Annotated in this window: 57 protein-coding genes, 1 tRNA gene and 1 riboswitch (1 of these 59 only partly in view); of the genes, 31 read left to right on the top strand and 27 right to left on the bottom strand. The window is 65.5% G+C overall.

Going from position 1 to position 49080, the window contains the following annotated elements; genetic code table 11:
* Window positions 1-264 (bottom strand): transposase (locus BMX16_RS17940; RefSeq protein ID WP_483869197.1); only part of this gene is annotated, 264 nt, incomplete at its 3' end.
* Between the two features lie 344 nt (window positions 265-608).
* Between BMX16_RS17940 and BMX16_RS07670 the strand changes: the two genes are divergently transcribed.
* Together BMX16_RS07670 and BMX16_RS07665 are read left to right on the top strand one after the other, a co-directional pair.
* A complete protein-coding gene (locus BMX16_RS07670; protein ID WP_089901184.1) occupies window positions 609-824 on the top strand; it encodes a hypervirulence associated TUDOR domain-containing protein in 216 nt (71 codons plus the stop codon).
* On the top strand, window positions 825-1832 hold the full coding sequence (locus tag BMX16_RS07665; protein WP_089901182.1) for a DNA topoisomerase IB: 1008 nt from the start codon (window positions 825-827) through the stop codon (window positions 1830-1832).
* On the opposite strand, the gene BMX16_RS07660 is transcribed toward BMX16_RS07665, so the two are convergent.
* Window positions 1833-2561, bottom strand: a complete 729-nt coding sequence (locus BMX16_RS07660) for a Crp/Fnr family transcriptional regulator (protein ID WP_089901245.1) — start codon at window positions 2559-2561, stop codon at window positions 1833-1835.
* A gap of 112 nt (window positions 2562-2673) precedes the next feature.
* Window positions 2674-3489: a response regulator gene (locus BMX16_RS07655; protein ID WP_089901180.1), complete on the bottom strand. Its 816-nt coding sequence runs from the start codon at window positions 3487-3489 to the stop codon at window positions 2674-2676.
* Between the two features lie 103 nt (window positions 3490-3592).
* Here BMX16_RS07655 and BMX16_RS17315 point away from each other — a divergent pair, with 103 nt between their 5' ends.
* The 4 genes from BMX16_RS17315 to BMX16_RS17595 all read left to right on the top strand — a co-directional run bounded on the left by BMX16_RS17315 (window position 3593) and on the right by BMX16_RS17595 (window position 6318).
* Window positions 3593-3754 carry a NepR family anti-sigma factor gene (locus BMX16_RS17315; protein WP_143058003.1) on the top strand — a complete coding sequence of 54 codons (162 nt, stop codon included), beginning with the start codon at window positions 3593-3595 and terminating at the stop codon, window positions 3752-3754.
* Window positions 3751-4305 (top strand): RNA polymerase sigma factor, encoded by a 555-nt coding sequence (locus BMX16_RS07650; protein ID WP_089901177.1) that lies wholly within the window; start codon window positions 3751-3753, stop codon window positions 4303-4305. Before BMX16_RS17315 ends, BMX16_RS07650 begins: the two co-directional genes overlap by 4 nt.
* Window positions 4305-6047 carry a sensor histidine kinase gene (locus BMX16_RS07645; RefSeq protein ID WP_089901174.1) on the top strand — a complete coding sequence of 581 codons (1743 nt, stop codon included), beginning with the start codon at window positions 4305-4307 and terminating at the stop codon, window positions 6045-6047. The genes BMX16_RS07650 and BMX16_RS07645 overlap by 1 nt, the downstream gene beginning before the upstream one ends.
* A gap of 115 nt (window positions 6048-6162) precedes the next feature.
* A complete protein-coding gene (locus BMX16_RS17595; RefSeq protein ID WP_177174604.1) occupies window positions 6163-6318 on the top strand; it encodes a hypothetical protein in 156 nt (51 codons plus the stop codon).
* 64 nt (window positions 6319-6382) lie between these two features.
* On the opposite strand, the gene mscL is transcribed toward BMX16_RS17595, so the two are convergent.
* The 3 genes from mscL to BMX16_RS07630 all read right to left on the bottom strand — a co-directional run bounded on the left by mscL (window position 6383) and on the right by BMX16_RS07630 (window position 9497).
* Complete coding sequence (gene mscL, locus BMX16_RS07640) at window positions 6383-6811, bottom strand: large conductance mechanosensitive channel protein MscL (RefSeq protein ID WP_089901171.1); 429 nt, start codon at window positions 6809-6811, stop codon at window positions 6383-6385.
* Between the two features lie 113 nt (window positions 6812-6924).
* Complete coding sequence (gene pheT, locus BMX16_RS07635; RefSeq protein WP_089901168.1) at window positions 6925-9321, bottom strand: phenylalanine--tRNA ligase subunit beta; 2397 nt, start codon at window positions 9319-9321, stop codon at window positions 6925-6927.
* Window positions 9322-9421: 100 nt separating this feature from the next.
* A tRNA-Lys gene (locus BMX16_RS07630) sits at window positions 9422-9497 on the bottom strand.
* Between the two features lie 98 nt (window positions 9498-9595).
* On the opposite strand from BMX16_RS07630, the gene dapF reads away from it, so the two are divergent.
* From dapF to BMX16_RS07600, 6 genes are all read left to right on the top strand, one after another.
* Entirely contained in the window at window positions 9596-10405 is an 810-nt protein-coding gene (gene dapF, locus BMX16_RS07625) for a diaminopimelate epimerase (RefSeq protein ID WP_089901166.1), read from the top strand.
* Window positions 10398-11654: a tRNA (N(6)-L-threonylcarbamoyladenosine(37)-C(2))-methylthiotransferase MtaB gene (gene mtaB / locus BMX16_RS07620; protein WP_089901165.1), complete on the top strand. Its 1257-nt coding sequence runs from the start codon at window positions 10398-10400 to the stop codon at window positions 11652-11654. Before dapF ends, mtaB begins: the two co-directional genes overlap by 8 nt.
* Before the next feature lie 124 nt (window positions 11655-11778).
* Entirely contained in the window at window positions 11779-12384 is a 606-nt protein-coding gene (locus BMX16_RS07615) for a glutathione S-transferase (protein WP_089901162.1), read from the top strand.
* A 277-nt stretch (window positions 12385-12661) separates the two neighbouring features.
* On the top strand, window positions 12662-13243 hold the full coding sequence (gene petA, locus BMX16_RS07610) for a ubiquinol-cytochrome c reductase iron-sulfur subunit (RefSeq protein ID WP_089901159.1): 582 nt from the start codon (window positions 12662-12664) through the stop codon (window positions 13241-13243).
* Between the two features lie 12 nt (window positions 13244-13255).
* The gene (locus BMX16_RS07605) at window positions 13256-14596 is read left to right on the top strand and encodes a cytochrome b (protein WP_089901156.1); all 1341 of its coding nucleotides are present in this window, start codon (window positions 13256-13258) and stop codon (window positions 14594-14596) included.
* An 11-nt stretch (window positions 14597-14607) separates the two neighbouring features.
* Entirely contained in the window at window positions 14608-15477 is an 870-nt protein-coding gene (locus BMX16_RS07600) for a cytochrome c1 (protein WP_089901153.1), read from the top strand.
* Between the two features lie 61 nt (window positions 15478-15538).
* On the opposite strand, the gene BMX16_RS07595 is transcribed toward BMX16_RS07600, so the two are convergent.
* The 4 genes from BMX16_RS07595 to BMX16_RS07580 form a co-directional block, all read right to left on the bottom strand.
* A complete protein-coding gene (locus BMX16_RS07595; RefSeq protein WP_089901241.1) occupies window positions 15539-16231 on the bottom strand; it encodes a thiamine ABC transporter ATP-binding protein in 693 nt (230 codons plus the stop codon).
* Window positions 16218-17741, bottom strand: coding sequence for an ABC transporter permease family protein (locus tag BMX16_RS07590; RefSeq protein ID WP_089901150.1), 1524 nt, complete (start codon window positions 17739-17741; stop codon window positions 16218-16220). Before BMX16_RS07590 ends, BMX16_RS07595 begins: the two co-directional genes overlap by 14 nt.
* The gene (gene thiB, locus BMX16_RS07585) at window positions 17717-18712 is read right to left on the bottom strand and encodes a thiamine ABC transporter substrate binding subunit (RefSeq protein ID WP_425434013.1); all 996 of its coding nucleotides are present in this window, start codon (window positions 18710-18712) and stop codon (window positions 17717-17719) included. The genes BMX16_RS07590 and thiB overlap by 25 nt, the downstream gene beginning before the upstream one ends.
* A gap of 36 nt (window positions 18713-18748) precedes the next feature.
* A riboswitch (TPP riboswitch) is annotated at window positions 18749-18847 on the bottom strand.
* Window positions 18848-18921: 74 nt separating this feature from the next.
* Complete coding sequence (locus tag BMX16_RS07580) at window positions 18922-20259, bottom strand: dicarboxylate/amino acid:cation symporter (RefSeq protein ID WP_218139850.1); 1338 nt, start codon at window positions 20257-20259, stop codon at window positions 18922-18924.
* A gap of 176 nt (window positions 20260-20435) precedes the next feature.
* On the opposite strand from BMX16_RS07580, the gene aroC reads away from it, so the two are divergent.
* Window positions 20436-21539 carry a chorismate synthase gene (aroC, locus tag BMX16_RS07575; RefSeq protein ID WP_089901144.1) on the top strand — a complete coding sequence of 368 codons (1104 nt, stop codon included), beginning with the start codon at window positions 20436-20438 and terminating at the stop codon, window positions 21537-21539.
* Window positions 21540-21557: 18 nt separating this feature from the next.
* On the opposite strand, the gene BMX16_RS07570 is transcribed toward aroC, so the two are convergent.
* Window positions 21558-21905 (bottom strand): PRC-barrel domain-containing protein, encoded by a 348-nt coding sequence (locus tag BMX16_RS07570; protein ID WP_177174603.1) that lies wholly within the window; start codon window positions 21903-21905, stop codon window positions 21558-21560.
* Between the two features lie 94 nt (window positions 21906-21999).
* On the bottom strand, window positions 22000-22878 hold the full coding sequence (locus tag BMX16_RS07565; RefSeq protein ID WP_089901138.1) for a LysR family transcriptional regulator: 879 nt from the start codon (window positions 22876-22878) through the stop codon (window positions 22000-22002).
* A gap of 121 nt (window positions 22879-22999) precedes the next feature.
* On the opposite strand from BMX16_RS07565, the gene BMX16_RS07560 reads away from it, so the two are divergent.
* The 15 genes from BMX16_RS07560 (at window position 23000) to BMX16_RS07490 (ending at window position 32355) form a co-directional block, all read left to right on the top strand.
* A complete protein-coding gene (locus BMX16_RS07560; protein WP_089901135.1) occupies window positions 23000-23920 on the top strand; it encodes an alpha/beta hydrolase in 921 nt (306 codons plus the stop codon).
* The gene (locus BMX16_RS07555) at window positions 23917-24273 is read left to right on the top strand and encodes a DoxX family protein (protein ID WP_089901132.1); all 357 of its coding nucleotides are present in this window, start codon (window positions 23917-23919) and stop codon (window positions 24271-24273) included. Before BMX16_RS07560 ends, BMX16_RS07555 begins: the two co-directional genes overlap by 4 nt.
* A 172-nt stretch (window positions 24274-24445) precedes the next feature.
* Complete coding sequence (ffh, locus tag BMX16_RS07550; RefSeq protein WP_089901128.1) at window positions 24446-25939, top strand: signal recognition particle protein; 1494 nt, start codon at window positions 24446-24448, stop codon at window positions 25937-25939.
* Window positions 25940-25941: 2 nt separating this feature from the next.
* Window positions 25942-26571 (top strand): GNAT family N-acetyltransferase, encoded by a 630-nt coding sequence (locus BMX16_RS07545; RefSeq protein WP_089901124.1) that lies wholly within the window; start codon window positions 25942-25944, stop codon window positions 26569-26571.
* Window positions 26568-27080: a GNAT family N-acetyltransferase gene (locus BMX16_RS07540; RefSeq protein ID WP_089901121.1), complete on the top strand. Its 513-nt coding sequence runs from the start codon at window positions 26568-26570 to the stop codon at window positions 27078-27080. Before BMX16_RS07545 ends, BMX16_RS07540 begins: the two co-directional genes overlap by 4 nt.
* An 18-nt stretch (window positions 27081-27098) precedes the next feature.
* Window positions 27099-27671, top strand: a complete 573-nt coding sequence (locus tag BMX16_RS07535; protein ID WP_245731413.1) for a GNAT family N-acetyltransferase — start codon at window positions 27099-27101, stop codon at window positions 27669-27671.
* Window positions 27668-27964 carry a chorismate mutase gene (locus BMX16_RS07530; RefSeq protein WP_089901117.1) on the top strand — a complete coding sequence of 99 codons (297 nt, stop codon included), beginning with the start codon at window positions 27668-27670 and terminating at the stop codon, window positions 27962-27964. Before BMX16_RS07535 ends, BMX16_RS07530 begins: the two co-directional genes overlap by 4 nt.
* 40 nt (window positions 27965-28004) lie before the next feature.
* Window positions 28005-28409, top strand: coding sequence for a 30S ribosomal protein S16 (gene rpsP / locus BMX16_RS07525; protein WP_177174602.1), 405 nt, complete (start codon window positions 28005-28007; stop codon window positions 28407-28409).
* A gap of 101 nt (window positions 28410-28510) precedes the next feature.
* Window positions 28511-29035 (top strand): ribosome maturation factor RimM, encoded by a 525-nt coding sequence (rimM, locus tag BMX16_RS07520; protein WP_089901113.1) that lies wholly within the window; start codon window positions 28511-28513, stop codon window positions 29033-29035.
* A gap of 24 nt (window positions 29036-29059) precedes the next feature.
* Window positions 29060-29854, top strand: a complete 795-nt coding sequence (locus tag BMX16_RS07515) for a hypothetical protein (RefSeq protein WP_089901110.1) — start codon at window positions 29060-29062, stop codon at window positions 29852-29854.
* On the top strand, window positions 29851-30693 hold the full coding sequence (gene trmD / locus BMX16_RS07510; protein ID WP_089901107.1) for a tRNA (guanosine(37)-N1)-methyltransferase TrmD: 843 nt from the start codon (window positions 29851-29853) through the stop codon (window positions 30691-30693). The genes BMX16_RS07515 and trmD overlap by 4 nt, the downstream gene beginning before the upstream one ends.
* A gap of 51 nt (window positions 30694-30744) precedes the next feature.
* Window positions 30745-31122: a 50S ribosomal protein L19 gene (rplS, locus tag BMX16_RS07505; RefSeq protein WP_089901104.1), complete on the top strand. Its 378-nt coding sequence runs from the start codon at window positions 30745-30747 to the stop codon at window positions 31120-31122.
* Between the two features lie 11 nt (window positions 31123-31133).
* Window positions 31134-31355, top strand: a complete 222-nt coding sequence (gene rpmE / locus BMX16_RS07500) for a 50S ribosomal protein L31 (RefSeq protein ID WP_089901101.1) — start codon at window positions 31134-31136, stop codon at window positions 31353-31355.
* Between the two features lie 108 nt (window positions 31356-31463).
* The gene (locus BMX16_RS07495; protein WP_089901098.1) at window positions 31464-32015 is read left to right on the top strand and encodes a cysteine hydrolase family protein; all 552 of its coding nucleotides are present in this window, start codon (window positions 31464-31466) and stop codon (window positions 32013-32015) included.
* Between the two features lie 19 nt (window positions 32016-32034).
* Window positions 32035-32355 carry a DMT family transporter gene (locus BMX16_RS07490; protein WP_089901095.1) on the top strand — a complete coding sequence of 107 codons (321 nt, stop codon included), beginning with the start codon at window positions 32035-32037 and terminating at the stop codon, window positions 32353-32355.
* A 53-nt stretch (window positions 32356-32408) separates the two neighbouring features.
* Here the strand turns inward: BMX16_RS07490 and BMX16_RS07485 are convergent, their stop codons facing one another.
* A complete protein-coding gene (locus BMX16_RS07485; protein ID WP_089901091.1) occupies window positions 32409-33752 on the bottom strand; it encodes a DEAD/DEAH box helicase in 1344 nt (447 codons plus the stop codon).
* Window positions 33753-34106: 354 nt separating this feature from the next.
* On the opposite strand from BMX16_RS07485, the gene BMX16_RS07480 reads away from it, so the two are divergent.
* Complete coding sequence (locus tag BMX16_RS07480) at window positions 34107-34916, top strand: division plane positioning ATPase MipZ (protein WP_089901087.1); 810 nt, start codon at window positions 34107-34109, stop codon at window positions 34914-34916.
* 4 nt (window positions 34917-34920) lie between these two features.
* Here the strand turns inward: BMX16_RS07480 and BMX16_RS07475 are convergent, their stop codons facing one another.
* From BMX16_RS07475 to BMX16_RS07435, 9 genes are all read right to left on the bottom strand, one after another.
* On the bottom strand, window positions 34921-36393 hold the full coding sequence (locus tag BMX16_RS07475; RefSeq protein ID WP_089901084.1) for a mannitol dehydrogenase family protein: 1473 nt from the start codon (window positions 36391-36393) through the stop codon (window positions 34921-34923).
* A gap of 38 nt (window positions 36394-36431) precedes the next feature.
* Complete coding sequence (locus BMX16_RS07470) at window positions 36432-37205, bottom strand: L-iditol 2-dehydrogenase (protein ID WP_089901080.1); 774 nt, start codon at window positions 37203-37205, stop codon at window positions 36432-36434.
* Window positions 37202-38206, bottom strand: a complete 1005-nt coding sequence (locus BMX16_RS07465) for an ABC transporter ATP-binding protein (protein ID WP_089901077.1) — start codon at window positions 38204-38206, stop codon at window positions 37202-37204. The genes BMX16_RS07470 and BMX16_RS07465 overlap by 4 nt, the downstream gene beginning before the upstream one ends.
* 13 nt (window positions 38207-38219) lie before the next feature.
* Entirely contained in the window at window positions 38220-39050 is an 831-nt protein-coding gene (locus BMX16_RS07460) for a carbohydrate ABC transporter permease (RefSeq protein ID WP_089901073.1), read from the bottom strand.
* A gap of 13 nt (window positions 39051-39063) precedes the next feature.
* Window positions 39064-39930: a carbohydrate ABC transporter permease gene (locus tag BMX16_RS07455; protein WP_089901070.1), complete on the bottom strand. Its 867-nt coding sequence runs from the start codon at window positions 39928-39930 to the stop codon at window positions 39064-39066.
* A 115-nt stretch (window positions 39931-40045) separates the two neighbouring features.
* Entirely contained in the window at window positions 40046-41362 is a 1317-nt protein-coding gene (locus BMX16_RS07450; RefSeq protein WP_089901067.1) for an ABC transporter substrate-binding protein, read from the bottom strand.
* A gap of 121 nt (window positions 41363-41483) precedes the next feature.
* Window positions 41484-42545 (bottom strand): LacI family DNA-binding transcriptional regulator, encoded by a 1062-nt coding sequence (locus tag BMX16_RS07445; protein ID WP_245731412.1) that lies wholly within the window; start codon window positions 42543-42545, stop codon window positions 41484-41486.
* A gap of 86 nt (window positions 42546-42631) precedes the next feature.
* On the bottom strand, window positions 42632-43225 hold the full coding sequence (locus BMX16_RS07440; RefSeq protein ID WP_089901064.1) for an alpha/beta hydrolase: 594 nt from the start codon (window positions 43223-43225) through the stop codon (window positions 42632-42634).
* A 3-nt stretch (window positions 43226-43228) separates the two neighbouring features.
* Window positions 43229-44158: a VOC family protein gene (locus BMX16_RS07435; RefSeq protein WP_089901061.1), complete on the bottom strand. Its 930-nt coding sequence runs from the start codon at window positions 44156-44158 to the stop codon at window positions 43229-43231.
* 97 nt (window positions 44159-44255) lie between these two features.
* Between BMX16_RS07435 and BMX16_RS07430 the strand changes: the two genes are divergently transcribed.
* Window positions 44256-45161, top strand: coding sequence for a LysR family transcriptional regulator (locus tag BMX16_RS07430; RefSeq protein ID WP_089901058.1), 906 nt, complete (start codon window positions 44256-44258; stop codon window positions 45159-45161).
* Here BMX16_RS07430 and BMX16_RS07425 read toward each other — a convergent pair.
* Window positions 45158-45988: a 3-oxoadipate:acetyl-CoA acetyltransferase gene (locus tag BMX16_RS07425; RefSeq protein ID WP_089901226.1), complete on the bottom strand. Its 831-nt coding sequence runs from the start codon at window positions 45986-45988 to the stop codon at window positions 45158-45160. The two genes, BMX16_RS07430 and BMX16_RS07425, sit on opposite strands and share 4 nt — an antisense overlap.
* A 233-nt stretch (window positions 45989-46221) precedes the next feature.
* Here BMX16_RS07425 and BMX16_RS07420 point away from each other — a divergent pair, with 233 nt between their 5' ends.
* Window positions 46222-46953: a Crp/Fnr family transcriptional regulator gene (locus BMX16_RS07420; protein ID WP_089901055.1), complete on the top strand. Its 732-nt coding sequence runs from the start codon at window positions 46222-46224 to the stop codon at window positions 46951-46953.
* Between the two features lie 96 nt (window positions 46954-47049).
* On the opposite strand, the gene BMX16_RS07415 is transcribed toward BMX16_RS07420, so the two are convergent.
* The 4 genes in view from BMX16_RS07415 to BMX16_RS07400 are tightly spaced (at most 42 nt apart) and all read right to left on the bottom strand, a layout consistent with a single transcriptional unit that may run on beyond the window.
* Window positions 47050-47688, bottom strand: a complete 639-nt coding sequence (locus BMX16_RS07415) for a hypothetical protein (protein ID WP_089901052.1) — start codon at window positions 47686-47688, stop codon at window positions 47050-47052.
* A 42-nt stretch (window positions 47689-47730) separates the two neighbouring features.
* Window positions 47731-48309 (bottom strand): DUF3618 domain-containing protein, encoded by a 579-nt coding sequence (locus BMX16_RS07410; protein ID WP_089901049.1) that lies wholly within the window; start codon window positions 48307-48309, stop codon window positions 47731-47733.
* The gene (locus BMX16_RS07405) at window positions 48299-48697 is read right to left on the bottom strand and encodes a phage holin family protein (protein WP_089901046.1); all 399 of its coding nucleotides are present in this window, start codon (window positions 48695-48697) and stop codon (window positions 48299-48301) included. The genes BMX16_RS07410 and BMX16_RS07405 overlap by 11 nt, the downstream gene beginning before the upstream one ends.
* 2 nt (window positions 48698-48699) lie before the next feature.
* Window positions 48700-49080, bottom strand: the 3' portion of a protein-coding gene (locus BMX16_RS07400; protein WP_089901043.1) for a hypothetical protein. It continues 141 nt past the right edge of the window; 381 of the gene's 522 nt are visible here — the last part of the coding sequence; its start codon lies off the right edge, out of view; it ends in the stop codon at window positions 48700-48702.

Below are 49080 nucleotides of genomic sequence, written 5' to 3'. Positions count from 1 at the left end.
GCGCGCACGGCGCCAATCGGTCAACGCGGAGGAATAAAGCCCCTCCCGCCGCAGAATGGCTGAAACCGTGCCTGTATCAGCAGCATGGTCCGTCTCATCCAGAATACGTAGTTTGTATTTTGCAGTGAACGGGCGCCGCTTCGGGGTCGTCGTCAGCTCGGCCGTCGGGACACGCGGCGCAGCTACGACGCGAGCGGGTGGGATCGTAGGCGAAATCTCAGATCCGGTATCCTGTGGAGGCGGCATCTGTGAAGGCATTACCATGGGTTCGGTCTCCTTCGCCCTCAAGTCTAAACTTTAGCCAGTCAAATGTCTCACTCTTATTGGCACGGAGGGCGGACCGATGCCGCCGCCGGAACGTGTGCGGCGCGATGGAACCGAATGGCCCCTGCCGCGGTTACCCACTCACAAAGACACCCTCCCCCTCGTGTTTTTGAATGACCGGCCTGATCCCGCGACTCCCCGGCGCGGTGATCGGCCGGTCAGACCCATGAACCCCTCCCGGTGTGACGATGGCTTCGGGCTGCATCTGTCGCGCGGAGTTCCACCGCAGGAGGAACCAGTCGGCACCGCAACCGTTTGTTCACCGATCAAGGGAGGAGCGAGACATGAAGACATTTTCCGAAGGCGATGCGGTGAAATGGTCTTGGGGCAACGGCACCGCGACCGGCAAGGTCGTGAAGGTCTATACCCGCAAGACCACGCTGACGATCAAGGGCAGCGAGATCACCCGCAACGCGACAAAGGACGAGCCCGCCTACCGGATCGCGCAGGATGACGGCGACGAAGTGCTGAAATCCATCACCGAGATCGAGGCCGCCTGAATGGCCTATGCCGACATCGCGAAAGTGTCGGGGCTGCTGTTCTATCCCGACACAGAACCAGGCATCAGGCGCAGGCGGGCGGGTCGCGGGTTCAGCTATACCGCAGCCGACGGCACACGGATCGACGATACAGTAGAGCGGGCGCGGATCGCGGCCATCGCCGTGCCGCCCGCCTATGGCGATGTCTGGATCAGCCCGCTGCCGAAGGGTCACCTGCAAGCCACCGGCTTTGACGACCGGGAACGCAAGCAATACCGCTATCACGCCGACTGGACCGCGCATCATGCGCTGCTGAAGTTCGAAAACTTGGGCCAGTTCGCACAGACCCTGCCCGGCCTGCGGCGCTGGATCGCCAGCCGTCTGCGGGGCGAGGTGGGCGACCGCGACACCGCCATCGCCGCCACGCTGGCACTGATCGACCGCGCGTCGCTGCGGGTCGGCAACGGCATCTATGCCGCGCAGAACGGCAGCTATGGTGCGACGACAATGCTGAACGATCACGGCACGTTCGAGGGTGGTCGCGTGCGCCTCGACTACATCGGCAAGGGTGGCGCGCGGATCGAAAAGGATTTCCACGCCCCCCGTCTGGCCGAAGTGCTGGATGCGTGTCAGGATCTGCCGGGGGCCGAGATCATCACATGGATCGACGACGCCGGCACGTCCCATCCCGTCCGATCAGACCATATCAATCAGACATTGCACACGCTCTGCGGCGACCATGCCACGGCCAAGACGATGCGGACGTGGAACGGGTCGCTCGCGGCTTTCGAGGTCGCCGCGCAACCCGGCAAGCTGTCCATCGCAGCGATGGCCGATGCCGCATCCGACGTGCTGTGCAACACGCCGACGGTGGCCCGGAACAGCTATGTCCATCCGTCGGTCATCGCCTTGGCGGAGATGGAGGCGACTGAACGCGAGGCTTTTATGAAGAAGCTGGCGAAATCGCCGGACATCGCAGGCCTGCGACAGCACGAGCCCGCCTTGGCGGCACTGTTGCAGATGACGTGACTACATCAACGGCCTGACCGGCACGACATCCAGTTCGATCTTGGCGATGGCGGCCAGCTTTTCCTTGTCGTTGATCGTCAGATGACCGTCCGACCAGTCGGCAAGCTGCTGGTCGCGCAACTTCGACAAAGTCTTGTTGGTATGGACCAGCGACAGGCCCAGCGCATCCGCCAGATCCTGCTGGCGGAACGGCATCGCCATGCGCCGGTTTTGCACCAGCCCGATGCGCTCGCAGCGCATGAACATTCGAAGCAACGCCCAGGACAGCGATTCCAATGCAGACCGCTGACCGAGCGAGGTCAGCGCCTCGCCCAGAAAATGCTCTTCGACTGCCGACAGCCACGTCAGATCGAAGGCACGTTCGGGATAGGATTTGAAGAATCCCCACAGCTCCGAGCGGTTGAACACGCATAGGGTCATCTTGGACGACGCCTCGACGGAATGGGACATCTCGCCCATCACACCCGCCTGCAAACCGACGAAGTCCCCCGGAAAGACGAAATTCACGACCTGACGTTCACCATCGCTCGTGTGCTTGTAACGCAGTCCCATGCCGTACAGGGCGGTGAACAGCTGGGGACTGTTAGACCCTTCGCTCAGCACGGGGGTGCCCGCCTCGATGATCAGCTCGCCCACCTTGAACTTCTGCATCGCCTTCACGTCGCTGTCGGACATCGGCTTGAACAGGTGAAAGCGGCGCAGCGGGCAATGTTCGCATCTGGTGACCATCATCATCCCTACAGGTCGTGTTCGGATCGAAATGGCCCACGACGCATGTCGGGCAGCGACACGCATGATGACGGCGGATGCGGGGCGGCGGATCGGCCGCCCCGCATCGGGTTCAGACGTTCAGCGTCTCTGTCGAGGAAAAGAACATCGCCTGTGCAACGGCAGACCGCACCTGATCCTCGGTATAAGGCTTGGAGATCAGGAACGCCGGTTCGGGCTTGTCCCCGGTCAGCAGGCGTTCGGGGAAGGCCGTGATGAAGATCACAGGCATATCGCCGAATTCCGACAGCAGTTCATTCACCGCGTCGATGCCAGACGAGTTGTCGGCCAGCTGGATATCGGCAAGGATCAGGTCGGGTCGTTCAGACTGACCCAGCGTGATGGCCCCGGCATGGGTCCGCGCGATGCCCGTCACCTTGTGCCCCATGTCGGACACGAGGGATTCGAGGTCCATGGCGATGATCGCCTCGTCCTCGATGATCAGGATGCGGCCGGATACGCTGTCGGCCATCTCGCGGTGGGCCACGTCGATCAGGTGCACGACCTCGGATTCGTCGATCGACATGATGTCGGCGATCTCGGCGTGGCTGAACTCTTCGATCGTGTGCAGCAACAGTGCTTCACGGGTGTTGGTGGTCAGCTTGGCCAGATGGCGCTGGGCCGCTCCCTCCAGACCGGGGGCCGGTTCGTTCGGTCCGCTCATGTCGGTACTGACCCACATCATGTGGAGCGTCTTGAACAACGCGGATTTCGGAGAGATCTGCGTGTCGAAGATGCTACGGTCTTCCAAGATCGCTTCCAGCGTGGCGATGGCATAGGCGTCGCCACTGGACTGGGTGCCGGTGATGGCGCGGGCGTAGCGTCGCAGATAGGGCAGGTAGGTGCCGATCGCAGTGGTGATATCCGGCTGAGCCGTGCCGTTTGACATAGTCTTTTCTTCCTGTCTGTCCCTATCTTGGGAACCGAACGCGCATCACTGCGTTTGGGTTCCGAAGCCAAGGCGCATAATCCAGACAACGACAGGCGGGCGAATGTCCAACGACTTACCAAGCGAGAAGGCGCGTCAGCAGATCGACGCCAATCTGAAACGTGTCTTCCGCGAGCAGGAGCAGGCAGATCTACCTGACCGGCTGAAGGAGCTACTGGACAAGCTCAAGGCTCAGGACCAGTCGGGACTGGACCAGAAATCATGATCGCCGATCCTCGCGACGAACTCGTCAATCACCTGCCGGCGCTACGGGCCTTTGCCATCTCATTGACGCGGAACGGGTCCACCGCCGACGACATGGTGCAGGATACTGTCGTCAAGGCCTGGACCAATATCGAAAAGTTCGAGCCCGGCACGAACATGCGCGCATGGCTGTTCACCATTCTACGCAACACGTTCTATTCCAGCCGTCGCAAGGCTAAGCGCGAAGTGGCGGACGTGGACGGCATCTTTACCGAGAACATGGCTGAGAAGCCCGCCCACGACGGTCACCTGCAGATGACCGACTTTCGCACCGCATTCGCCAAGCTGCCCGACGAACAGCGTGAAACGCTGATCCTCGTCGGGGCCTCCGGCTTCTCCTATGAAGAGGCGGCAGAGATGTGCAACGTCGCGGTCGGCACGATCAAGAGCCGTGCGAACCGGGGACGCAAGCGGCTGGCAGAGCTGATGCATCTGGATGCGGACGGTCCGGTCGAGCTGACCGACAAGGTCACGGTCGCCGTCGTGGCGAACAACGGTAACTCTGCATTCTGATGCCCGGCACGGCAGAACATCAGGGCGAGCGCTGGCCGCTCCTCCAGAGCTTGCCGTTTCGCGTGGTGGCGTTCCTGTCGCTTGCGCTGTTGCCGATCGGTCTGCTGGCGATCTGGCAGACCGAAAGTCTGGACGAGACGCTGCGTGCCCGCACGTCGCTGTCGCTGGTGGCGCTGTCGGAACTCGCGATTTCGGGTGAACGCGACGTTGTCCAGCAGGCCATCGGCGTGGCGGACGGCCTTGCCGTCAATTATCAGATGACGGCCTCCGACCCGGAGACGTGCAGCGCCTATTTCCGCGCCTACCGGAACGCCGATCCGAACATAACCTTCACCGGTTTCCTGCAGGCCGATGGTCGGATTTTTTGCTCTTCGGCGCTCGCGCCGCTGACGTTGGGGCCCGCAGACCGCATTGCCGACATCACGCAAAATCCCATGCCATCCTTCGTGCCGCAGATAGCGGCGGATGGCGCGGTCACCGATCCCGACAGCATCATCCTGACGCGACCGCTGACCGAGGGCGACACCGTCCTTGGACAGATCATCGTCGCCCTGTCGACCGAACGTCTGGTCGGGACCGCGGATCTGAACAGTACCTCGCCGCCCCTGTCGCTGCTTGTCTTCAACACCGACGGACAGATCATTTCCCAGCAAGGCGAGGTGATCGCCACTGACCAGACCGCTCTGGTGAACGCAGCGACGCAGCAGCGCGACGGAGAGCCGGTTACCGTCATGGGCCGCAACGGCGACGGGGCGCGCCGTGTCAACGTCATCATGACGCTGGTGCCCGGTCTGGCCTATGCGATGACCAGCTGGGCGCCGCGCGAAGGCTTCCTCGCGAGCAATGCCATCGCTTTGCCGTCGTTCTTTTTGCCGGCGCTGATGTGGTTCGCGAGCCTTTTGGTGGCCTATTTCGCGGTGCATCGTCTGGTCGTCGGTCCGGTGCAGGAACTGCGCGAGCGGATGCAGCGTTTCGCCTCCGACCGTGCCCTGCCACAGTCCAGGACCAGCGAGCTTCTGCCGCAGGAGCTTTATGATCTGGAACAGACTTTCGTGGACATGGCCTATGACCTGATCGACGACGAGGCGCGGATGGAAAACAGCCTGCGCGAAAAGAACGTGCTGCTGAAAGAGGTCCATCACAGGGTCAAGAACAACCTACAGATGATCTCCTCCATCATGAACATGCAGATCCGCACGGCCTCGTCCGACGAAAGTCGCCGGGCCCTGCGCCGTCTGCAGGACCGTGTGCTGGGCCTCGCGACCGTGCACCGGTTCATCTACCAGTCCAAGGACCTGTCGCGCGTCGATGCGGCACCGCTCATGGCGGATATCTGCGCCGGGGTATTCGGTCTGTTGCAGGATCTTCATCCCGGTGCCGGCCACAAGCTGGATGTAGACCACTTCAGCCTCGTGCCGGATCAGGCCGTTCCCCTGTCCCTGCTCATCGGAGAGGTCAGCACGAATGCCGTTCAGGCGATGTCGCGGGCAAGGCATCCGGCACCGTTCCCGCACATCAGCTTGCGGATCGTCGCACCGGGGACGGCATTGCTGCGCTGCCGCAGTGGCGCGATCCACGATCCAGCGAATCCGAAATCCCGTGCCGGGGTCGGCACGCAGTTGATCCGGGCCTTTGCGATGCAGTTGGGCGGGACGTTGGAAACGTTGGATCAGGACGGTGCGCATACCGTCAGTCTGAAGTTTCCGATCACCGAAGGCGTGCCAGACGCGCTCGATTACTGATCGGGGGCCTGCGACACTTTCGCCACTGTTTCGGACGTGCCGGAACCGATCGCCGCGTCACCGGAACCAAACACGCCACGAGATTGTTGGATTTCCAACTTGGACGGATAAAACGATGACGTTGGACATCTTCTTGGCGAGCATGGCTGCAGTGGGTCTCGCTGCACTCTTGATCACCGTGCTGACCCGCAAGGGGCTGTCCGGTGACAGACCGCACGGACAACCGGTGCGGTATCGCACTGACGGCACGGGCGACACCCGCCGCCCCTGAGACACAGACATGAAAAAGGCCCGTCAATTGGCGGGCCTTTTTCATGTCGCTCTCAGGCGTCGGATTAACGGCGCAGCTGGTCGCGGATCTCGATCAGCACGTCCAGTTCGGACGGACCCGTGTGGACGTCCGGTGCCACGTCGTCGGGCTTGCGGGCCGACGCTTTGATCTTGTTCACCATCTTCACCAGCAGGAACACCACGAAGGCGATGATGAGGAAGTTGATGCAGGCCGTCACGAACGCACCATAGGCGAACACGGCGGCTCCGGCGTCACGCGCCACCTGCAGGCCGGCATTGGCCGGAACCTCGCCGGACAGCACCACATACATGTTGCTGAAATCCACCCCGCCGATGATCAGACCGATGATCGGGTTGATCAGGTCACCCACCAGCGACGACACGATGGCGGTGAAGGCGGCACCGATGATGATGCCGACCGCAAGGTCCATGACATTGCCCTTGGCAATGAAGTCTTTGAATTCGTTTATCATCCGTTCCGCCTTACCCTGCACCTGACATTGTCGGCGTGTTGAACTCGCTAACTTGTGACCGAAAAGTCCATAAAAGTGAAGAATAAAGACGGTTGCGTCATGTCCGGCCCGGTTCAGCGCCGCAGAATGCCCCCCGTCGCCTGTTCGACCTTCGCCACGATCTGCTGGCCGACCTTCTCGATCTCGGCATCGGTCAGCGTGGTCGTCGTCGGCTGCAGCCGGACCGTCAGCGCGAGTGACTTCTTGCCCTCGCCCAGCGACCCGCCGATGAACTGGTCAAACACCCGGACGTCGGCGATCAGCGCCTTGTCAGCGCCTGCTGCCGCGTTCACCAGCGTCAGCGCCGCGACGTCGGCATCCACGACGAAGGCGAAATCACGCTCCACCGCCTGCAGATCGGTCACGGCCAGCGCGGGCCGCGTCGTCGTGCGGTTGCGCGGCTGCGGAATGGCATCCGGGAAGAGCGTATAGGCCACGACCGGTCCCTTCACGTCGAGGGCCTTCAGGATGCGGGGATGCACCTCTCCGAAGACGCCCATCACCACCTTGGGCCCCAGACAGATGCGCCCGTGACGCCCCGGATGCCACCAGCCTGCGTCGCCGCGCTGGATCTGCACCTTGCCGGGGGCGCCCATGGCCGTCAGGATCGCCTCGGCATCCGCCTTGGCGTCGAACACATCCACGGCACGCTGCGTGCCATGCACGTCGCGCGGCCCGGTGCGTCCGGTCAGGATCCCCGTCACGCAGGGCCGCTGCTGACCCGGCTCGCCGCCGTCAAAGATGTCGCCCACCTCGAACAGGGCCACATCCGCATGGCCCCGCGCCTGATTGCGCGCCGCCGCCTGCAACAGGCCGGGCAACAGCGACGGGCGCAGGTGCGACATGTCCATCGAGATCGGGTTTTCCAGCCGCGTGGCGTCCGTGCCGCCGCCGAACAAGTCCGCCGCCGCCTGATCGATAAAGCTGTAGGTCACGCATTCGTTGTAGCCCAGCGATGCCGCCGACCGCCGCGCCGCCGTGGCACGCACCTGTGCCGGCGTCAGCACGGGCTTCGGCACGCCGGTGGTCATGCGCGGCATCGGCCTGCCCACCAGCTTCGTCAGCGACGCGATGCGCGCCACCTCCTCGACCAGATCCGCCTCGCCCTGCACATCGCCGCGCCAGCCGGGCACATGCGCCATGTCGCCGTCCAGCCTGAAACCCAGCGCCGTCAGCGTCGCGCGCTGCGTCTCGGCCGGGATGTCCATGCCCACAAGGCTGATGACCCGGTCGGTGTCGAGGCGATAGGCGCGGTCCGTGTCCGGTAACTGCCCCGCCTGCACCATCCCGGACGCGACGCCACCCGCGACCGACTGGATCAGCGCCACCGCATGATCCAGACCCTCTGCCGTGAAGGTGGGGTCGATCCCCCTCTCGAACCGGTAGCGGGCATCCGAGTTGATCTTCAGCGCGCGCCCCGTGTAGGCAGTCTGCACCGGGTCCCAGACGGCGCTTTCCACCAGCACGTTCACCGTGTCCGGCGTGCAACCCGTTGCGGCCCCGCCCATGATACCGGCGATGCTTTGCACGCCTGCATCGTCCGAAATCGCGATCTGCCCCGCCGACAGGGTATAGCTGCGGTCGTCCAGCGCCTGCACGACTTCGCCGCCAGCGGCGCGGTGCACGCGCAGATCGCCCTGCAGCTTGTCCGCGTCGAAGACGTGCAGCGGCCTGTTCAGGTCGTAGGTATAGAAATTCGTCACGTCGACGAGGAACGAGATCGGGCGCAGCCCGATGGCCCGCAGCCGCGTCTGCAGCCAATCAGGGCTGGGGCCGTTGGTCACCCCCCGGATCAGACGCAGGCAAAACACGGGGCAGCCGTCGTGGGTGTCGTCGGCAATGGTCAGGCCCACGCTGGACGCGCCATGACCCGTCACCACGGGCGCGGCCAACGGCCTCAGCGTGCCAAGTCCCCGTGCCGCCAGATCGCGCGCCACGCCGCGCACGCCCAGCGCGTCGGCGCGGTTGGGGGTGATGGCGATCTCGATCACCGGATCGACGCGGGCGGGGTCATTCGTTGCCAGCCAGTCGGCAAAGCTCGTGCCCACCTCGCCGCCGGGTAGTTCGATGATGCCGTCGTGTTCCTCCGACAGCTCCAGCTCGCGCTCGGACGCCATCATGCCGTGCGATTCGATGCCGCGGATCTTGCCCACACCGATGGTGGTGTCGATGCCGGGGACATAGACGCCGGGGCTGGCCACGACGACGGTGATGCCAGCGCGTGCGTTGGGCGCACCGCAGATGATCTGGCGCACGCCGTCCGCCATGCGCACCTGACACACGCGCAGCTTGTCCGCGTCGGGATGCTTCTCGGCGCTTTCGACATATCCGATGGTGAAGGGACGCAGCGCCTCCGCGGGGTCCGCGATCCCCTCGACCTCCAGCCCCAGATCGGTCAGCGCGTCGGCGATCTCGGCCACGCTCGCGGTGGTGTCGAGGTGGGTCTTCAGCCATGACAGGGTGAATTTCATCGCGTGCGCCTTTGCCAGATCCGGTTTGGCCAGCGTCTTAGCGCAACGATCCCGCAGGGGAAAGCGGTGGTGGTCGTGCATCTGAGGGAGATAGGGGAAGTGGTGAGCCGGTCGGGATCCGAACCCGAGACCTACTGATTAAAAGTCAGTTGCTCTACCAACTGAGCTACCGGCCCACGCCTTGAGGGGCGAATTAGGCGAGGGGACGGGCAGGGTCAACCCCCTAGTGCCACCCACTCTGGATAAAGTTCGCGCGAAGGCCTATAGGGCGCCCATGCAGGACAACCCACACTCCATACCGTTCATGAAGATGCACGGCCTCGGCAACGATTTCGTCGTGATCGATTCCCGCAATGGTCAAACCGTCGCAGGCGACGTGGTCATGGCGATGGCCGACCGACACCGGGGCGTGGGTTACGACCAGCTGGCCCAGATCACCGCCAGCGCCACCGGCGACCTGCATCTGACGTTCTGGAACAGCGACGGCACCACGTCCGCCGCCTGCGGCAACGCCACCCGCTGCATCGCCGCGTGGGAGATGGGTCGTCGCGGTGTCGATGCACTGACGATCACCACCGACCGCGGCACCCTGCTGGCCCGCGATGCGGGCAACGGTCTGACGGCGGTGAACATGGGCCAGCCACTGCTCGACTGGGCCGACGTGCCGCTGGCCCGCGCGATGGACACGCTGCACCTGCCCTTGCCCGGCGATCCGGTGGCGACGGGCATGGGCAATCCGCACTGCACGGTCTTCGTCACGGACGTGGCCGCTGTCGATCTGGCGCAGCAGGGGCCGGTGATCGAGCATGACCCCCTGTTCCCGCAGCGCACCAACGTGCAGTTCGTGCAGGTCGTCGCAGCCAACCATCTGCGCATGCGCGTGTGGGAGCGCGGCGCGGGCGTCACGCTCGCCTCAGGCTCTTCGTCCTGCGCGGTCGCTGTCGCGGCCGTGCGTCGCGGGCTGACCGGGCGGGCCGTCCGCATCGACCTCGACGGTGGCACCCTCCGGGTGGACTGGCGCTGTGACGGCGTCTGGATGACCGGCCCCACGGCGCATGTGTTCGACGGGGTCTGGCATGGCTGACGCGCCCATATTCTCCAACCACGGCTGCCGTCTGAACGCCTACGAAGTTGCGGCCATGACCGAACTTTCACAGGCCGCCGGCGTGCAGAACGCCGTCGTCGTGAACACCTGCGCCGTGACGGCAGAGGCGGTGCGCAAGGCCCGTCAGGACATCCGAAAGCTGCGTCGCGCACACCCGGATGCCCGCCTGATCGTCACCGGCTGCGCCGCCCAGACCGAACCCGCCACCTTCGCCGCAATGGCGGAAGTCGATCTGGTCATCGGCAACACCGAAAAGATGAACCCTGCCACATGGGCCGCCCTTGCCCCGGACTTCACCGGCACGACGGAACCCGTGCAGGTCGACGACATCATGAGCGTGCGGGACACGGCGGGCCACCTGATCGACGGCTTCGGCACCCGCAGCCGCGCCTATGTGCAGGTGCAGAACGGCTGCGACCACCGCTGCACCTTCTGCATCATCCCCTTCGGGCGCGGCAATTCCCGGTCCGTCCCCGCCGGTGTCGTAGTCGATCAGATCAAGCGTCTTGTGGATCGTGGCTTTCAGGAAATCGTGCTGACCGGGGTGGACCTCACCTCCTGGGGCGCCGACCTGCCGTCCGCGCCGCGTCTGGGGGATCTGGTGCTGCGCATCCTGCGCCTCGTCCCGGACCTGCCGCGTCTGCGCATCTCCTCGATCGACAGCATCGAGGTGGATGACGCCCTGATGCAGGCCATCGCCACGGAACCGCGCCTGATGCCGCATCTCCACCTGTCGTTGCAGCACGGTGACGACCTGATCCTCAAGCGGATGAAGCGCCGTCACCTGCGCGACGACGCCATCGCCTTCACGGAGGCCGCCCGCAAGCTGCGCCACGACATGACCTTCGGCGCCGACATCATCGCGGGCTTCCCGACGGAAACCGAAGCGGCCTTTGCCAACTCCATGGCGCTTGTCGCGGACTGCCACCTGACATGGCTGCATGTCTTTCCCTACTCGCCGCGTCCCGGCACGCCCGCAGCCCGGATGCCGCAGGTCCGTGGCCCTGCGATCCGCGACCGCGCCGCCCGCCTGCGTACCGCTGGCGATGCCGCCGTGCAGGCGCATCTGACGGCCCAGATCGGCGTGACCCACCAGATCCTGATGGAATCGCCCCGCATGGGCCGCACCGCGCAATTCGCCGAAGTGCACTTCGCGACGGACCAGCCCGAAAGCCGGATCGTCACCGCGACCATCACCGCAAGCGACGGGTCCGCCCTGCGCGCCTGATCCTCGCTTTTTTCGGAAATACTCCGGGGGAACGGCCCCTTGGCTGTGGGGGCAGCGCCCCCTGCGCCGCTTGCCACGGCTGCTGCGCTGTGATTGCCTGCGGTCGAAACCACAGGACACCCCTATGCAGCTTCTGATGTCGCCCGCCTCGCCCTTCGCCCGCAAATGCCGCGTCCTGCTGCGGGAGGCGAACCTGCTCGACACCGTGACGGAAGTGACCGTGTCCACCTCGCCCATGGCCAAGGATGCGACCGTCGGCGCCGCCAATCCGCTGGGCAAGATCCCCGCCCTGCTGCGCGATCACGGCCCCGCGATCTACGACAGCCGGGTCATCACGCGCTTCCTCGACGAACATGCGGGCACCGATTTCTACCCGGCCTCGCGCCTTTACGAGGTGCTGACGCTGGAGGCGACGGCGGACGGCATGATGGAAGCCGCCCTCGCCATTACTTACGAGGCGCGGATGCGGCCCGCGGCGCAGCAGTCCACAGACTGGATGGACGCCCAGTGGCACAAGGTCATGCAGGCCGTGTCCGCGATCGACGCGCGCTGGATGTCGCACCTGACGGGGCCCCGCGACATGGCGCAGATCGCCGTCGCCTGTGCGCTGTCCTACCTCGACCTGCGGCACGACGCGCGCGGCTGGCGGCAGGGACATGACGCGCTGGCCGCGTGGTTCGCTGCCTACGACCAGCGCCCGACGATGCGGCAGACCGCCGTTTCCGCCTGAACGGCTGCATCGCACGGCCCTGCCGCGGTCTGCGGCCGTCTGGGCGTCGTTCATGATCGGGTGACGTATCCGCGGCATAAGGCAACGGATCAGAGGACCGGATGGCCCCCGTGACACGACTGCGTCATTCCCGCCGCAAGCGCGCTGCCTGCGCTGGAATGTCCGCTGGACTGACCGGGTGCCTGTCGCTAGATACCGTTCGATCAGGGCTTTACGGCCCGTTTGTCATATCGCAGGGCCGCCGCCTGGCGCGTCCACCATACCCGGAGACAACCCAATGTCACATGCAGACGAACATCAGGGCACCCGCCGCGATTTCCTGTATTATGCGACGGCAGGTGCTGCTGCCGTGGTCGGCGGCGCCGCCGTCTGGCCGCTCATCAACCAGATGAACCCCTCCGCCGACGTGCAGGCGCTCGCCTCGATCCGCGTCGATGTCAGCGGCGTCACCGAAGGCACGCAGCTCACCGTGCTGTGGCAGGGCAAGCCCGTGTTCATCCGTTATCGCACCGCCGAGGAAATCGAGGCGGCGAACGCCGTTGAACTGTCAGACCTGCCCGACCAGCTGGCCGAGAATGCCAACCTTGACGCAAGCTCCGACGCGACAGACGCCAACCGCGCCCTGCCCAACCCCGAAGGCTCCGACGCCGCGCCCGGCGCGTGGCTGGTGCAGATGGGGGTGTGCACGCATCTCGGCTGCGTGCCGCTGGGTCAGGAAGGCAACTTCGGCGGCTGGTTCTGCCCCTGCCACGGGTCGCACTACGACACGTCGGGCCGTATCCGTCAGGGGCCGGCACCGCGCAACCTTCCCATTCCTGTCGCGTCCTTCGTGGATGCCACGACAATCCAACTCGGTTAAGGAGAGAGACCCATGGCTGGTATTCCCCACGACCACTACGAGCCGTCGTCGAACGGCGAAAAGTGGCTCCACAAGCGGTTGCCCATCGTCGGCCTGATGTATGACGCGCTGTTCATCCCGACACCCAAGAACCTGAACTGGATGTGGATCTGGGGCATTGTCCTGGTGTTCACGCTGGTCCTGCAGATCGTCACCGGCATCGTGCTGGTCATGCACTATACCCCGCACGTGGACATGGCCTTCGCCTCGGTCGAACACATCATGCGCGACGTGAACGGCGGCGCGATGATCCGCTACTTCCACATGAACGGCGCCTCGCTGTTCTTCGTGGCCGTCTATCTGCACATCTTCCGTAGCCTCTACTACGGGTCCTACAAGGCCCCGCGCGAGGTGACGTGGATCATCGGCATGCTGATGTATCTGCTGATGATGGGCACCGCGTTCATGGGTTACGTGCTGCCCTGGGGCCAGATGTCGTTCCACGGTACCGCCGTGATCACCGGCCTGTTCGGCGCCATCCCCTTCGTGGGCGAATCAGTGCAGACTTGGCTGCTGGGTGCGTCCGCCGTGGGTCAGCCCGCTCTGAACCGCTTCTTCTCGTTGCACTACCTGATGCCCTTCATCCTGCTCGGCCTGACGATCGTGCACATCTGGGCGTTCCACACGACCGGCAACAACAACCCCACAGGGGTCGAGGTGCGCCGCACCTCAAAGGAAGACGCCGAAAAGGACACGCTGCCGTTCTGGCCCTACTTCGTGATCAAGGACCTGTTCGCGCTAGCGATCATCCTCGCGGTGTTCATGGCCATCGTCGGCTTCATGCCGAACTACCTCGGCCACCCGGACAACTACATTCCCGCAAACGCCCTCGTGACGCCCGCGCACATCGTGCCGGAATGGTACTTCCTGCCGTTCTACGCAATCCTGCGCGCCTTTACCGCGGACGTCTGGGTCGTGCAGATCGTCCAGTTCCTCAGCTTCGGCATCATCGACGCCAAGTTCTTCGGTGTGCTGGCGATGTTCGGTGCCATCGCGGTCATGGCGCTTGCGCCGTGGCTCGATACCTCGAGCGTGCGGTCCGGCCGCTTCCGCCCGATGTTCAAATGGTGGTTCTCGCTGCTGGTCGTGGACTTCGTGGTGCTGGCCTGGGTCGGCGCGCAACCGGCAGAGTTCCCCTTCGACTGGATCTCGCTGATCGCATCCACCTACTGGTTCGCCTACTTCCTCGTGATCCTGCCGCTGCTTGGCGTGATGGAGAAGCCTCTGGCGACACCGGCCACGATCGAAGACGATTTCAAATCGCACTATGCGGGCACCGGTGGCACCAAGACCATCGTCAGCCCGGCAGAGTGAGGAAGGACCACATGACGATGTTTCGCACCCTGACCCTCGCCGCCACGGCAGCCCTCGCGTTGAACGCGGGGGCTGCACAGGCAGCGTCGGAAGCCCACGTGACCGACTATGCCTTTCCCTTCGAGGGGCCGTTCGGCAGCTATGACACGATGCAGTTGCAGCGCGGGCTGAAGATCTACACCGAAATCTGCGCGGCCTGTCACGGGCTGGAGCGGGTTGCGTTCCGCACCCTCGCGGACGAGGGCGGCCCCGCCCTGCCAGACGACCAGATGCGCGCCTATGCCGAGAACTTCGAAGTCTTCGACATGTCGCTGGCCGACGGTGCCGGCGATTACCGGGTCGCCACGCCGACCGACTATTACCCGCAGTCGTCGCTGTCCAACGCACCCGACCTGTCGATGATGGCCAAGGCCCGCGCAGGATTTCACGGCCCCTGGGGCACAGGCCTGAGCCAGCTGGTGAACGGCATGGGCGGCGCGGAATACATCGCGTCCCTGATGACCGGCTACGAAGAAGAGCCCGAGTGTGCGCTGAACATGGAAACGCCCATGGACGGCTTCTACAACGTGGCCTTCGCGAACGGCGGATTTCCGGACGAATGCAAGGACGCCGATGGCAACCACACGGTCCCCGGAAGCTGGATCGCCATGTCGCAGCCGCTCTATGGCGATGACGTGGTGTTCGACGACGGACACGAAGCCACGCTGGAATCCCAGTCGATGGATGTCGCTGCCTTTCTGATGTGGACCGCAGAGCCCAAGATGACCGCCCGAAAGCAGGCCGGCCTGACCGGCGTGCTGTTCCTGTCGGTGCTGGCGGTTCTACTGTACCTCACGAACAAGCGGATCTGGGCACCGCACAAGAACAAGCTCAAGGACTGATCCCGCCGGGTCAGGGAACGACAGCGGGGCCTGCCGGATCATCCGGCGGGCCCCTTTTGCATCATGCCCCCAGATAGGCGCGCAAGGCAGGGGGCGGATCGGCGAACAGCGCTGCCGTAGGCTGCGGTGGATGCGCCACCCCGTCGGCGACCAGCACCACATGGTCCGCGAACTGCACCGCATCCGCAGGGTCGTGGGTGACGACCAGCACCGTGCGCCCGCTGGCCGCGAGCCGGTCGCGCACCAGCACCAGCATCTCGCTCCGCAGGGCGGGACCGAGAGCCGCGAACGCCTCGTCCAGCAGCACGATCCCGCGATCCGACAGCAATACCCGCGCAAGGGCGGCCCGGCCCTGCTGCCCGCCGGACAATGCCCCGGGCTTGCGGTCACCCATCCCCGCCAGCCCCACATCGCGCAGGGCGGTGGCAACCTGCGCGCCCTGCCCTGCCGACAACCGCAGACGGGGCGCCAGCGCCAGTCCGACGTTCTGCGCGACGGTCAGATGCGGGAACAGGTTGTGGTCCTGAAACAGCATCACCACCGGACGCGCCCCCGGATCGCGCCCTGCCATATCGTCACCCTGCCACAGGATGCGCCCGGTCACGGGTGTCAGGAACCCGGCGATGGCCGCAAGCAGGGTGGACTTGCCGCCCCCCGACGGGCCGATCACCGCCGTGATTCCCGGTGCGACCGTCAGATCCGCCTGCAGGCGGAACGTGCCTTGGGTCAGGACCACGCCGTCAAACGTCAGCATCCATCCGCCCCCCGCGATCGCAGATCCAGAACGCGCCCATCGCCAGCGCCAGCAGCAAAACACCCGCCCCTGCCGCCGCGTCCATCCGGTAGGCGCCCATCAGACGCGACATCGCCAGCGGCAAAGTCTCGACCGTGTCGCTGGCGAACAACGCGATCACCCCCAGATCGCCGATCGACAGCGCTGCCGTCAGCCCTGCCGCGAACCCCAGCGGACGGCGCAGGCGCGGCAGGATCACCACGCGCAGCAACGCCGCCCCCCGCAGCCCCAGCAGCGCCGCCATCTGGCCATAGCTGGCACGGATGTCGGCCACCGCAGGCGTCAGCACCCGCAGGGCAAAGGGCAGCGCGGTCACCGCATTGACCACCAACGCCACGGGCAGCGCCAGCGCGGTGGGATTGGCAAAGGGCCGGAGCATCACGAACAGCCCGGTGCCCATGACCAGCGCACTCGCCGCTAGCGGCAGCACACCCAGCACGCTGGCCATCCAGCCCCCGCGCAGCGCCAGCGTCAGGGCCAGCGTCAGGCACAGCACCGTCGATCCGGTCGCCACCCCCAGCGACCAGCCCGCGGCGACCCAGATGTCGCCGGGCATCGCCAGCAGCCCCGGCACGCCGCGCCACAGGACCATGCCCAGCGGCAGGGAGAGGAACAGGGCGACGCCTGCCAGCCACAGCCAATCGGCGGGCCTCTGGTCCCACCGCGCGACGACACGGTCCAGCCCGCTGCCGAACCCGTCCACCGGGGTCACCCGCCACGCCACCAGTGCCGCCACCGCGCACAGCGCGAACTGCACGCAGGCCAGCAGCGCCGCACGACCAAGGTCGAAGTCGAACCGCACCGCCTGCCAGATCGCAAGTTCCACCGTCGTGGCCCGCGGGCCACCACCAAGCGTTAGAGCCACAGCAAAGCTGGTCAAGCAGATCAGGAACACGACCAGCAGTGCGCCCGGCACGGTGCGGGCCAGCATCGGCACCTCCAGCAGGCGCCAGACCGGGGCGTTCAACTGGGCGGCCAGCCGGAACCGTTCCGCCGGGATAGCGAGCCAACCTTGCAGCAGCAGGCGCACCGCCAGCGGCAGGTTGAAGAACACATGCGCCAGCACGACGCCCCCCGCGCCATAGATCGACACAGGGGCGACACCGATCTGCGCCAACCCCGCATTCACCAGCCCGCCGCGCCCAAACACCGCGAGCAGCCCCAGCACCGCCACGATCACGGGCAGGATGAACGGCGCGCCCAGCGCCATCACCAGCAGCCCCCGCCCCCGAAAGCTGCGCCGCGCCAGCGCGCGTGCGACGGGCACCGCCAAGGCCACGCTCAGTACGGCCGATGCGACGGCCTGCAGCACGGTGAAGCGGATCGCGGCCCAGTCGCCGGGCGACAGCCCGCGCCCGACCTCTGCCCGCAGGGCGACCGCCAGCAGGGTGCCCAGCGTCAGGGCAGCGACCAGCGCCGCCGCACCCCACGCGGGGAGTTGCCGCATCACTGCGACAGGGCCGTGCGCCATGCCTCGACCAGCGGATCGCGCAACGCACCCGCGTCCTCCGACGACAGCAGCAGACCCTGCGCGGGCACGGTCAGCGTGTCGAACCCGTCGGGCAGGGGCACATCCGTGGCAGGATACATCCAGTTCGTCTCGGGGATGACCTGCTGGAACGCGGGCCCCGCCATGAATGCCATGAACTGGTCGGCAAGTTCGGGCTGGTCCGTCGCCGCCAGCTTGCCCGCCACCTCGACCTGCAGGTAGTTGCCTTCGTCGAACGCCCATGCCGTCTTGGTATCGTCACCCTCGGCGATCAGGTGATAGGCGGGGGACGTGGTATAGGACAGCACCGCATCCGCCTCTCCTGCAAGGAACAGGTTGTAGGCCTCTGTCCAGCCGGGGGTGACGGTGACGATGTTGTCGGCCAGATCCGCCCAGACGCCGGGCGCGTCGTCGCCGTGCACCGCATGGACCCACATCAGCAGGCCAAGACCCGGCGTGGACGACCGCGGGTCCTGGATCACCACCTGCAGGTCGCTGTCCGCCAGCGCCCGGAACGAGCTGACGGGTGCGGTGTCGCGCAGCGCCACGAAGGCGAGGTAGCCCCAGTCGAACGGCAGGAACGTGTCGTCGTCCCACGCGACGGGCAGCGTCAGGTCGGCGACGACACCATGCGGCGCGAACAGGCCTAACGCGCGGGCGGCGGCGGTCAGGTTGGTGTCCAGCCCCAGCACGATGTCCGCGTCGGTCCGGGCGTCTTCCAGTTGCAGACGCGACAGCAGGGCTGCGCCGTCGCCCGCGCCGGTGAACACCAGATCGCAGGCGCATTCCGCCTCGAACGCGGCCTCGATCGCGGGGCCGGGGCCGTAGTCGGTGGTAAAGCTGTCGTAGGTTAGCACGTTCAGCGTAGGCAGGTCCGTCTGGGCCACGGCGGCGGTGGCGCAGATCAGCGCGATGCTTGCAGTGGCACCGACGTTTGCAAGGGTCATGGTCATGGCATCCTCCAAAACGACGGGCGGATTGGGGGGATAGCGGGATTGCCATACCTTCCCTCCGCCGGTCCTAACCGGTTCAGGTTCAACGGGTCCGCTTGCGCATCTCAGCCAGTGAAGGCCCCCCGAGGTAGGATCAGGCTAGCTGTGGCGTGGCCAAATGAAAAGGGGCGCAGTCGCCTGCGGCCCCCTGTTCCGTCGCACGTCCCCGGTCAGGCGGTCTGCGCACCCGGCAGGACCACGTCATCGCCGGTCACGATTCCGGCGTTGGGATCGTCGAACACGCGCTGGTCGAACTTGCCCTCGCCCTTGGCGATGATCGTCGTGACCACCGCGTCACCGGTGATGTTCACCGCCGTGCGGATCATGTCCATCAGCCGGTCCACGCCGAGGATGATGGCGATCCCCTCGATCGGCAGGCCCACCTGCGTCAGCACCATCGTCAGCATCACAAGCCCGACCCCCGGCACACCCGCCGTCCCGATGGACGCCAGCACCGCCATGCCGATCACGGTGACATAGCCACCGATCCCCAGATCGATCCCATAGACGTTGGCAAGGAACACCGTCGCGACCCCCTGCATGATCGCCGTGCCGTCCATGTTGATGGTGGCCCCGAAGGGGATGCAGAACGACGCCACGCCCTTTTCCACGCCCATCCGTTCGGTGACGCACTGATAGGTCACGGGGATGGTCGCGTTCGACGACGCCGTCGAGAACGCAAATATCTGCGCGGGGCGCATCTTGGCCATGAACGTCAACGGGTTCAGACCGCTGAGCAGCCTCAACAGGCCCGGCAGTGTGATGAACAGGTGCACGAACAGCGCCCCCACCAGCGTCAGCACATAGGCGATGACGGGGATGAACAGCCCCAGCCCCTGTTCGGCGAACGTCTTGGCGATCAGGGCAAACACGCCGTAGGGCGCCACGCGCATCACCAGATCGACGATCTTCATCATCACGTCGTTCATGTAGTCGCAGGCGGCAAGGAAGGGCTTCGACCGGTCGCCCAGCATCAGCACGGCGACGCCCAGCACGACGGTATAGAAGATCACCTGCAGCATCGCGCCGTTGGCGAACGCTGCCACCGGGTTCCTCGGGATCACGTCGGCGAAGGTCGCCCAGACGCTGGGTGCCTCGGCCGCCGCGACACCGGTGGTGTCGATGCCGGTCATGTCGAACCCCTGCCCTGGTCCGATCAGCGTCGCCAGCACCAGCGCCACGGTGATCGCCAGCCCCGTGGTGAAGATATAGAGGCCAAAGGATTTCGTCCCGACCCGTCCCAGCACGCGCACGTCGCCGATACCCGCCACCCCGGTGATGAGCGAGAAGAACACCAACGGCACGACCAGCATGTTCAGCGCGTTCAGGAACATGTCACCGATCATGTCGAAGAAGCCCGCGACGATATGCGTGTCGATGAATGCGGAATCGAGCGTGTCGAAGGCGACGCCGACCACGATTCCCAGCCCCATCGCAATGATGATCTGCATCGTCAGCGACATCTTCTGCCCGCCCTGCGGTGGTGATGTGACCGTTACATCCGCCATGTGATGACCCCTCCCAAGCCTGCTACCGACTATTTACACCTTAAAGCTGGCACAGATTGTCGCAGATGGCGATGGCAACATTCACCATGGCGCACGGCGCGGGTGGGGTCTGCCCGAATTGAACCCGCGCCAGCGATGGGCTAAGCCGCTGATGCAATCAGCGGGGCAATCCATCCATGTCGGTCAACACTTTCGGTCATCTGTTCCGGTTCACCACATGGGGCGAAAGCCATGGCCCCGCCCTTGGGGCGACCATCGACGGCTGCCCGCCGGGGGTGGCGCTGGACCCTGCGATAATCCAGCACTGGCTGGACAAGCGGCGGCCCGGCCAGAACCGCAACACGACCCAGCGCAATGAACCCGACGCGGTGGAAATCCTGTCCGGCGTGTACGAGGGGCGCACGACCGGCACGCCGATTCAGCTGATGATCCGCAACACCGACCAGCGGTCCAAGGATTACGGCGATATCCTGAACACCTTCCGCCCCGGTCATGCGGACATCACCTATCACCAGAAATACGGCCTGCGGGATCCGCGCGGCGGCGGCCGGTCGTCGGCGCGCGAAACGGCGGCGCGGGTGGCGGCGGGCGGCGTGGCACGGGCAGCGCTCGGCGTCGTCGCACCGCAGGTGACTGTCACCGGCTACATGGTGCAGATGGGCGACCGCAGGATCGACCGCAGCCGGTTGGACATGGACCAGATCGCGCGCAACGACTTCTGGTGCCCAGATGCGGTGGCCGCGGCAGAGTGGGAGGATTACCTCACGTGGCTGCGCAAGGACGATCACAATTCCGTCGGCGCGATCATCGAGGTGGTGGCCAGCGGCGTGCCCGCCGGCATCGGTGCGCCGATCTATGCCAAGCTCGATACCGATCTCGCCGCCGCGATGATGAGCATCAATGCCGTGAAAGGCGTCGAGATCGGTGACGGAATGGCCGTCGCAGCCCTGACCGGGCGCGACAATGCGGACGAAATCGCGATGGGGTCGGATGATCCTGTCTATTCCAGCAACCATGCGGGCGGTATTCTGGGTGGGATCAGCACCGGGCAGGACGTGGTGGTGCGGTTCGCCGTGAAGCCCACCTCGTCGATCCTGTCGCCGCGCCGGTCGATCACGATGGACGGTCAACCGACCGAAGTGATCACCAAGGGTCGCCACGACCCTTGCGTCGGTATCCGCGCGGTCCCGGTAGGAGAGGCAATGATGGCCTGCGTCATCCTCGACCACATTCTGCTGGACCGGGGGCAGACGGGTGGGGTGCGCGGCCGGATCGGGTGATCCGACCGCGCCGTCAGATCAGGCCCAATAGCCGGGCATGCCGTAGTGGTCGTGCAGACGCGTCTCGTAATCGCGGTTGCGATTCCAGTCCTCGGACCGCTCCGGTGCGCCGGTCAGCTGGTCGTTCGTCAGGTTGGTGACGTAGCCGTCCAGTTCGCGGTCGTAGCGCAGGGATTTCCACGGCAGCGGATGCTCTTCCGCGCCCATGCCCAGAAATCCGCCGTAGTTCATGACCGCATAGGCCACGTTGCCTGACGGCTTGTCGATCAGCAGATGGTCGATGTGGCCGATCTTCTCGCGGTCGGCCCCATAGACGTTCGCGCCGTTGACCCTGTCGGTCGTGATGAGGTTGGTATCGGTATCCATGACGGTTCCTCCTGTCATCGTGTGAGGAGGAAACCCCGAACGCCGCACCCGGTTTCAGGTGCCGCCGCGCAAATCCGCGAAACCCTGACCCAGATCAGTCGGTCCATTCCGCCGCGTGATCCTTCAGATAGCTCAAAAAGGCCTGCACCTTGACGCTGCGGTGCAGGTCGACATGCGTCACAAGCCACAGTTGCGTGGACCATTCGTCCAGCGTCGGCACCACGGGCCGCAGGTTGGGATAGAGCCGCAGTTCCAGTTCCGACATGAACCCGATCCCCGCCCCCGCAAGGATCGCCTCGGTCATGATCCGCATGTCGGTGGCGCGCAGCACCATGCGGGCTGGCCCCACCTGTTCGTGCAACCACCGCCAGAACGGGGCGCGGTGCGGCTCTTCCACATGGCTGACGAAGATGTGGTTCACCAGATCGTCCACGCCGGTGGGCATGCCATGCAGGGCGATGTATTCGTCCGACGCCACCAGCGCGATGCGCTGCTTGATGAAGTGCTGCACGACGTTGTCAGGCTCCGACGGCTGCGCGCCCGCACGCACCGCCACATGCGCCTCGCCATACTCCAGCCGGAACACCCGGTCGCCTGTCAGGAACTGCAACCGGATCTCGGGGTACTCGCGCTGAAAGCCGACCAGCACCGGCATCAGGACGGGGCTGAGCGAGTTGAGCGAGGTCACGACCAGATCGCCGCGCACGCCGTCGCCGAGGCCCTTGATCCGGCCCGCCAGTTGCGTGAACTGTTCGTCTGTGGCCTGCGCCACCCGCAGCAGATCGACGCCAGCCTCTGTCGGGGTGTAACCGCGGGCGTGGCGCTGGAACAGCTTGACGCCCAGCCGCCCTTCCAGCGCGTCGATGTGACGGATCACGGTCGCGTGGTGCACGCCAAGGCTGTCGGCGGCCCCGCTGACGGTCCCGGCGCGGGCCACCTGAAACGCGGTGCGGATCTCGTCCCAGCTGTCCATCTGCGCGCCCCTGCCCCGTGTCTTGTGCTGGCGCAAGGCTTCGGCATTTCCGCAAGCCTTTGCAACGCCTAATCGACGCAGGCATGCCCTGCCGCTTGACCGGCGCAGGCACAGGGCCAACATGTCACCCATGCACTCGCTGTCCCAACACATCGCCATCCTGCAGGCCCGTCTGGTGCAAAAGCCGCTGTTGGCGCTGGTGCGCAATCCCGTGGCCCTGCGCCGCCTGTTCACGCTGAACGCCGTATTGGCCATCCGGACCCCCCCAGGCCTGCGGCAAGAGCGCCTGTCCCTTGGCCCCCGCAGTGCCACGGCCTGCACCATGGGCGACGGTGCTGGACATGGCACGCTGCTCTATCTGCATGGCGGCGCCTTCGTGCTGGGCAATCTGCGCGGGTATCGCCACCTTGTCGCACGTCTGGGACAGGCGGCGGGGATGCGGGCGGTGTTCCTGAACTACCGCCTTGCCCCGGAACATCCGTTTCCTGCCGCCGTTGAGGATGCAGAGGCGGCGTGGCGCGCCCTGTCCGCCGACCCGGCCAACCACCCGTTGGCGATCGCAGGCGACAGTGCAGGCGGCAACCTCGCGCTGGCGTTGCTGCATCGCATCCTGGCAAACGGTCTGACACGGCCCTGCGCCGTGGCTGTTCTGTGCCCGGTCACCGACCTGCGCCTGCAGAACCCGTCGCTGGTGGCCAACCGGCGCCATGACGCACTGGTGTCGACCCGCTGGGGCGCACGCAGCGTTGCGGCCTATCTGAACGGCGCGGACCCCGCGCAACCGGACGCCTCGCCGATCCTTGGCACCTATACGAATGGCCCCCCCGTGCTGATCCACACCGACACGACCGAAGTGCTGCACGACGACGCGCGCCTGATGGCCGACCATCTGACGGCACAGGGCGTGGACGTCACCCTGACGGCCACGACCGGCCTGCCCCACGTCTGGCACATGGCCGTCGGCCGCACGAAAGAGGCGGACGACAGCGTCGAAGCCGTGGGCCGGTTCCTGTCGCAGCATGCCGCAAAGGTGCCCGCATGACCGCCGCCATCACCCTCTTGCGGGCGGTGCTGACCGCAGCCTTCCTCTACTACGGCCTGCGCAAGCTGACGTCCGGTGCCGCCGACGTGGCGATCTACGACGCCATCGGCTTCGGCCAGTGGCCCCGCTATGTCACCGGCACGGTCGAGGTGGTGTGCGCCATCGGCCTTTGGGTGCCAGGGCTGCAGGGGTTCGCGGCGCTGGGGCTGATGGCCACGGTGATGATCGGCACGCTGACGCTGCTGGTGTTCACCACACTGCCGTTCTGGCACCTGATCCTGCTGACGGTCGGCGCCGCAATGGTGGCGCAGGCCTACGGCGCCCAGATCGGGCGGCTTTTGCCCCGCGCTTGACTCGGCAGCCGTCACCCACTAACTGACCGTCACACCCGGAAGCCTTGCCTTCCGGTCCTTTGGCTGACCAAAGGATCGCCCTCCGTCAGCGCGTTGCGCCCACGGGGGCGCTACCGCATTCCTCGTCCGACCCCGCAACGGGCCGGGCCCCGTCACGAAAAGGCGCATGCCGATGTTCGAGAGCCTCTCCGACCGCCTGTCCGGCGTGTTCGACAAGCTGACCAAGCAGGGCGCGTTGTCGGACGACGACGTCAAGACCGCACTGCGCGAAGTGCGCGTGGCCCTGCTCGAGGCGGACGTGTCCCTGCCCGTCGCGCGCGATTTCGTCGCCGCCGTGCAGGCCAAGGCGACGGGTCAGGCGGTCACGAAATCCATCACGCCGGGTCAGCAGGTCATCAAGATCGTCCATGACGAACTGGAACGCGTGCTGACCGGCGACACCGATCCCGGCGCGCTCAAGATCGACAACCCGCCGGCCCCGATCCTGATGGTCGGCCTGCAGGGATCTGGCAAGACGACGACCACCGCCAAACTGGCGAAGCGCCTGAAGGAGCGTGAGGGCAAGCGCGTGCTGATGGCGTCCCTCGACACCAACCGCCCCGCCGCCATGGAACAGCTCGCCATCCTTGGTGCGCAGATCGGCGTCGACACCCTGCCCATCGTCAAGGGCGAGACGCCGGTACAGATCGCGAAACGCGCCAAGACGGCGGCCAGCCTTGGCGGCTACGACGTCTACATGCTCGACACCGCGGGCCGCCTGCACATCGACGCCGAACTGATCGCGCAGGCCGCTGCCGTGCGCGATGTCGCCAATCCGCGCGAGACTCTGTTGGTCGTCGATGGCCTGACCGGTCAGGACGCGGTGAACGTGGCGCAGGAATTCGACGCCAAGATCGGCGTCACCGGCGTCGTGCTGACCCGGATGGACGGCGACGGTCGCGGCGGTGCGGCCCTGTCCATGCGCGCCATCACAGGAAAGCCGATCCGCTTCGTCGGCCTCGGCGAAAAGATGGACGCGATCGAGACGTTCGAGCCGCAGCGCATCGCGGGCCGCATCCTCGGCATGGGCGACATCGTGGCGCTGGTCGAAAAGGCGCAGGCGACGATCGAGGCCGAGCAGGCTGAAAAGATGATGAAGCGGTTCCAGCAGGGCCGGTTCAACATGAACGACCTCAAGATGCAGCTCGACCAGATGCTGAAGATGGGTGGGATGCAGGGCATGATGGGGATGATCCCCGGCATGGGCAAGATGAAGGGCCAGATGGATGCCGCCGGCATCGACGACAGCATCCTGCGCCGCCAGATCGCCCTCATCAACTCCATGACGAAGAAGGAACGCGCCAACCCCGACCTGCTGGCCGCGTCGCGCAAGAAGCGCATCGCCGCCGGTGCGGGCCTCGAAGTGTCGGAGTTGAACAAGCTCGTGAAACAGCACCGCCAGATGGCCGACATGATGAAGAAGATGGGCAAGGGCGGCATGCTCAAGAACGCCATGAAGCAGATGATGGGCAAAGGCGGCATGCCCGACATGAACGACCCCGAAGCCATGCAGGAGGCCGCCAAGGCGCTGCAGGGCAAGATGCCCGCCGGTGGCTTTGGCCTGCCGGGCATGGGCGGCGGCATGAAGTTGCCCGCGAATCTGTCGGGCTTCGGCAAGAAGAAATGACGATGCACGACCCCGCCCTCGCTTTTTCCGAAACACTCCCGCCGGAGGCCCGCGTCGCCCTTGGCGATGCGGATACGCGTGCGCTCACAACAGCCCCCACACTGCGCACCGGGCGTCTGACCCTGCGCGGGCCGGTGCGCGAGGATCTTGCACCGTTCACCGCCTGGATCACGGCGTTCGACCGGATGGCCGTGTTCGGCGGCAACGGCTCGGTGGATGCGGCGTGGCGCGGGTTCATGGCCGGGATCGGCCATTGGCATTGGCACGGCTACGGCTTTTTCATGATCACCGACACCACGACCGGCGAGGTCTTGGGCCGGTGCGGCTTGTTGCGCCACCATGGCTGGCCGGAAACCGAACTGGCATGGCACCTGTTCGACGGGGCCGAAGGACGCGGCGTGGCTTTCGAGGCGGCGGTCGCGGTTCGGCACTGGGCGGGCGAAACGCTTGGCCTGCCGCCGCTCGCGTCCTTCATCACGCCCGACAATGCCCGCAGCCTGTCGCTGGCCAACCGCCTTCATGCCACGGCGGAATCCGAAGGCGCAGTCGACGGCGACACCGTCGTCATCCACCGCCACCTGCCCTTCGACGCAGCCCCGGCACTGGCGCAGCACGAGGAGGCCGGAGCATGACCACGCTGCAGACCAGCCGCCTGACCCTGCGCCATCCGGATGCGGGCGACTGGGGCGCCTTCCGCGACTTCATGATGTCGGACCGGGCCGCTCAGTTCACGCAGAACGGCGATCTGGGTCGCGCCTGGCGCAGCTTTGCTGCAGAACTGGGGCACTGGGACATCTTCGGCTATGGCATGTGGGCCGTCACGCTGCGCGGCGACCGCACAGCACTTGGCCTCATCGGCCCGTGGACGCCCCCGGACTGGCCGGAACCGGAAATCGGCTGGATGATCTTCGATCCGGCCACCGAAGGCACCGGCATCGCGACGGAAGCCGCGCGCGCCAGCCTGACCTATGCGTTCAACGCGCTCGGCTGGACCACCGCCGTCAGCTACATCCACCCGGACAACGCCCGGTCCATCGCGCTGGCCGAACGGCTGGGTGCGGTCCGCGACGCAAGTGCGACGCGCCCCGCCGCCTATCCCGACAGCGCCGTCTGGCGTCACGCCGCACCGCATACCGCGTAACCCCACAGGAAGATCGCCATGACCATGCACCCTTGGGAACAGCCCCCCGCCGGACAGGCCGCCATTGCCGCCGACCGCGTGTTTCAGGCACTGCCGCGCATCGCAACGGACCGCACCTTTCTGCGCGGTCCTTATATGGAGGATTTTGACGCCTTCGCCGATCTGGTCACGTCCGACCGGGGCCGCTACGTGTCCGGCCCGCTGACCCGCGAAGGGGCGTGGGACGATTTCATCCAGCTGACCGCCAGCTGGATCCTGCGCGGCTGCGGGCTGTGGACGGTCGAGCATCAGGACGACAAGCGCATCCTCGGCTTCGTGCTGCTGGGCCACGAGACGGGCGATCCCGAACCGGAACTCGGGTTCCTGTTCACCGCAGAGGCCGAGGGGCAAGGCTATGCCTATGAGGCCGCCGAAAAGGCGCGCAACAACGCATGGAACGCGCTGAGCTTCGACACGCTGGTCAGCTACATCGACCCGGACAACGCCCGCGCCATCGCACTGGCGCAGCGTCTGGGGGCCACGCGCGATCCGCACAAGACGCACGACGCCTGCGAAGTCTGGCGTTATGCCCGGCCAGAGGTGGCGCTGTGACCGACGACACCGCCCGCGCCGCCGCCGTATTGAAGGAGCATCGCGCCAGCATCGACCGGCTGGACGCGATCCTCGTCTATACGCTGGGCGAACGGTTCAAGCATACACAGGCCGTGGGTCGGCTGAAGGCGGAACACGCCCTGCCCCCCTCGGACCCCGCGCGCGAGGCGACGCAGATCGCCCGCCTCACCGATCTTGCGCAACAGGCCGATCTGGACCCTGAATTCGCCAAGAAATTCCTGAACTTCATCATTCAGGAAGTCATCCACCACCACGAACAACATCAATCCTGACGGCATCCGCCGTTACCTACGCCAAAGAAGGAATATCCCAATGGCCATGAAAATCCGTCTCGCCCGTGGCGGCTCGAAAAAGCGCCCCTACTACGCCATCGTTGCCGCCGACAGCCGCATGCCGCGCGACGGCCGCTTCAAGGAGAAGCTGGGCACCTATGCGCCGATGCTGGCCAAGGACGACGAGAACCGCGTCAAGATGGACATGGAGCGCGTGCAGTACTGGCTGGATCAGGGCGCGACCCCGACCGACCGCGTCGCCCGCATGCTGGAAGCTGCAGGCACCCTGCCCAAGAAGGACCGTGCCAACCTCAAGAAGGGCACACCCGGCAAGCAGGCCGTGAAGCGCGCCGAGGAAAAGGCCGCCAAGCAGAAGGCGATCGACGACGCCGCCAACGCCCCCGCCGCCGCACCGGCCGAAGAAGAAGCCGCAGCACAGGAGTAATCCTGACCTGCACGGGCCGGATCAGTGCGATCCGGCCCACCGCTGCCTTGCCGTGGACTAGGGGAATTGTGCCAGTCCACCGCCAATTAGGGGTGCATGCCATGACCAACCCAACCGATCCGCGCGTGATCGTCGGCCGCCTGTCGGGCTCCTTCGGAGTGCGCGGCGAGGTGCGGCTGAAATCGTTCTGCGCCGACCCCGCCGCCATTGCCGACTATACCCCGCTGACCACCGAACAGGGGCAGGTCTTTGGGCAAGTGGTGCTGACGGGTCAGATCAAGGGCGGCTTCACCGCCCGCATCGACGGCATCGTGACCAAGGAAGACGCCGACGCGCTGACCAACGTCGACCTGTTTGCGCCGCGCAGCGCGCTGCCCGCGACGGGCGACGACGAATACTATTATGCCGACCTCGAAGGGTTGACCGTGATGGATACGGGCGGTGCCGTGCTGGGCCGCGTGGTGCGCGTGGTGGATCACGGGGCGGGCGATCTGCTGGACATCGCCGTGCCGGGTCAGTCGGAAACGGTGCTGCTGCCGTTCACGCAGGCGCTGGTGCCGACCGTGGACCTGACCACCGGTCGCCTGATCGCCGACCCACCCGACGGCCTGTTCCCCGCGCCATGACCTGTGCGATGACCCGCGTCTGACATGGTGCATGTCATCGTGCATCCCGGCCTGCACAAGACGGGCACCTCGTCCCTGCAGGAGTGGATGGAGCGCAACCGCGCGGCGCTGAAACCGCATCTGCGTTACTACGGCAAGGCCGACTTTCCCGCCGCCGGAACAGCCGCCCGCCGCTATGGCCAGCGCCCGTTCCCATGGCGGCTGCGGGCGTTCCGCAGCAGCCTCGACGGCTTCCTCGGGTCGATCCCCGATGCCCCGGTCATCGTGCTGTCGCGAGAGACGTTCAGCGGCATCATGCCCGGCCACCGCACGTTTCCGAACCGCCTTGTCCGCTGCTATGCCCCCGCCGCCGTGCCGCTGGGGCGGCAGATCGTCGCCGCCTGCCGCGCGCGGTTCGGGGCGGATGTGCAGATCACCTTCCTCTACACCGTGCGCGACCGCGAGGGGTGGGTGCGCAGCGTCTATGGCCACCTGCTGCGATCGGTCCATCTGACCGAGGATTTCATCGCCTTCCGCGCCCGCTTTCCCGATCTGATGGAGCCGGAGCAGGAGGCCCGCGCCATCGCTGCGACCCTCGATGTGCCGGTCCAGATCGTGCGGCTGGCGGATGTGGGCCACCACCGCCTTGGCCCTGCCGTCGCGGTGCTTGACCTTGCCAATGTGCCGCAAGCCCTGCGTGACCGCCTGCCGGACGCCACCCGATCCAACAGTCGCCAGACGCGGGCGCAGGAGTCGCAGTTTCTGTCACTGAACCACGCAGGCGGCAGCAAGGCGACACTGAAGGCTGCCAAGGAGGCGCTGTTGCGTGATGCGCGATGACTGACACCCGCCCACCCCGCGCGCCCGAACCCCGCGCCATCGGGCGCAAGACGATCCGCCCCAGCCTGCAGCCGCAGGAGCTGATGACCGACGCGCCCGATCTGGCGGGCGTCTGGACCGCGCAGGTGCTGACCCTGCTGCCTGACGCCTTTCCCGGCATCCTTGGCGACAGCCTGCTGGGCCGCGCGCTGAAGGATGACCTGTGGCAATTGCAGGTCACCGACCTGCGCCGTTACGGCGCGGGCAAGCATCGCAACGTGGACGACACGCCCGCCGGTGGCGGCGCCGGCATGGTCCTACGCGCCGACGTGCTGGAGGCCGCCTTGCGCGACGTGCGGAGCGGTGCGCGGGGCGACATGCCGCTGATCTACCTGACGCCGCGCGGTCGCCCCATGACCCAAGCCCTGATGCAAAAGCTGAGCGAGGCCGACGGCGTCACCCTGCTCTGCGGTCGGTTCGAGGGGATCGACGAGCGGGTGATCGACCATTTCGACATGATCGAGGTGAGCCTTGGCGACTTCGTCATGACGGGAGGAGAGATCGCGGCAATGGCCTTGATCGACGCGACGGTCCGTCTTATACGCGGCGTGCTGGGGAATCAGGAGTCCACGGTCGAAGAGTCGTTCTCCGACGGATTGCTGGAACACCCGCACTATACGAAACCCGCCGACTGGCACGGCCGCCCCATTCCCGACGTTCTTCTGTCGGGGCATCACGGGCGGATCACCGACTGGCGACGGGCACAGGCCGAACGGCTGACCAAGGAACGCAGACCTGACCTCTGGCGGGCTTACTGTGCCAAACACGGTAGGGACCCGGATGAAGACCGAGAGCTCTGAGGATCGCATCAACGTCGCGGGAACACCCGTGCAAGCATAGGAGCGCATGATATGGATATCATCGCACAGATCGAAGCGGAGCAGGTTGCTGCGCTGGGGAAAAAGATCCCCGACTTCAAGGCGGGTGACACCATCCGCGTCGGTTACAAGGTGACCGAAGGTACCCGGACACGGGTTCAGAATTATGAAGGCGTCTGCATCGCCCGCAAGAACGGATCGGGCATCGCCGGATCGTTCACCGTGCGCAAGATCTCCTTCGGCGAAGGCGTGGAGCGCGTGTTCCCCCTGCATTCGACCAACATCGACACGATCGAGGTCGTGCGTCGCGGCAAGGTGCGTCGCGCCAAGCTGTATTACCTGCGTGCGCGTCGCGGCAAGTCGGCCCGCATCGTCGAAGTCACCAACTACAAGCCTCTGGCCCAGAAATAAGGATCCGGACGATGAAAAAAGGTATTCACCCCGACTACCACGACATCAACGTCAAGATGACCGATGGCACCGTGGTTCAGATGCGCTCCACCTGGGGCAAGGAAGGCGATCAGATGTCGCTGGACATCGACCCCTCCGTGCACCCCGCATGGACCGGCGGCACCTCGCGCCTGATGGACTCCGGCGGTCGCGTGACGAAGTTCAAGAACAAGTACGCCGGCCTGGGTTTCTGATCCAAACCGCCGCGTGACCGGAACGCCGCCCCTAGTGGGCGGCGTTTTGCGTTTGCGGGGGGACGTGGGCGGACTAGGTTTCGGGTCAACGCACTGCCGGAGCATCCGATGACCCAGACGGCCCTGATCCTGATCGACATTCAGAACGACTATTTCCCCGGTGGGTCATGGGAGGTGGACCGGATGGGCACCGTCGCCGCCAACGCCGCCCGTCTGCTGGGTCATGCCCGTACGACAGGCGATCTGGTGATCCATGTGCGGCACGAGGCGGGGTCCGATACAGCCCCCTTCTTTCGTCCCGGCACATCGGGTGCAGAGATCAACTCCGCCGTAGCACCGCAGGGCGCAGAGGCCGTGGTGCTGAAGCATCGCCCCAATGCGTTTCACCAGACCGACCTGCTGGATCGTCTGCGCACAGCGGGCGTCGCCGACCTGATCGTTTGCGGGGCGATGTCCCAGATGTGTGTCGATGCGACCGTGCGCGCTGCCGCCGATCTGGGGTTCAAGGTAACGGTCGTCTCCGACGCCTGCGGGGCCAAGGCGGCGTCGTTCGGCGGCATGGATGTGCAGGCCTCCGTAGTGCAGGCCGCCTTCCTCGCACCCCTCGCGATGAGCTATGCCAAGGTCGTCACCACGGACGCCGCGCTGTCGCAGCGCTAGGCCAAAAAGGAGTCACGATATGGCATGGGTCATTCTGGTCATCGCGGGCCTGCTGGAAACCGCATGGGCGGGCCTGTTGAAGACGGCGGCGGCGAAACCGGGGCCGGGCATCATCGCGCTGACGGTCGTGTTGATCGCCGCCAGCATGATGGCGCTGGCGCTGGCCATGCGCAGCCTGCCGGTGGGCATCGCCTATCCGGTGTGGACGGGAATCGGGTCGGTCGGCGCCGTCACCATAGGCTGGCTGTTCTATGGCGAGGCGATCAGCCTGACCACGCTGGCGGGTCTGGCGTTCCTTGTCACGGGCATGGTGCTGCTGGGGCTGGGCGGCAACCACTGACACGAAAAAGGGCGCGCCGTGATGGCGCGCCCCGTTGTCGTCATGGAAATGGCTCAGGCCGCCGAGGCGGAGCGTCCGCGACCACCAGCGGCACCGCCGCCACCAGTCCGGCGACGCTGACCCTGCGGCTTGCCGCCGGCAGGCTTCGCACCGGCAAACGCGGGCTTGGCCCCGCGACCGGCACCGCCACCACCACCGGGGGCACCACGACCGCGACCACCGCCACCGCCGCCGCCACCGTTCGGACGCTTCTTCTGGCCGGGCAGGATGTCCCACGGACGGCCCGACGCGATCGGAATCTCGGCCTTCATGGCCTTTTCGATGTCCTTCAGCTCGATCATCTCGTCCGGGGCGACCAGCGCGATGGCGGCACCGTCGGCACCGGCACGCGCCGTACGGCCGATCCGGTGGACATAGTTTTCGGCGACGTTGGGCAAGTCGTAGTTATAGACGTGGCGCACGCCGGGAATGTCGATGCCACGGGCCGCCACGTCGGTGGCGACCAGCACGCGGACCTTGCCGGCCTTGAATGCCTCGATCGCGCGTTCGCGCTGACCTTGGGATTTGTTGCCGTGGATGGATGCGGCGGCGAAGCCCTTGGCTTCCAATTGCTTGTACAGCTTTTCGCAGCCGTGCTTGGTGCGGCCAAAGACCAGCGCGAGCTCGTCCCGGTGCTTGTCCAGCAGATCGACCAGCAGGTCGGTCTTGGCGGCCTGTGCGACGAAGTGCACGGACTGCTCGATCTTGGCGACCGCCTGACCGGGAGGGTTGACTTGCACGCGGACCGGATCGTGCAGGAACGCATCGGCCAGTTCCGCCATCAGCTTCGGCATGGTGGCCGAGAACATCATCGTCTGGCGCGGTGTCGCCAGCAGCGGTGCGATGCGGCGCAGGGCGTGGATGAAGCCCATGTCGAGCATCTGGTCGGCCTCGTCCAGCACCAGATAGACCGTCTCGTCCAGACGGATCGCGCGGCGGTCCAGCAGGTCGATCAGGCGACCGGGGGTCGCGACCAGCAGGTCGACGCCGGTGGCCAGACGCTTGGTCTGTGCCACGATGCCGGCACCGCCGACGACGAGGGCGACCTTCAGGTGCGAGCCCTTGGTGTAGTCGGTCAGGTTGTCGGCAATCTGTTTCGCCAACTCGCGCGTCGGGGCCAGAACCAGACCGCGGGCGGTCTTGGCGTTGGGCTTCACGCCCGCCTTCATCAGCGCGTCGATCATCGGCAAGCCAAAGGCCGCCGTCTTGCCGGTGCCGGTCTGGGCGAGGCCCATCACGTCACGGCCATTCATGGCGTGCGGGATGGCCTGCGTCTGGATCGGGGTGGGGTCGGTGATGCCCTGCTCGGCCAGTTTGGCCACAAGGCGGGGCGCGAGGCCCAGCATGTCGAAATCCATGTATATTCTTTCCGGGCCGATCATGGCCCAACGGGTTCGGGCGCACGGGAGGGGTGCGCGCAGCAACAAAGGTTGCGCCGAAATCCTGACAGTCAAAGCCGCATTGCCCTGACGCCGATCTGGCGCTGGGACCCCTGCGTGATCATGGGAACCTGTATGGCGACGGTGATCGTGCGGGGCATCATTGCCCGGCCCTGCTCACGCGGCAGGATCAGTCGTCTGCGATGCACATGACCCCGTGGCCCGCGCCTGTCAAGCCCCGCCGGAAACACCGCGCGGTGGCGCGCTTGCGCTTTCATCGGTCCGGCACACAAGATAGTGTGCGCGCAATCGAGACAGGGCAAGAGGCAGGCTGTGGCGCATATCATCGTGGTGGGCAACGAAAAGGGCGGTGCGGGCAAATCCACCGTCGCCATGCATGTGGCCACGGCCCTTGCACGGATGGGCCACCGCGTCGGCACGCTGGATCTGGACCTGCGGCAGAAGTCGCTGGGCCGCTACATGACGAACCGCCAGCAGTTCCTGGCCGCCGAGGGGCTCGACCTCCCCTCGCCCAGCTATGCAGAGCTGCCGGACATCGACCAGTCGCAACTGGGCCCGCATGAGAACGCGTTCGACCACCGCCTGTCGATGGCCGTGGCGGCGCTGGAACCCACCAGCGACTTCATCCTGATCGACTGCCCCGGCAGCCACACGCGCCTGAGCCAGGTCGCGCACAGTCTGGCCGACACGCTGCTGACGCCGCTGAACGACAGCTTCGTCGATTTCGACCTGCTGGCGCATGTGGATACGGCGGGCGAGGACATCACCGGCCCGTCCGTCTATTCCGAGATGGTCTGGAATGCCCGGCAGCTGCGGGCGCAGGCGGGGCTGTCGCCCATCGACTGGGTCGTGGTGCGCAACCGTGTGGGCGCCCAGCAGATGGTGAACAAGGACAAGATGGAGCGGGTGATCGAAAAACTCGCCAAGCGCATCGGCTTTCGCAATGCGCCCGGTTTCAACGAACGGGTGATCTTCCGCGAGCTGTTCCCGCGCGGGCTGACGCTGCTCGACCTGCGCGACATCGGGGTGAAGAACCTCAACATCTCGAACATCGCGGCCCGGCAGGAATTGCGCGACCTGATCAAGGCTCTGAACCTGCCGGGTGTGAACGCCGACTTCTGAGGCGTCATCCCTGCCCGTGGTAGGACCGCAAGGCCGCCACGGTGCCGTCCGCCCAGATCATGCGCAGCCAGCGGGCGAAGGCTGGCGCGAACTTCGCATCCTGCGCCAGATCGCCGTACAGGCGCGGCTGATCCAGCCACGCCTGCGGGTCGTCGCGTGCCGCCTTTGCCGCCGCCTGCAGATCGTCCCAGATTGGGTCGTTCGTGTCGATGGTGCTGCCATCCTCGCGCGTGCCCTCGCACATGCGGGCCCACAGTGCCTCGACCAGTGCCAGCCCGGCGACGGGGGTGCCCGCAGCCAGCCCCGCGCGGATCACCGGCAGGACGAACCCCGTGTGCCGCGACGAGCCGTCGAAGGCGACGCGCCGGGTGGTGTCGCGGATTTCCGGGTTGGAAAAGCGGCTGTCGATCAGATCGACGTAGGATTGTGGCGTCATGCCGGGGACCGCGTGGACGTGCGGCACGATCTCCTCCGTCTCGACCTTGCGGAACAGGGCGTGAATGTCCGGGTGGGCCATGCAGTCGGCGATGGTGGGCACGCCCACAATCTCGCCCGCGTTGGCGATGACCTGATGGCCGCCGTTCAGGATGCGGATCTTCATCGCCTCATAGGCGTGCACGTCGTCGGTGAACGTGGCCCCCACCAGATCCCAATCGGGCCGCCCCGCGCAAAAACGATCCTCGATCACCCACTGGCGGAACGCCTCGTGCGTGACGGGCACGGCGTCGTCGACGCCGAAATCCCGCGCCAGCGCCAGTTCCGACGGGCCCGTGGCAGGGACGATGCAATCGACCATGGAGTTCGGGAATGTGCAGGCGCCGTCGATCCAGTCCGCAAGGTCCGCGTCCGTCAGGCGCGCCAGCCCCACGACCGTCTGGCGCAGGATGTCGCCGTTGCCCTGCAGGTTGTCGCAGGACTGGCAGGTGAACGGTCCGGTGCCGCGTGCGCGCCGTGCAGCCAGTGCCGCCACCATCGCACCGAACGCACTGCGCGGCGTGTCGGGATGTGCGGCGTCATGCGCCATGTCGGGGTGATCCGCGTCGAACCCGCCGTCGCCGGTCTTGTAATAGCCCCCTTCGGTCACGGTCAGGGACACGATCCGGATGGCCGGGTCGGTCATCGCCGCGATCAGGGGCGCATTGCCGTCCGCCACGGGGACATAGCCGATCATCGATCCCGTCACTTCCGCCGACCGTCCGGTGGGGTCCAGTGCGATCAGCGTCGTCAGGCAGTCCTGTGCCAGCATCTTCGTCCGCGCGGCAGCGTCCGCAGCCCGCACGCCAGCGCCGAGGATGGCCCAGTCCTGCGCCAGACCACGGTCCATCAGCCGGTGCAGATACCACGCCTGATGTGCCCGGTGGAAATTGCCCAGACCGATGTGGACGATCCCCGGCGACAGCCCGGCACGGGCATAGGTGGGCACGCGGACGCCTTCGGGCAGGGCGGACAGGTTAGCAAGGCTCGGGGCGGTCGACATGATCGGTCTTTCAATGGAGCAAGAGGGGGCGGCGGTCGTCAGCTCATCCACTGGCCGCCGTCCACGTTGTAGGTCTGGGATACGATGTAATCCGCCTCGGATGACGCAAGGAACACAGCCATGCCGGTCAGGTCGGCTGGCACGGCGAAACGGCCTGCGGGGACGCCTGCGGCGACCTCGGCCTTCTTCTGGCCCAGCGGCTTGCCTTCAAGCCGCGCGAACATGCTGTCCACGTGGTCCCAGTGTTCGCCGTCCACCACACCCGGCGCGATGGCGTTCACGTTGATGCCGTGGCGGATCAGGTTCAGCCCGGCGCTTTGCGTCATGGAAATCACCGCCGCCTTGGTCGAACAATACACAAGCACGAGGCTTTCGCCCCGCCGCCCGGCTTGAGAGGCCATGTTGATGATCTTGCCGCCGTGGCCCTGCGCGATCATCTGCTTTGCCGCCGCCTGCATCGTGAACAGGGTGCCGGCGACGTTCACGGCATAGAGCCTGTCATAGCTCGCCCGCGTGATGTCCACGGTTTCGGCCGCGTCGAACAGCGCCGCGTTGTTGATCAGGATGTCAAGCTTGCCAGCGCGTGCCACCACCGCCGCGATGGCGGCGTCGATGCTGGCCTGATCGGTCACGTCCATCTGCACCGCATAGGCCTGCGGTCCCAGATCTGCCGCCGCCGCCCGTGCCGCATGCATATTCAAGTCGGCAATGGCAACCATCGCCCCTTCGGCGATGTAGCGTTCGGCGAAACCCCGTCCGATGCCACGGGCGGACCCGGTGATCAGGGCGGATTTGTCGGTCAGGCGTGTCATGCGATGCGAAGTCCCTGTGCGTCGAAACGGTGGATATGCGCCGCGCGCGGCGTCAGGTGGATGGTGTCGCCGTGGGTCAGACCGACTTCGCCACCGGCGCGGACCGTCATCGGCTCTGCCATCTCGGGGACATGGACGTGAAAGAACGTATCCGACCCCAGATGTTCCGCCACACCGACGCGACCCGTAAAGGTGCCACCGCTGTCCACCACGTCCAGATGCTCCGGTCGGATGCCGATGGTCGCCGCCCCGTGTGCGGCGGCAGCGGCGCCCGTCAGCAGGTTCATCTTCGGCGACCCGATGAACCCCGCGACGAAGGTGTTGCGCGGTGTCTTGTAAAGCTCCAGCGGCGAGCCGACCTGTTCGACGTGACCCGCCCGCAGCACCACGATCTTGTCGGCCATGGTCATCGCCTCTACCTGATCGTGGGTGACGTAGATCATCGTGGTCGCCAGCGTCTTGTGCAGTTCCGAAATCTCCATCCGCATCCCGACGCGCAGCGCGGCGTCGAGGTTGGACAGTGGTTCGTCGAACAGAAAGGCAGCGGGTTCGCGCACGATGGCCCGCCCGATGGCGACCCGCTGGCGCTGACCGCCGGACAACTGGCCGGGGCGGCGATCGAGGTAGTCGGTCAGGTTCAGCGCCGTCGCCGCCTTGGCGATGCGGCGGTCCTGTTCGTCCTGCGCCATGCCCGCCATCTTCAGCGGGAACGCGATGTTCTTGCGCACGCTCATGTGCGGATAGAGGGCGTAGGACTGGAACACCATCGCCAGCCCGCGCTTGGCGGGCGGCAGATCCGTGGCGGGGCGTCCGTCGATGCGGATCTCTCCGCCGGAGACATCCTCCAGGCCTGCGATCAGGCGCAGCAGGGTGGATTTCCCGCAGCCCGAGGGGCCGACGAAGACGACGAACTCGCCGTCCTCGATGATCAGGTCCAGCGGCGGAATAACCTCCACATCTCCGAATTTCTTCTGCACGCGGTCGAGTGTGATGCGTCCCATGGGTGTTCCTTCCTTATTTCACGGCGCCGAAGGTCAGGCCCCGGACGAGTTGTTTCTGGCTGAACCAGCCCATCACGATGATCGGCGCGATGGCCATGATCGAGGCGGCCGAGAGTTTGGCGTAGAACAGCCCTTCGGGTGCGGAAAAGCTGGCGATGAACTTGGTCAGCGGTGCGGCGTCCACGGTGGTCAGCAGGATCGTCCAGAACGCCTCGTTCCACGCGAGGATGATGTTCAGCAGGATGGTCGATGCGATGCCCGGCAGCGCCATCGGCGTCAGGACATAGATGATCTCCTTGCCCAAGCTGGCGCCGTCCATCCGCGCGGCCTCCAGGATCTCTCCGGGGATTTCGCGGAAGTAGGTGTAGAGCATCCAGACGATGATCGGCAGGTTGATCAGCATCAGCACGACGATCAGCATGATGCGGCTGTCGTAGACGTTCAGATATTTCGCGATCAGCACCAGCGGATAGAGGACACCGACCGCTGGCAACATCTTGGTGGACAGCATCCACATCAGCACGTCCTTGGTCCGTTTGCCGGGGACAAAGGCCATGGCCCATGCGGCAGGCACCGCGATGACGATGCCCAGCAAGGTCGAGCCCACGGCGATGATGATCGAGTTCATCAGCGCCAGCGGGTAGTTCGACCGGGCCAGAACGTCGGAGTAGTTCTCGGTCGTCCAGTCGAACAGGAACCACACCGGCGGGTCCGAGATCGCCGTGGCCTCGGTCTTGAAACTGGTGAGGAACGTCCAGAGGATCGGAAAGAAGATCAGCAGTCCGACGCCCCAGGCGAGGGCCGTCCACATGATCTTCTTGGGCGTGCTGATCGCGCGGGCCATGAGGAGCGTTCCTTCAGTTGTCGAGGTTTTTGCCGACGATGCGCATCAGGAAGATGGCAACGACGTTGGCGAGGATGACGGCGACGATGCCGCCCGCGGACCCCAGACCGATGTTCTGGCTTTCAAGTACGCGCTGATAGACGAGATAGGTCAGCGTCCGGGTGCCGAAGGCGCCGTTGGTCGTCACGAAGATTTCCGCAAAGATCGACAGCAGGAAAATCGTCTGGATCAGAATCACCACGGTGATCGCGCGGGACAGGTGCGGCAGGATGATGTGCCAGAACCGCGACAGGGGCGGCGCGCCGTCCATCTCGGCCGCCTCCAGCTGTTCGGAGCTGAGCGATTGCACGGCGGTCAGCAGGATCAGCGTGGCGAACGGCAGCCACTGCCACGCGACGATCACGATGATGGAGAACAGCGGGGCCTGTGACAGGAAGTCATAGGGCTGTGCGCCGAAGAACCGCCAGAGATAGCTGAACAACCCGTTGTCCACGTTGAAGAACATGTTCTTCCACACCAGCGCCGATACGGTGGGCATGACGAAGAAGGGTGCGATCACGAGGATGCGGACGATCCCCTGCCCGAACATCGGCTGATCCAGAAGAAGCGCCAGCACCACACCGCCGCCGATGGTGATGCACAGGATGCCGGCGACCATCTGCAGCGTGACGCCGACGGAACTGAGGAAGGAGTCGGATGTCAGGAACGACACGTAGTTGTCGAACCCGATCCACGCGTCGAACGTCGCCCGCAGCGGGCGGTAATCGGCGAAGGAAAAATAGAGCGTCATGCACAGCGGCACCAGCATCCAGACCAGCAGCACAAAGACGGCTGGGGCGACCATGATGCGGGCGGACGTGCGGGAATGTTGCGTGGCCATGACCGGCTCCTGTCGGCAGGGGGTGCGCCTGCGATGCGGGGGGCGTGCTGCACGGAACAGGCCCATGCGGAGGTTGCACCAGCCGGGAACCGCCCGGCTGGTGCAAGAGAGGGAATCAGTAGCCTGCGGCTTCCATCTCTTCGGTCGTCAGAGTCTGGGCGGCGGCGAGCGCCTCCTCGGCTGTCATGTTGCCGGCCAGCGCGTCGCTGAACTGCTGACCCACCTGCGTGGCGATGCCCGCAAATTCCGGGATCGCGACGAACTGGACGCCGGTATAGGGCACCTCTTGCACCGAAGGTGCGGTCGGATCGGCAGAATTGATGCTGTCCAGCGTCATCTGCGCAAAGGGCGCGGCGGCCAGATACTCGGCGTTGTCATAGAGCGACTGACGCGTGCCCGGCGGGACGTTGGCCCAGCCTTCGTTCTCGGCGACGAGCGTGGTGTAGCCCGGTCCGGTGGCCCAGCTGATGAAGTCCTTGGCGATCTCCTGCTTGTCGGACGACGCGGGGATCGCCAGCGACCAGGCCCACAGCCAGTTGCCGCGCTTGCCCAGACCCGTATCGGGGGCCAGTGCGAAGCCGACCTGATCGGCCACGGTGCTGTCCTCGGGGTTGGTGACGAAGGATGCGGCGACCGTGGCATCGATCCACATGCCGCACTTGCCCTGCTGGAACAGCGTCAGGTTTTCGTTGAAGCCGTTGTTGGCGGCACCGGCGGGACCGGATTCGGCCATCATCTCGAGGTAGAAGGTCAGCGTCTCGGCCCACTCGGGGCTGTCGAACTGCGCGGTCCAGTCCATGTCGAACCAGCGTGCGCCGAAGGAGTTCGACATGGCGGTCAGGAAGGCCATGTTCTCGCCCCAGCCGGCCTTGCCGCGTGCGCAGATGCCGTTGATGTCGGCGTCGCGGTCGGTCATCGCGGCGGCGGCTTCACGGATGAACTGCCAGGTGGGTGCCTCCGGCATTTCCAGACCGGCAGCTTCCATCAGGTCGCGGCGGTACATGACCATCGAGGATTCGCCATAGAACGGCGCTGCGACCAGTGTGCCATCGACGGTCAGGCCGCCACGGATCGCAGGCAGCAGGTCGTCGGCGTTCCAGTCGTCGGCCATACCATCGTTCAGCGACACCAGCCAGTCGTTCGCGCCCCAGATCGGTGCCTCGTACGTGCCGATCGTCATGACGTCATACTGGCCGCCACCGGTCGAGATGTCGGTGGTCACGTTCTGACGCAGCACGTTCTCCTCCAGCACGACCCAGTTGATGGTGTTGCCGGTCTGCTCTTCCCACGCGGGGGACAGGGCCTGCATGCGGACCATGTCGCCGTTGTTCACGGTGGCGATGGTGATTTCCTCGGCGGTGGCGATGGTGGCCAGGCCTGCAGCCAGGCACACACCTGCCGCAGAGCCCCAAAGGGCGCTCTTCAAAATCATGGTTTCCTCCCAGAAACATTTTACGTGCGTCAATGTGTAGGGGCGCGCCAGCCCCTGCGTCAACGCAAAATTATGTAAATCGTCTCTGCAACGCAGCATTACTGCGCAGGCACCGGAAAAATCACGCGGATTCACGAACTTTCAGCACGCCATCGAACAGTTGGACGATCTGACCGTCCGCCTTGTTTTCCGCGCGTATCCTGTCGGTCAGGCGCGCCACGGCGGCGCGCCCGATCGCATCGACGTTCTGCGACACCGTGGTGATCCGTGGCGTGGTGTAGTCGCACAACGGGAAATCGTCGTGACCGGCGATTCGCAGACCACCATGGCGCAACGCCCCCGGTTGCAGCCCGTATTGCCATGCGGCCCGCAGCGCGCCCAGCGCAACCCGGTCGTTCACGGCGAGGATCGTCGCATCCACCAACGCGCCACGGGCAAACTGTTCAGCCAGCACGACCTGACCATGCGCCTCGAAATGCCCATCCTCGTTCAGACTGTCGGTCCCGATGACCATGGGGGCGTGACCCAACTCGTGCATTTTCGACAGATAGGCGTTCTCGCGCTCTACCGCGTTGAAATTGACGCGCGGCATGGCAAGGAACACCGGCGGTGCGCCGACACGGCACAGGTATTCCGTCATCAGACCCGTGCTCTGCACATGGTCGGTGCCGATGAAATCCAGCTCGGACAAGGGCTTGGGCCGCGAATCGACCAGCACGAGGGGCAGTCGCGCATTCAGCCGCTTGCAGGCATCCAGATCGCTCTGGTTACCTAATGGCACGACCAGAGCCCCGTCCACGTTCATCGACATGAAGGTCTCGACGGCTCGCGCCTCGATCGCGGGGTCGGAATGGCTGCATTGGCTGATGACGGTGAACCCCGCTTCCATCGCGGCGATCTCGATCGCTTCCAGAAGCCGGGTAAAGAACAGGTCGTTCAGATAGGGGATGATGACGCCGATCATCCCCGTCGATTTGCGGTTCATCCGGGTCGCAAAAAAGTTCGGAACGTATTCGACGCGCTCCAGCCCCTCGCGGATGCGGTCAACGGATGACCGGCTGACCGACGCCGGATCCTGGAAATACCGTGACAGGGTGGGGCGTGATACGCCGATGGCGACGGAGAGCGCCTCCATCGTGGCGATCTGCGGTTTCTTGCCATCGGGCGGTGTCGTCTTTTCCAAACGAAACTCCGTGCCGGTCGGACCGGGCCAATACTTTTACAACTGTAAAAATACTAGCCCGATCCAGTTGCAACGGCAAGTCGCGTTCAGCGGGAAAGCGCGGCTTGAATCGCCGTCAGTTCGGACTGCGCAATCTCGTGTCCGCCCGGATGCCAGTGCAGATCCACGGTGGCCCCCATGCCGGACAGCGCATCGGCCAGTCCTTGCGTCTGCGGTGCGGGGCAGATCGGGTCGCGCCGACCTGCAGTGATCAGCACGTCGACGCCGGCCAACGCCGGGTTCGTGTCCGGCTGCCACGGGATCAGCGGGTGCAGCAGCACGGCACTGTCGAACAGGCGCGGCCCGTCCAGCATCACGGCGGCCAGAATATTCGCACCGTTCGAATAGCCCAGCCCCACGACCCGCGATGGCTCCAGCCGCGCTACGGCCTGCACCACGAAATCGCGCATCGCCGCGCGGCGCAGGGCAAGGTCGTCCATGTCATAGACACCCTCGCCTGTGCGGCGAAAGAACCGTGCGGCACCGTGTTCGCTGACATCGCCCTGCGGCGAAATCACATGCGCCCCCGGAATCAACTCGCCTGCCAGTCCGTGAAACTGGACCGCGCTGCCACCCGTCCCGTGAAACGTGAACACAAGCGGTGCACCCGCCTCACCCTGCGTTTCCGCAAAACGATACATCGGTCAATTCCCCAGCGGTTGCAGGTGCTGTTCTAGGAACGGGCGCAGGCGTTCGTGCTGCGTCGGCAGCTTCAAGCCTTCGCCCAGATGGGCACGGTCCTCGTCCCGGTCGAAGCCGGGTTCGTTCGTCGCCACCTCGAACAGCACGCCGCCGGGGGTGCGGAAATAGATCGCCCAGAAATAGTCCCGGTCGATCACCGGCGTCACCTGATAGCCGGTATCCAGCAGCGCCTTGCGCACCTCGAGCTGTGCGGCGCGGTTTTCCACGGCAAAGGCGATGTGATGCACCGACCCCGCGCCCTGACTGGCGTGGGGCGTGGACTTCAGCTCTTCGAGGTCGATGGTGTTGGCCCCGGTGCCCTCTGCCACCGCGAACCGGGTGACGTTGCCGCGCGTCTCGACCTTGTCGTAGCCCATGAACTGCAGCAACTCGGCCATGGCGCCGGTATCCTGCAGGCGCATGGTGGCCCCGTGAAAGCCGCGGATCGCGTGGTCGGCGTCGATGCCGTTGCCGGTCCAGCCGTCACGGTTGTCGTCGGTGACTTCGGCCACGGCGAACCCTTCGCCATCGGACGTACGGAAGGTCAGGCGTTTCTCGCCGAAATGGTCGACGGACTGCACGCCTTCAGCGGCGGCACCCAGACGGTCGGCCCAATAGGGCAGGCTGCCGGTGGGCACGGAGAACACCGTCTCGCCGACTTCGCCGGTGCCGCGACGACCCTTGGCGGCGTCTTGGAACGGGAAATAGGTCATGACACTGCCGGGATTTCCGACTTCGTCGCCATAATACAGGTGATAAACGTCCGGTGCGTCGAAGTTCACGGTTTTCTTGACCCGGCGCAGGCCCAGCGCCTGGGTAAAGAATGCGTTGTTTTCGACCGCGTCAGACGCGATCGAGGTCATGTGGTGCAGGCCCTTGATCTGGTTCAGCATGGTGATCTCCTTTGGTTGAAGAACAGATAGCACTCGACACCCGATGCGATAATCGCAACATTGCAGCGCAATCCATTGCGAAAGGCGCAATAGTCAGATGGCAGGCGCGTTGGAGCAAATTGCGGCATTCCTCGCCGTGGCCGAGGCGCAAAGCTTCAGCCGCGCGGCCACGACCCTTGGCGTCGCACCGTCGTCGGTCACGCGCACCGTATCGGAACTGGAGCGGCGCTTGGGTGTGCAACTGCTGGTGCGCACGACGCGGCGGGTATCGCTGACGCAGGCGGGTACGGCGTTCCGTGCGCAGGTCACACCCTTGGTGGATGGTTTAGCACAGGCGCAGGACGGGGTGCGGGCCTATCAGACGACGCTGACGGGCACCTTGCGTGTCTCCGTGCCGCTGTCGTTCGGTCTGCATGCCCTGTCGGACCCGCTCATCCGGTTCCGGGCCGAGGCACCGGACATCGAGATGCAGATCAGCCTGACCGACCGATTCGTGGACATTTTGACCGACGATCTGGACATGGCGCTGCGTATCTCCGGCGCACCTGACGATCTGTCCACGATCTGGCGCAAGATCGCGCCCGTGCCGAGATCCATGGTGGCGTCGCCGGACTACCTGTCGCGCCACGGCACGCCGCTGACGCCAGCCGACCTGCAACGACACAGCGGACTGGCCTATGCGCACCTGGCACAGGGCGAGGTATGGCAGCTGACCGATCCTGCGTCGGGCCTGACGGCCCCCGTGCGCGTGCCGGCCACGTTCACATGCGACAACGGCGATCTGCTGGCACAACTGGCGGTGGCGGGACAGGGGATCGCGCTGCTGCCGGATTTCCTGCTGCGCGACGCCATCGCGGCGGGACGGCTGGTGCGTCTACTGCCCGACTGGCAGCCGCCCCAGATCTGGCTGACCGCGTATTTCCCGCCCTACCGCAGGCTGCCTGCCGCCCTCAACCGGTTCACCGCCTGTATCGAGGGGGCAATGGGCGTGGCCCCGCTCTAGCCTGCGCGCAGGCCCAGCAGCGCGCGGGCCTGCTGCCATGTCGCCACGGGCCGCTCATAGCGGTCGCAGACCGCGACCGTGCGTTCCACCAATGCCGCATTCGACGGGGCGAGGGTGTCGCGATCGAGGCGGATGTTATCCTCCAGCCCCGTGCGGGCATGACCACCGCTGGAAATCGCCCAGTCATTCAGCACCGCCTGATTGGGACCGATCCCGGCGGCGCACCACGGCGCACCGGGAAACAGCCGCTCGACCGTCTGCACGTAATAGTCGAACACGTGCCGGTCGGCAGGCATGGCGTTCTTCACCCCCATGACGAACTGCACATAGGGCGTGTCCTTGATCTTGCCTTCCTTGTGCAGCCTTGCGGCACCCAGGATGTGGGACAGGTCAAAGGCCTCCACCTCTGGTCTCACGTCGTGGGTCAGCATCTCCGCGGCCAGCCAATCGACCAGATCGGGCGGGTTTTCATAGACGCGGGTGGGAAAGTTGTTGGACCCGACCGACAGGGACGCCATGTCGGGACGCAGCGACAGCATCGCGCCGCGCGCCTGCCCTGCCCCGGACCGCCCACCGGTGGAAAACTGGATAATCATGCCGGGGCAATGCTTTTCCAGACCCTGCTTCAGTGCCGCGAACTTTTCGGGATCGCTGCTGGGCGTCTCGTCGGGATTGCGGACATGGGCGTGGACGATGGCTGCACCCGCCTCGAACGCCGCCTGAGTGCTTTCGATTTGCTCAGTCACGGTGACGGGCACGGCTGGATTGTCGGCGCGCGTCGGGACGGATCCGGTGATAGCGACGCAGATGATGCAGGGGGTCGTCATGGGCATACCTCGGTCTTGCTGTCTGCGGGACTATCGATCCGCAGCATGCGAATGAAAAGACCGCGGCGACCCGTCCCGAACTTTTCCGCAAAAGCGACCTGCGATTAAACCAGTTTATATCGAACGCACCTGCTCGGACCTAACACATAGCAAGACACGCGAATCGGACTTGCCCCGGATGATCCGTTTCGGGCTGCGGCGTCCGTCGTGACATGATTTGAAAGGACGACAGTGTGAAACCCAACCAAAGCGCGTTCCTGACGCGTATCTGCCGACACGCGACGCTGGACACGGTCGAGCGTGAGGCGCTGATCAGGCTGGAAGGCCAGCCGGAAAGCCGGTCGAAGCGCGACCCCGTCTTTACCGATACGCGCCCCGACGACCGGATCGCGATCCTGCGGTCCGGCTGGGCCGTCGCGCGGGTGCGCAGCGCCGGGGATCAGACCACGATCACGCAGATCTACATGGCGGGCGACATCATCGGTCTGTCGGATCTTGGGTTCAAGGCCCCGCAGCACGAAACGACGATGCAGACCGATGGCGTAGTCAATCTGCTCAGCCGCAGCGCGCTGTGCGACCTTGGCCTGTCGCAACCGCGCCTGTTCGCGATGCTGCTGTCGCTGTCGTCGCTGGATGCGACGGCGATGAACGACCGGCTGCATGCCATCACGCGCTTCAGCGCGGAAGATCGGCTGATGCATTTCCTGCTGTCGATCAAAGCCAAGACCGAACAGACCATGGACCACGCGTCGGACAGGTTTCCGCTGCCCTTCTCTCAGAAGGAGATTGGTGACGCGCTGGGTCTGACGGACATCTATGTAAACCGCCTTCTGCGCGGTCTGCAGAAGTCCGGCCAGCTAACGTTGTCACGCCCCTATGTCCGGATCACCGACCGGGCAGCATGGGAACAGCGCCTGAATTTTCAGGATCGGTTCGGCTGCCTCGACGTGAACTGGGCCAGCTGAGGGCCGCAGGATGATCCGACACATGCAAAACGGGGCCCCGCCATGCGGAGCCCCGTTTTTTCATGCTGACAGTATAATGTCCTGCAGGACAATGACTTACTTGTCCTTGTCGGCTTTCTTTGCGGCTTTCGTCGCTTCCTTGGCCACGCGGTCGGCGGTGTCACGGGCTGCGGTCTCGGCCTCGTTCGCGGCAGACTTCAGCGCGGTGGTGGCAGCCTCCGTCGCGTCTTTTGCGGCACTGGACAGCTCGGTCTTTGCGGCGCTCAATGCACGCTCTGCACGGCCTTTTTCCTCGTGATAGACGCGCTCCGCCTCGTCCATGAGGGCATCGCGACGGGCACCCAGATAGGCGTCCTCGGTCCGGGTCTTGGGCAGCAACGCCGCCACGGCAGCACCGACGGCGAATGCGAGTGCGCCGACGACCAGAGGCTGACGCTCGAACAGGTCGACGGCGTTGTCACGTCCGCCGGCCAGGGCGCGGCTGGCCTGACGGCGTGCTTCGATGGCGCGCTCGCGCGCATCGATCACACGCTCGCGCGCGGCTTCGGACAGATGCTCGGTACCCTCGGCCAGACGTTCGCGTAGACGGCGTGCCTCTGCACTGACGTTATGGGCGATCTCGTGCGCCTTGTCGTTGGCATCGTGGGCCAGCTTGTGCGCCTTGTCGTTCGCATCGTGCGCCAGCTTGTGAGCCTTGTCGTTCGCGTCGTTCATGTAGTCTTTCGTCGTGCTCATCGGAAAAGTCCTTTGTTCAGTGAATGGGGGTCGCAGTCGCCGTCACAGGCGCCGCGTTGCATCCCAGGTTTCGTCGCGCGCCCATCCGGGTGCGTCGTAATCGTCGCGGTCATAGGACGGCACGGCATGGGACTGGGCATCCAGCACAGCCGTCGCCCATCCGTCCGCATCGCGTTCCAGCCGTGCGGCTGCCATGTCGGCAGGGCTGCTGTCGTAGCGTGGCTGACGCACGGGCGTGACCGACTTGACCGGCGCCATCCCGATCCGGGTCTTGGGCTTACCACGTTCCGGCATCGCCTGGGACACGGCCAGCCATGCCAGACCCGCACCGATCACCGCATAGGGCCACGGATTGCTGCGCGCCGATCGTGCGATCACATCGCCCGTCGTCGCGATCTGGTCGCGCATCGTACCGAACACCTCGGTGCCGACCGATTTGAACTGTCCACGCAATTGCATCGTCACTTCGTCGATCTGACCACGGACCTGCATGCGGACTTCGTCCATCAACCCATCCACGGTCAGCCGGTCCTGCAGCATACTCAGATCACCACTCAGCTTGGCGCGCTCGGCGGCAATCTCGGCCTCGATCTCCTTGGCGGTGCGATAGTCAGCGGTCATTGTAGGCCTCCTTCATCATGTTGATGTCGGCCTTGAGGTTGCGTGCGGCACGGCTTGGCGCGATGCTCGACAGCTTCAGCCGCTTGATCCCGACGGAGCCGAGGATCCCGGCAATCACCAGAACCACCAGACCGACGATGATCGTGGCCCACAAGGACCCGATCCCGGCGAGCACGAGTGCCGAAATCGCCGCCGTCGACAGCACCGACAACCCGATGAAGGCAAGGATCAATGCGCCGATCAGCAGGAACAGCGCCTTGCCAGCCTTCTTGAGGTTCTCGTCCACTTCCGCGCGGGCCAGATCGACTTCCTGCCGCAGCAAGTTGCCGATGCTGCCCAGCACGTCCGTCAGCAGCGAACCCGTGCTACGGGGGTCCTGACGGTCCATGGTCAGACCCGCCCGTTCCGGTTGGCGTCGACCGTGTCGCCCGTATAGACGTTGGCGTTGTCGCGGTCGTCATAAGAGTGGCGGTCGGACGCCTTGACGAAGCGGCTGACGGCAAAGCCGGCCAGTGCCGCACCGGCGAGGAACGTCAGCGGGTTACGACGCGCGAACTCGCCGATGTCGCTGATCGCGGTGCCCAGATCCTTGTTGCTGATCGCATCGGATGCGTCGGCCAGCGTGTCGGCGATCTGGCCGAACGTGCGTTCCTGTGCGCTGCCGCTGCGTGATTCCTGTGCAGCCTTGCGCAGCGCCGCGGCGACGTTGCCGACTTCGGTGGCCGCAGCACCCTTGACCGCATCCGCACGCTGGGACACTTCGCCAAGGAT

The organism is Loktanella fryxellensis (assembly GCF_900110065.1).
Classification (GTDB): Bacteria; Pseudomonadota; Alphaproteobacteria; order Rhodobacterales; family Rhodobacteraceae; genus Loktanella; species Loktanella fryxellensis.
This window is presented reverse-complemented; position numbering and strand designations above follow the sequence as displayed.

Coding starts and splice junctions, on each gene's coding strand:
- thiB (WP_425434013.1), bottom strand. CDS start 18,712: ATGACCATGACCCTTGCAAACGTCGGTGCCACTGCAAGCATCGCGCTG.
- BMX16_RS07650 (WP_089901177.1), top strand. CDS start 3,751: ATGATCGCCGATCCTCGCGACGAACTCGTCAATCACCTGCCGGCGCTA.
- BMX16_RS07535 (WP_245731413.1), top strand. CDS start 27,099: ATGACCATGCACCCTTGGGAACAGCCCCCCGCCGGACAGGCCGCCATT.
- BMX16_RS07655 (WP_089901180.1), bottom strand. CDS start 3,489: ATGTCAAACGGCACGGCTCAGCCGGATATCACCACTGCGATCGGCACC.
- BMX16_RS07475 (WP_089901084.1), bottom strand. CDS start 36,393: ATGTCGACCGCCCCGAGCCTTGCTAACCTGTCCGCCCTGCCCGAAGGC.
- rplS (WP_089901104.1), top strand. CDS start 30,745: ATGGATATCATCGCACAGATCGAAGCGGAGCAGGTTGCTGCGCTGGGG.
- BMX16_RS07615 (WP_089901162.1), top strand. CDS start 11,779: ATGCAGCTTCTGATGTCGCCCGCCTCGCCCTTCGCCCGCAAATGCCGC.
- rpsP (WP_177174602.1), top strand. CDS start 28,005: ATGGCCATGAAAATCCGTCTCGCCCGTGGCGGCTCGAAAAAGCGCCCC.
- BMX16_RS17595 (WP_177174604.1), top strand. CDS start 6,163: ATGACGTTGGACATCTTCTTGGCGAGCATGGCTGCAGTGGGTCTCGCT.
- BMX16_RS07410 (WP_089901049.1), bottom strand. CDS start 48,309: ATGACCGCTGACTATCGCACCGCCAAGGAGATCGAGGCCGAGATTGCC.
- BMX16_RS07645 (WP_089901174.1), top strand. CDS start 4,305: ATGCCCGGCACGGCAGAACATCAGGGCGAGCGCTGGCCGCTCCTCCAG.
- BMX16_RS07670 (WP_089901184.1), top strand. CDS start 609: ATGAAGACATTTTCCGAAGGCGATGCGGTGAAATGGTCTTGGGGCAAC.
- BMX16_RS07515 (WP_089901110.1), top strand. CDS start 29,060: ATGGTGCATGTCATCGTGCATCCCGGCCTGCACAAGACGGGCACCTCG.
- BMX16_RS07430 (WP_089901058.1), top strand. CDS start 44,256: ATGGCAGGCGCGTTGGAGCAAATTGCGGCATTCCTCGCCGTGGCCGAG.
- mtaB (WP_089901165.1), top strand. CDS start 10,398: ATGGCTGACGCGCCCATATTCTCCAACCACGGCTGCCGTCTGAACGCC.
- BMX16_RS07460 (WP_089901073.1), bottom strand. CDS start 39,050: ATGGCCCGCGCGATCAGCACGCCCAAGAAGATCATGTGGACGGCCCTC.
- BMX16_RS07450 (WP_089901067.1), bottom strand. CDS start 41,362: ATGATTTTGAAGAGCGCCCTTTGGGGCTCTGCGGCAGGTGTGTGCCTG.
- BMX16_RS17315 (WP_143058003.1), top strand. CDS start 3,593: ATGTCCAACGACTTACCAAGCGAGAAGGCGCGTCAGCAGATCGACGCC.
- mscL (WP_089901171.1), bottom strand. CDS start 6,811: ATGATAAACGAATTCAAAGACTTCATTGCCAAGGGCAATGTCATGGAC.
- BMX16_RS07595 (WP_089901241.1), bottom strand. CDS start 16,231: ATGCTGACGTTTGACGGCGTGGTCCTGACCCAAGGCACGTTCCGCCTG.
- BMX16_RS07405 (WP_089901046.1), bottom strand. CDS start 48,697: ATGGACCGTCAGGACCCCCGTAGCACGGGTTCGCTGCTGACGGACGTG.
- BMX16_RS07565 (WP_089901138.1), bottom strand. CDS start 22,878: ATGGACAGCTGGGACGAGATCCGCACCGCGTTTCAGGTGGCCCGCGCC.
- BMX16_RS07490 (WP_089901095.1), top strand. CDS start 32,035: ATGGCATGGGTCATTCTGGTCATCGCGGGCCTGCTGGAAACCGCATGG.
- BMX16_RS07660 (WP_089901245.1), bottom strand. CDS start 2,561: ATGGTCACCAGATGCGAACATTGCCCGCTGCGCCGCTTTCACCTGTTC.
- BMX16_RS07540 (WP_089901121.1), top strand. CDS start 26,568: ATGACCACGCTGCAGACCAGCCGCCTGACCCTGCGCCATCCGGATGCG.
- BMX16_RS07665 (WP_089901182.1), top strand. CDS start 825: ATGGCCTATGCCGACATCGCGAAAGTGTCGGGGCTGCTGTTCTATCCC.
- BMX16_RS07545 (WP_089901124.1), top strand. CDS start 25,942: ATGCACGACCCCGCCCTCGCTTTTTCCGAAACACTCCCGCCGGAGGCC.
- BMX16_RS07455 (WP_089901070.1), bottom strand. CDS start 39,930: ATGGCCACGCAACATTCCCGCACGTCCGCCCGCATCATGGTCGCCCCA.
- BMX16_RS07580 (WP_218139850.1), bottom strand. CDS start 20,259: ATGGCGGATGTAACGGTCACATCACCACCGCAGGGCGGGCAGAAGATG.
- BMX16_RS07590 (WP_089901150.1), bottom strand. CDS start 17,741: ATGGCGCACGGCCCTGTCGCAGTGATGCGGCAACTCCCCGCGTGGGGT.
- BMX16_RS07570 (WP_177174603.1), bottom strand. CDS start 21,905: ATGGATACCGATACCAACCTCATCACGACCGACAGGGTCAACGGCGCG.
- rimM (WP_089901113.1), top strand. CDS start 28,511: ATGACCAACCCAACCGATCCGCGCGTGATCGTCGGCCGCCTGTCGGGC.
- BMX16_RS07435 (WP_089901061.1), bottom strand. CDS start 44,158: ATGCTGAACCAGATCAAGGGCCTGCACCACATGACCTCGATCGCGTCT.
- BMX16_RS07425 (WP_089901226.1), bottom strand. CDS start 45,988: ATGACGACCCCCTGCATCATCTGCGTCGCTATCACCGGATCCGTCCCG.
- BMX16_RS07415 (WP_089901052.1), bottom strand. CDS start 47,688: ATGAGCACGACGAAAGACTACATGAACGACGCGAACGACAAGGCTCAC.
- ffh (WP_089901128.1), top strand. CDS start 24,446: ATGTTCGAGAGCCTCTCCGACCGCCTGTCCGGCGTGTTCGACAAGCTG.
- BMX16_RS07555 (WP_089901132.1), top strand. CDS start 23,917: ATGACCGCCGCCATCACCCTCTTGCGGGCGGTGCTGACCGCAGCCTTC.
- dapF (WP_089901166.1), top strand. CDS start 9,596: ATGCAGGACAACCCACACTCCATACCGTTCATGAAGATGCACGGCCTC.
- rpmE (WP_089901101.1), top strand. CDS start 31,134: ATGAAAAAAGGTATTCACCCCGACTACCACGACATCAACGTCAAGATG.
- trmD (WP_089901107.1), top strand. CDS start 29,851: ATGACTGACACCCGCCCACCCCGCGCGCCCGAACCCCGCGCCATCGGG.
- BMX16_RS07470 (WP_089901080.1), bottom strand. CDS start 37,205: ATGACACGCCTGACCGACAAATCCGCCCTGATCACCGGGTCCGCCCGT.
- BMX16_RS07485 (WP_089901091.1), bottom strand. CDS start 33,752: ATGGATTTCGACATGCTGGGCCTCGCGCCCCGCCTTGTGGCCAAACTG.
- BMX16_RS07560 (WP_089901135.1), top strand. CDS start 23,000: ATGTCACCCATGCACTCGCTGTCCCAACACATCGCCATCCTGCAGGCC.
- pheT (WP_089901168.1), bottom strand. CDS start 9,321: ATGAAATTCACCCTGTCATGGCTGAAGACCCACCTCGACACCACCGCG.
- BMX16_RS07600 (WP_089901153.1), top strand. CDS start 14,608: ATGACGATGTTTCGCACCCTGACCCTCGCCGCCACGGCAGCCCTCGCG.
- BMX16_RS07465 (WP_089901077.1), bottom strand. CDS start 38,206: ATGGGACGCATCACACTCGACCGCGTGCAGAAGAAATTCGGAGATGTG.
- petA (WP_089901159.1), top strand. CDS start 12,662: ATGTCACATGCAGACGAACATCAGGGCACCCGCCGCGATTTCCTGTAT.
- BMX16_RS07495 (WP_089901098.1), top strand. CDS start 31,464: ATGACCCAGACGGCCCTGATCCTGATCGACATTCAGAACGACTATTTC.
- BMX16_RS07440 (WP_089901064.1), bottom strand. CDS start 43,225: ATGTATCGTTTTGCGGAAACGCAGGGTGAGGCGGGTGCACCGCTTGTG.
- aroC (WP_089901144.1), top strand. CDS start 20,436: ATGTCGGTCAACACTTTCGGTCATCTGTTCCGGTTCACCACATGGGGC.
- BMX16_RS07605 (WP_089901156.1), top strand. CDS start 13,256: ATGGCTGGTATTCCCCACGACCACTACGAGCCGTCGTCGAACGGCGAA.